53 protein-coding genes (2 of these 53 running past the window's edge) are annotated in these 57,671 nt (G+C 37.7%); 24 read left to right on the top strand and 29 right to left on the bottom strand.

The window, feature by feature from the left end; translation table 11 throughout:
* The 6 genes from AC6I5C_RS05160 to AC6I5C_RS05185 form a co-directional block, all read left to right on the top strand.
* Window positions 1-416: the final stretch of a UDP-glucuronic acid decarboxylase family protein gene (locus AC6I5C_RS05160; protein WP_497904237.1), read on the top strand. 529 nt of this gene lie to the left of the window's left edge; only the last 416 of its 945 coding nucleotides appear in the window; its start codon lies off the left edge, out of view; the stop codon is at window positions 414-416.
* A complete protein-coding gene (locus AC6I5C_RS05165; RefSeq protein WP_497904238.1) occupies window positions 417-965 on the top strand; it encodes a WcaF family extracellular polysaccharide biosynthesis acetyltransferase in 549 nt (182 codons plus the stop codon). It abuts the gene before it with no gap.
* The gene (locus AC6I5C_RS05170) at window positions 966-1,730 is read left to right on the top strand and encodes a glycosyltransferase family 2 protein (protein ID WP_497904239.1); all 765 of its coding nucleotides are present in this window, start codon (window positions 966-968) and stop codon (window positions 1,728-1,730) included. It abuts the gene before it with no gap.
* 270 nt (window positions 1,731-2,000) lie between these two features.
* The gene (locus AC6I5C_RS05175; protein WP_497904240.1) at window positions 2,001-3,119 is read left to right on the top strand and encodes a glycosyltransferase family 4 protein; all 1,119 of its coding nucleotides are present in this window, start codon (window positions 2,001-2,003) and stop codon (window positions 3,117-3,119) included.
* Between the two features lie 134 nt (window positions 3,120-3,253).
* A complete protein-coding gene (locus AC6I5C_RS05180; protein ID WP_497904241.1) occupies window positions 3,254-4,018 on the top strand; it encodes a polysaccharide biosynthesis/export family protein in 765 nt (254 codons plus the stop codon).
* A gap of 7 nt (window positions 4,019-4,025) precedes the next feature.
* Window positions 4,026-6,377, top strand: coding sequence for a GumC family protein (locus tag AC6I5C_RS05185; protein ID WP_497904242.1), 2,352 nt, complete (start codon window positions 4,026-4,028; stop codon window positions 6,375-6,377).
* Window positions 6,378-6,537: 160 nt separating this feature from the next.
* Here the strand turns inward: AC6I5C_RS05185 and AC6I5C_RS05190 are convergent, their stop codons facing one another.
* The 14 genes from AC6I5C_RS05190 to tamL all read right to left on the bottom strand — a co-directional run bounded on the left by AC6I5C_RS05190 (window position 6,538) and on the right by tamL (window position 24,397).
* The gene (locus AC6I5C_RS05190; RefSeq protein WP_497904243.1) at window positions 6,538-7,119 is read right to left on the bottom strand and encodes a porin family protein; all 582 of its coding nucleotides are present in this window, start codon (window positions 7,117-7,119) and stop codon (window positions 6,538-6,540) included.
* Window positions 7,120-7,317: 198 nt separating this feature from the next.
* Window positions 7,318-7,980, bottom strand: a complete 663-nt coding sequence (gene rpe / locus AC6I5C_RS05195; protein WP_497904244.1) for a ribulose-phosphate 3-epimerase — start codon at window positions 7,978-7,980, stop codon at window positions 7,318-7,320.
* Window positions 7,981-8,126: 146 nt separating this feature from the next.
* Entirely contained in the window at window positions 8,127-8,990 is an 864-nt protein-coding gene (locus AC6I5C_RS05200; protein WP_053976055.1) for a sigma-70 family RNA polymerase sigma factor, read from the bottom strand.
* Window positions 8,991-9,069: 79 nt separating this feature from the next.
* The gene (locus AC6I5C_RS05205; protein ID WP_497904245.1) at window positions 9,070-9,444 is read right to left on the bottom strand and encodes a hypothetical protein; all 375 of its coding nucleotides are present in this window, start codon (window positions 9,442-9,444) and stop codon (window positions 9,070-9,072) included.
* 142 nt (window positions 9,445-9,586) lie between these two features.
* Window positions 9,587-10,786 (bottom strand): glutamate-5-semialdehyde dehydrogenase, encoded by a 1,200-nt coding sequence (locus AC6I5C_RS05210; RefSeq protein WP_497904246.1) that lies wholly within the window; start codon window positions 10,784-10,786, stop codon window positions 9,587-9,589.
* Between the two features lie 11 nt (window positions 10,787-10,797).
* Window positions 10,798-11,571, bottom strand: coding sequence for a glutamate 5-kinase (gene proB, locus AC6I5C_RS05215; protein WP_497904247.1), 774 nt, complete (start codon window positions 11,569-11,571; stop codon window positions 10,798-10,800).
* Window position 11,572: 1 nt separating this feature from the next.
* A complete protein-coding gene (proC, locus tag AC6I5C_RS05220) occupies window positions 11,573-12,379 on the bottom strand; it encodes a pyrroline-5-carboxylate reductase (RefSeq protein WP_497904248.1) in 807 nt (268 codons plus the stop codon).
* 327 nt (window positions 12,380-12,706) lie between these two features.
* Window positions 12,707-14,080, bottom strand: coding sequence for a glycosyltransferase family 2 protein (locus tag AC6I5C_RS05225; protein WP_497904249.1), 1,374 nt, complete (start codon window positions 14,078-14,080; stop codon window positions 12,707-12,709).
* A 193-nt stretch (window positions 14,081-14,273) separates the two neighbouring features.
* Window positions 14,274-16,529 (bottom strand): polyribonucleotide nucleotidyltransferase, encoded by a 2,256-nt coding sequence (locus AC6I5C_RS05230; protein WP_497904250.1) that lies wholly within the window; start codon window positions 16,527-16,529, stop codon window positions 14,274-14,276.
* Window positions 16,530-16,685: 156 nt separating this feature from the next.
* The gene (gene rpsO / locus AC6I5C_RS05235; protein WP_053976048.1) at window positions 16,686-16,955 is read right to left on the bottom strand and encodes a 30S ribosomal protein S15; all 270 of its coding nucleotides are present in this window, start codon (window positions 16,953-16,955) and stop codon (window positions 16,686-16,688) included.
* A 148-nt stretch (window positions 16,956-17,103) separates the two neighbouring features.
* Window positions 17,104-19,617 (bottom strand): LamG-like jellyroll fold domain-containing protein, encoded by a 2,514-nt coding sequence (locus tag AC6I5C_RS05240; protein WP_497904251.1) that lies wholly within the window; start codon window positions 19,615-19,617, stop codon window positions 17,104-17,106.
* Between the two features lie 162 nt (window positions 19,618-19,779).
* Entirely contained in the window at window positions 19,780-20,637 is an 858-nt protein-coding gene (accD, locus tag AC6I5C_RS05245) for an acetyl-CoA carboxylase, carboxyltransferase subunit beta (RefSeq protein WP_497904252.1), read from the bottom strand.
* A gap of 36 nt (window positions 20,638-20,673) precedes the next feature.
* Entirely contained in the window at window positions 20,674-21,741 is a 1,068-nt protein-coding gene (fbaA, locus tag AC6I5C_RS05250; protein WP_053976045.1) for a class II fructose-bisphosphate aldolase, read from the bottom strand.
* A 130-nt stretch (window positions 21,742-21,871) separates the two neighbouring features.
* Window positions 21,872-24,397: a translocation and assembly module lipoprotein TamL gene (gene tamL / locus AC6I5C_RS05255; RefSeq protein ID WP_497904253.1), complete on the bottom strand. Its 2,526-nt coding sequence runs from the start codon at window positions 24,395-24,397 to the stop codon at window positions 21,872-21,874.
* Window positions 24,398-24,515: 118 nt separating this feature from the next.
* Between tamL and AC6I5C_RS05260 the strand changes: the two genes are divergently transcribed.
* Window positions 24,516-25,244 (top strand): TrmH family RNA methyltransferase, encoded by a 729-nt coding sequence (locus AC6I5C_RS05260; RefSeq protein WP_497904254.1) that lies wholly within the window; start codon window positions 24,516-24,518, stop codon window positions 25,242-25,244.
* A gap of 13 nt (window positions 25,245-25,257) precedes the next feature.
* Here the strand turns inward: AC6I5C_RS05260 and porT are convergent, their stop codons facing one another.
* Window positions 25,258-25,971, bottom strand: a complete 714-nt coding sequence (gene porT / locus AC6I5C_RS05265) for a type IX secretion/gliding motility protein PorT/SprT (protein ID WP_497904255.1) — start codon at window positions 25,969-25,971, stop codon at window positions 25,258-25,260.
* A gap of 42 nt (window positions 25,972-26,013) precedes the next feature.
* The gene (gene ubiE / locus AC6I5C_RS05270; protein WP_076663018.1) at window positions 26,014-26,745 is read right to left on the bottom strand and encodes a bifunctional demethylmenaquinone methyltransferase/2-methoxy-6-polyprenyl-1,4-benzoquinol methylase UbiE; all 732 of its coding nucleotides are present in this window, start codon (window positions 26,743-26,745) and stop codon (window positions 26,014-26,016) included.
* A gap of 303 nt (window positions 26,746-27,048) precedes the next feature.
* On the opposite strand from ubiE, the gene trkA reads away from it, so the two are divergent.
* The 4 genes from trkA to AC6I5C_RS05290 all read left to right on the top strand — a co-directional run bounded on the left by trkA (window position 27,049) and on the right by AC6I5C_RS05290 (window position 30,658).
* Window positions 27,049-28,398 (top strand): Trk system potassium transporter TrkA, encoded by a 1,350-nt coding sequence (trkA, locus tag AC6I5C_RS05275; protein WP_497904256.1) that lies wholly within the window; start codon window positions 27,049-27,051, stop codon window positions 28,396-28,398.
* A 14-nt stretch (window positions 28,399-28,412) separates the two neighbouring features.
* Window positions 28,413-29,909, top strand: coding sequence for a TrkH family potassium uptake protein (locus AC6I5C_RS05280; protein WP_053976040.1), 1,497 nt, complete (start codon window positions 28,413-28,415; stop codon window positions 29,907-29,909).
* A 128-nt stretch (window positions 29,910-30,037) separates the two neighbouring features.
* Window positions 30,038-30,283 carry a hypothetical protein gene (locus tag AC6I5C_RS05285; RefSeq protein ID WP_497904257.1) on the top strand — a complete coding sequence of 82 codons (246 nt, stop codon included), beginning with the start codon at window positions 30,038-30,040 and terminating at the stop codon, window positions 30,281-30,283.
* Window positions 30,284-30,391: 108 nt separating this feature from the next.
* Window positions 30,392-30,658 (top strand): hypothetical protein, encoded by a 267-nt coding sequence (locus AC6I5C_RS05290; RefSeq protein WP_076662235.1) that lies wholly within the window; start codon window positions 30,392-30,394, stop codon window positions 30,656-30,658.
* 64 nt (window positions 30,659-30,722) lie between these two features.
* Here AC6I5C_RS05290 and AC6I5C_RS05295 read toward each other — a convergent pair whose 3' ends face one another.
* Together AC6I5C_RS05295 and AC6I5C_RS05300 are read right to left on the bottom strand one after the other, a co-directional pair.
* Window positions 30,723-31,910 (bottom strand): pyridoxal phosphate-dependent aminotransferase, encoded by a 1,188-nt coding sequence (locus AC6I5C_RS05295; RefSeq protein WP_205625692.1) that lies wholly within the window; start codon window positions 31,908-31,910, stop codon window positions 30,723-30,725.
* A 12-nt stretch (window positions 31,911-31,922) separates the two neighbouring features.
* Window positions 31,923-33,023: a fatty acid desaturase family protein gene (locus AC6I5C_RS05300; RefSeq protein WP_497904258.1), complete on the bottom strand. Its 1,101-nt coding sequence runs from the start codon at window positions 33,021-33,023 to the stop codon at window positions 31,923-31,925.
* A gap of 144 nt (window positions 33,024-33,167) precedes the next feature.
* Between AC6I5C_RS05300 and rsmG the strand changes: the two genes are divergently transcribed.
* Window positions 33,168-33,797: a 16S rRNA (guanine(527)-N(7))-methyltransferase RsmG gene (gene rsmG / locus AC6I5C_RS05305; RefSeq protein WP_497904259.1), complete on the top strand. Its 630-nt coding sequence runs from the start codon at window positions 33,168-33,170 to the stop codon at window positions 33,795-33,797.
* Window positions 33,798-33,871: 74 nt separating this feature from the next.
* Here the strand turns inward: rsmG and AC6I5C_RS05310 are convergent, their stop codons facing one another.
* Complete coding sequence (locus AC6I5C_RS05310) at window positions 33,872-35,131, bottom strand: Omp28-related outer membrane protein (protein ID WP_497904260.1); 1,260 nt, start codon at window positions 35,129-35,131, stop codon at window positions 33,872-33,874.
* 157 nt (window positions 35,132-35,288) lie between these two features.
* On the opposite strand from AC6I5C_RS05310, the gene AC6I5C_RS05315 reads away from it, so the two are divergent.
* Together AC6I5C_RS05315 and AC6I5C_RS05320 are read left to right on the top strand one after the other, a co-directional pair.
* Window positions 35,289-35,774 carry a TlpA family protein disulfide reductase gene (locus tag AC6I5C_RS05315; protein ID WP_497904261.1) on the top strand — a complete coding sequence of 162 codons (486 nt, stop codon included), beginning with the start codon at window positions 35,289-35,291 and terminating at the stop codon, window positions 35,772-35,774.
* A 19-nt stretch (window positions 35,775-35,793) separates the two neighbouring features.
* The gene (locus tag AC6I5C_RS05320; RefSeq protein ID WP_497904262.1) at window positions 35,794-37,455 is read left to right on the top strand and encodes a DUF6029 family protein; all 1,662 of its coding nucleotides are present in this window, start codon (window positions 35,794-35,796) and stop codon (window positions 37,453-37,455) included.
* 73 nt (window positions 37,456-37,528) lie between these two features.
* Here the strand turns inward: AC6I5C_RS05320 and AC6I5C_RS05325 are convergent, their stop codons facing one another.
* From AC6I5C_RS05325 to AC6I5C_RS05345, 5 genes are all read right to left on the bottom strand, one after another.
* Window positions 37,529-39,178, bottom strand: a complete 1,650-nt coding sequence (locus AC6I5C_RS05325; protein WP_497904263.1) for a T9SS type A sorting domain-containing protein — start codon at window positions 39,176-39,178, stop codon at window positions 37,529-37,531.
* 147 nt (window positions 39,179-39,325) lie between these two features.
* Complete coding sequence (pruA, locus tag AC6I5C_RS05330; RefSeq protein ID WP_497904264.1) at window positions 39,326-40,951, bottom strand: L-glutamate gamma-semialdehyde dehydrogenase; 1,626 nt, start codon at window positions 40,949-40,951, stop codon at window positions 39,326-39,328.
* Between the two features lie 237 nt (window positions 40,952-41,188).
* Window positions 41,189-41,575 carry a Co2+/Mg2+ efflux facilitator ApaG/CorD gene (gene apaG, locus AC6I5C_RS05335; protein ID WP_053976030.1) on the bottom strand — a complete coding sequence of 129 codons (387 nt, stop codon included), beginning with the start codon at window positions 41,573-41,575 and terminating at the stop codon, window positions 41,189-41,191.
* 101 nt (window positions 41,576-41,676) lie between these two features.
* Complete coding sequence (locus tag AC6I5C_RS05340; protein ID WP_497904265.1) at window positions 41,677-43,047, bottom strand: pyridoxal phosphate-dependent decarboxylase family protein; 1,371 nt, start codon at window positions 43,045-43,047, stop codon at window positions 41,677-41,679.
* A gap of 153 nt (window positions 43,048-43,200) precedes the next feature.
* The gene (locus tag AC6I5C_RS05345; protein ID WP_497904266.1) at window positions 43,201-44,451 is read right to left on the bottom strand and encodes a type IX secretion system plug protein; all 1,251 of its coding nucleotides are present in this window, start codon (window positions 44,449-44,451) and stop codon (window positions 43,201-43,203) included.
* A 163-nt stretch (window positions 44,452-44,614) separates the two neighbouring features.
* On the opposite strand from AC6I5C_RS05345, the gene AC6I5C_RS05350 reads away from it, so the two are divergent.
* The 6 genes from AC6I5C_RS05350 to nqrF are packed head-to-tail and all read left to right on the top strand — an operon-like array spanning window position 44,615 to window position 50,639.
* On the top strand, window positions 44,615-45,970 hold the full coding sequence (locus AC6I5C_RS05350; RefSeq protein WP_497904267.1) for a Na(+)-translocating NADH-quinone reductase subunit A: 1,356 nt from the start codon (window positions 44,615-44,617) through the stop codon (window positions 45,968-45,970).
* A gap of 2 nt (window positions 45,971-45,972) precedes the next feature.
* Window positions 45,973-47,172, top strand: coding sequence for an NADH:ubiquinone reductase (Na(+)-transporting) subunit B (locus tag AC6I5C_RS05355; RefSeq protein WP_076662225.1), 1,200 nt, complete (start codon window positions 45,973-45,975; stop codon window positions 47,170-47,172).
* 1 nt (window position 47,173) lies between these two features.
* Window positions 47,174-47,926 (top strand): Na(+)-translocating NADH-quinone reductase subunit C, encoded by a 753-nt coding sequence (locus AC6I5C_RS05360; RefSeq protein WP_053976025.1) that lies wholly within the window; start codon window positions 47,174-47,176, stop codon window positions 47,924-47,926.
* A gap of 6 nt (window positions 47,927-47,932) precedes the next feature.
* Window positions 47,933-48,577, top strand: a complete 645-nt coding sequence (locus AC6I5C_RS05365; RefSeq protein ID WP_053976024.1) for an NADH:ubiquinone reductase (Na(+)-transporting) subunit D — start codon at window positions 47,933-47,935, stop codon at window positions 48,575-48,577.
* Between the two features lie 30 nt (window positions 48,578-48,607).
* Window positions 48,608-49,327, top strand: coding sequence for an NADH:ubiquinone reductase (Na(+)-transporting) subunit E (nqrE, locus tag AC6I5C_RS05370; RefSeq protein ID WP_076662224.1), 720 nt, complete (start codon window positions 48,608-48,610; stop codon window positions 49,325-49,327).
* 1 nt (window position 49,328) lies between these two features.
* Entirely contained in the window at window positions 49,329-50,639 is a 1,311-nt protein-coding gene (nqrF, locus tag AC6I5C_RS05375) for an NADH:ubiquinone reductase (Na(+)-transporting) subunit F (protein ID WP_053976022.1), read from the top strand.
* A 65-nt stretch (window positions 50,640-50,704) separates the two neighbouring features.
* Here nqrF and AC6I5C_RS05380 read toward each other — a convergent pair whose 3' ends face one another.
* Window positions 50,705-51,151, bottom strand: a complete 447-nt coding sequence (locus AC6I5C_RS05380) for a Na(+)-translocating NADH-quinone reductase subunit F (protein ID WP_497904268.1) — start codon at window positions 51,149-51,151, stop codon at window positions 50,705-50,707.
* A 138-nt stretch (window positions 51,152-51,289) separates the two neighbouring features.
* Here AC6I5C_RS05380 and AC6I5C_RS05385 point away from each other — a divergent pair, with 138 nt between their 5' ends.
* The 3 genes from AC6I5C_RS05385 to AC6I5C_RS05395 all read left to right on the top strand — a co-directional run bounded on the left by AC6I5C_RS05385 (window position 51,290) and on the right by AC6I5C_RS05395 (window position 53,857).
* Window positions 51,290-52,393: a transporter substrate-binding domain-containing protein gene (locus AC6I5C_RS05385; protein ID WP_497904269.1), complete on the top strand. Its 1,104-nt coding sequence runs from the start codon at window positions 51,290-51,292 to the stop codon at window positions 52,391-52,393.
* A gap of 62 nt (window positions 52,394-52,455) precedes the next feature.
* Window positions 52,456-52,833 carry a DUF8840 domain-containing protein gene (locus tag AC6I5C_RS05390; protein WP_497904270.1) on the top strand — a complete coding sequence of 126 codons (378 nt, stop codon included), beginning with the start codon at window positions 52,456-52,458 and terminating at the stop codon, window positions 52,831-52,833.
* A gap of 43 nt (window positions 52,834-52,876) precedes the next feature.
* Entirely contained in the window at window positions 52,877-53,857 is a 981-nt protein-coding gene (locus AC6I5C_RS05395) for an FAD:protein FMN transferase (protein ID WP_497904271.1), read from the top strand.
* Between the two features lie 12 nt (window positions 53,858-53,869).
* Here AC6I5C_RS05395 and AC6I5C_RS05400 read toward each other — a convergent pair whose 3' ends face one another.
* The 3 genes from AC6I5C_RS05400 to map are packed head-to-tail and all read right to left on the bottom strand — an operon-like array spanning window position 53,870 to window position 56,251.
* Window positions 53,870-54,634: a class I SAM-dependent methyltransferase gene (locus AC6I5C_RS05400; RefSeq protein ID WP_497904272.1), complete on the bottom strand. Its 765-nt coding sequence runs from the start codon at window positions 54,632-54,634 to the stop codon at window positions 53,870-53,872.
* A gap of 7 nt (window positions 54,635-54,641) precedes the next feature.
* Window positions 54,642-55,424 carry a DUF3050 domain-containing protein gene (locus AC6I5C_RS05405; protein ID WP_497904273.1) on the bottom strand — a complete coding sequence of 261 codons (783 nt, stop codon included), beginning with the start codon at window positions 55,422-55,424 and terminating at the stop codon, window positions 54,642-54,644.
* Window positions 55,425-55,432: 8 nt separating this feature from the next.
* Window positions 55,433-56,251: a type I methionyl aminopeptidase gene (gene map / locus AC6I5C_RS05410; RefSeq protein WP_497904274.1), complete on the bottom strand. Its 819-nt coding sequence runs from the start codon at window positions 56,249-56,251 to the stop codon at window positions 55,433-55,435.
* Window positions 56,252-56,382: 131 nt separating this feature from the next.
* Here map and AC6I5C_RS05415 point away from each other — a divergent pair, with 131 nt between their 5' ends.
* Entirely contained in the window at window positions 56,383-57,657 is a 1,275-nt protein-coding gene (locus tag AC6I5C_RS05415; protein ID WP_497904275.1) for an acetyl-CoA hydrolase/transferase family protein, read from the top strand.
* Here the strand turns inward: AC6I5C_RS05415 and AC6I5C_RS05420 are convergent.
* Window positions 57,654-57,671: the 3' portion of a BT0820 family HAD-type phosphatase gene (locus AC6I5C_RS05420; RefSeq protein ID WP_076662217.1), read on the bottom strand. Its footprint extends 396 nt past the window's final position; the window shows 18 of its 414 coding nt (coding positions 397-414); its start codon lies beyond the right edge, outside the window; its stop codon occupies window positions 57,654-57,656. The genes AC6I5C_RS05415 and AC6I5C_RS05420 overlap by 4 nt on opposite strands.

Genomic DNA, 57,671 nt, shown 5'->3' on the forward strand with positions numbered 1-57,671 from the left:
CTAACATGAATCCAAATGATGGTAGAGTAGTGTCCAATTTTATTGTTCAGGCTTTAAAGGGAGAGGATATCACCATTTTTGGAGATGGTACTCAAACGCGATCCTTTCAGTATGTAGATGATTTGGTTGAAGGAACTATTAGAATGATGAATAGTAGGGATGGTTTTATGGGGCCTGTAAATATTGGGAATCCAGGAGAGTTTACCATGTTGGAATTAGCCGAAAAGGTACTGAAATTAACGAATTCAAAATCCAAGTTAATTCATTTACCATTGCCTAAAGACGATCCCATGCAACGTAAACCGGACATTTCTTTAGCTCAAAAGGAATTGAATGGATGGGAACCTAAGGTACATTTGGAAGCAGGACTTGTGAAGACTATCGCCTATTTTGATCAACTTTTAAAAGAGGCCTAGTTGTTGAAAACAGACTTGTCAACATATAACAACGATTGGTATCAGCCTGGAAACCCATTGAAGCGTTTAAGTTGGTATATTGTTAATGCATTGTTTTTTGTGAATCCTTTGAATCCGTCTTCGGGTTTGAAGGTTTTCCTTTTAAGGATGTTTGGAGCGCAAATAGGCAAAGGGGTTGTGATTAAACCAGGTGTTAATATAAAATACCCTTGGAAATTGAAAATTGGTGATTTTTCCTGGATTGGTGAAAAGGTTTGGATTGATAATTTGGCAGAAGTGGCTATTGGAAGTCATGTATGTATATCTCAAGAAGCAATGCTGTTATGCGGCAACCATAATTACAAAAAAGCTTCTTTCGATTTGATTATAGGTGATATTACGGTTGAAAACGGTGCCTGGGTAGGTGCTAAATCTATCGTATGTCCCGGAGTAGTTTTGAAAGAGCATAGTGTTCTCTCAGTGAATTCCGTGACGACAAAGGATTTGGAATCTTTTGGGATTTATCAAGGTAACCCTGCTGTATTGCTTAGAAAAAGAATAATTGAGTAAATGAAAGTATCCATTATTACGGCAACCTATAATAGCGAAGCAACTATTGAGGGATGTATAAAATCGGTCTTATCTCAAGAATACCCAAATATTGAGTATGTTATTATTGACGGTGCTTCTTCAGATAATACCTTGTCCATTGTTAATTCTTACAAGCAACAGCATAATAATATCGTATTAATTTCAGAATCTGATAAAGGGATATATGATGCCTTGAATAAGGGAATTAAAGCCGCAACAGGGGATGTTGTTGGCTTTTTGCATTCAGATGATTTTTTTAATTCCGCCCAAACAATCAAAAATATTATGGAAGAATTTAATAAAGGACAGGTTGATGGTGTTTATGGTAATTTGGATTATGTAAATTCTAAGGATTCCAATAAAATTGTAAGGCATTGGAAAAGTCGGCCTTTTACTAGAAAGCTTTTGAATCTGGGATGGATGCCTGCCCACCCTACGGTATTTTTAAAAAGGGAGGTTTACAAGAGCCATGGTCTTTTTAATATGGGTTTCAAAATCGCTGCTGATTATGACATGATGCTGCGTATATTTAGCGACGCCTCACTTAGCTTTAATTTCTTGCCAGAAGTGATTACAAAAATGAGAGTCGGAGGGGCTAGTAATAGAAGTTTAAGAAATATTGTAACAAAATCTAAGGAAGATTACAAAGCACTAAAAATTAATAAACTTAACTATCCGATTTGGGCATTGGTCCTTAAAAATTTTTCTAAGATTCCTCAGTTTTTTAGAAAGGAGGTAAGCTGATTCCGGGAGGATTTTTATGAGATAATGTAATGTTGTTAACAGTTTGATACTTAGGTTTTTTAATAATAAAATAGTAAATTTTCCCTAAAAAGGTGAAATGAAATTTTCACTTTTTTTTATTCGAAAAATTGAGAAAAATATTCATTAGAAGGCTGAATATTAAATAATTATAAAAAAAAAGTTATTATGTATGAAATCTAAAGATTACTAATTTGAAAGTTGTATTTTTGTCTACCTTGATTACAGCTATTAACAATTATCTTAACAACCATGAATCCGATTATTTACAATTTTTTTAGGGGCGAATATGTGTACTTATGGTTGCTAGTTCCTAGTTTTTTGGCATTTATCATTTCATTTTCTGCATTACCAGTAGTTATTCACGTGGCTAAGACAAAACACTTGGTAGATGAGCCTGGAATTAGAAGTGTACATAACAAAGGAATACCAACACTTGGGGGGGTTGGCATATTTTTGGGGATTTCCGTAGTGCTTTCTTTATTGGGGAGCATGCTATATGATAATAAAATTTTAACGCTTTTGGCGGGGTTGATAGTCTTGTTCTTTTTGGGAATTAAGGACGATTTGTTGGTTTTGTCTCCTCGTAAAAAGTTTATTGGACAAATATTTAGTTCTTTAGTAGTGATATTGATTACGGATATAAGAATCATGAACTTTTCTGGGATTATTGATATAGGAGAGTTGCCTTATGTGGTGTCTGTTTTGTTTACACTATTTGTCTATGTGTTGATAATCAATGCGTATAATCTAATCGATGGCATTGATGGATTGGCGGGGTGTATCGGATTGTTGGCCAGTACATGTTTTGGGATATTTTTCTGTATTACTGAGCAGTTTGTTTTAGCGGCAATTGCCTTTATCACTGTTGGAGCTTTGGTGCCTTTCTTGAGACATAACTTTTCTAGCCGACAAAAAATATTTATGGGAGATACTGGCTCTATGATTATTGGTTTTTTATTAGCTTTTCAGGCGGTAAACTTTATCTGGTATAGTCAAATACAGGAAACGAACTCTTTCAGTAGTTCAGCTCCGGTATTAGCTTTGGCGATATTGTTTTTTCCATTATTTGACACCTTTAGAGTATTCTGTATACGAATGTTCATTTTAAAGACAAGTCCTTTTCAACCAGATAACAACCATATACATCACCGTATCATTAACAATGGGTTTAAGCATTGGCAGACTACTTTTATTATATCTGTCACAGCATTAATGATTGTGCTTATTGCAGTAAATGTAATGTTTTTACCTATTGGTTGGCAATTGGTGTTATTGATGAGCTTGGGAACTGTCGCTTATATGGGTATCATGCGATTAAGATTGATAAAAATTAAGGGACAGATCAAGTTGAAATTTAAATTTTCTTAGAACATAATATCGAAATTTTCTATCTAGCTTATCGTTTGGTGCGTATTAAAATTGTAGGTATATTTGTTTGTGAAAACAAGTGCTGGATAAACTAAAAAGGTTTATCATTTCCTAATAATTCTAAAAAGTACTAAATGAAACTACTTCTCAAAGGACTTATCCTTTGTTTGCTCATATCTTCCTGTGCGACCAAAAAGCAGGTATTATACTTTCAAGACGTGGATGAGGTTGCTAAATCTCTTGAATATCCAAACAGTACGATTCAAGTAAATGATTTGTTGAAAATAAACGTTAGTGCTTTAGATCCTGTTGCTGCTGAGCCTTATAATAAAAAAGCCAATTCTGGAACGCAATCTGGAGGAGGAAATTCAAATCAAGCCAATATGGATGCCTATCTCGTGTCAACAGAGTATACAATTTTGTTCCCTATATTAGGATATATAGATGTCCGTGATAAAACGACAACTGAATTGGAAAAACATATTACCCGTTTACTAGTTGAAGGAGGTCATTTAAAGTCTCCAACGGTTAGTGTAAGAATTATTAACGGGAAATTCACAGTGTTGGGAGAAGTTGGTAGTCCGGGAATATACTCTTTTAATGAGCAAAGTATCACGTTAACACAAGCTCTTGGAATGGCGGGTGATTTGACAATCAAAGGAGTGAGGGAAGATATTGTTATCATTAGAGAAGTCTCAGGAGTACGCGAGGTTGCCCATATAGACATGACAACTACAAGTTGGTTCAATAGTCCGTATTATTATATCAAGCAAAATGATGTGATTGTGGTGGATCAAAATTATTCAGCAGTAAAAAGGGCAGGAATCATTGGGGATCTTGGTGCATTGTTGGGGATTGTTTCTTTTTCAATAAGCCTTGCATTGTTATTATCTAGATAAACTTTAAATGACAAATTCAACATCACAAACTACTCATAGCGACGCTAAGTTTGATATTAAAGAGGAATTCACGAAATATCTAAGCTATTGGTCATGGTTTTTGTTTTCAATGGCTATTGCCGTTTTAATAGCTTATTTTTATTCGCGGTATACGCCAGATACTTATAGGACAACGGCAAAGATTAGAGTTTTAGATGAAGGTAAGGGATTGGAATTACCGTCTTCTGCTTTTGTGTTCAAACGCTCTTCCATTAATCTAGATAATGATATGGAACTTGTCAAGTCTAAGCGTTTATTGAGCAAGGTAGTTGAAGATTTAAATTTAACGACGACTTATACTCAAATAGGAAAGTTTCGAGATACAGAATTATGGCCAGCTCTGTTTAAAGTTGTAGAAATGCCCAATATGTCTTTGTCTGGATTGTCTTTTTTAATTGAAGTAAAAAGTGATGGTTATTTAGTTACTAATGAACAACAAAAATATCCTGATACAGTTTTGAAAGGGTATGCAATTCAAGGTGGAACTAGCGGAATACCTTTTTCGATTATTCCAAGGTCAGAGTCAGAAATGGCCAAGAATATTGGTAATGTGTATTTAGTGAAGTTTGGATCTGTCGAATCAGTGGCAAGAGGATTGGCTTGGAGGCTTCAAATAGCAAAACATAACAATAGTGGTGATATTTTAACGATTAGTTTGGAGGGAACTAATAAACGAAAATCTGAGGACATCATTAACAAAGTGGTAGAGCAATTCAATTTGGATGGGATTCAAGACAGGCAATTGGTGCATAAGAGAACCATGGATTTTGTGGATGACCGTTTTGTATTTTTAGCGAGTGAATTGGATTCCATTGAGAAAGAAAAGGAAGATTTTAAAGTAAGCCATAATTTGATTTCTATTGAAGCTGACGCAGGATTTAGTATGGGATTAAAGGCAGAAACGGATATGGAAGTATTTGGGGTTGAAACTCAAAAAGCTTTAGCTCGATTCTTGAAGGAATCTTTATTATCGGATCAGGGCTTTAACTTGTTGCCAGAAAGTATTGGTTTGAATAATGCTAGTGCTAATGGTTTGATTGCTCAATACAATGTTTTGGTTCAAGAACGAGATGATTTGATAAAAAGTGCTGGTAATGAAAATCCTATAGTAATAGGTGTTGAGGATAATTTGTTGAAGATACGGAGTAACTTGAATGAGTCCATAGACAATTATTTAAATCAACTTAAAGTAACTGAAGAACAATTTAAGCAAAGAGAAAATGAAGCGAAGGGCTTGGTTGCTAGTGTGCCAGAAAAGGAAACGCTGTTAAGGGCTATCGAACGTCAGCAAACAATTAAGGAGACTTTATATCTATTTTTACTTCAGAAACGAGAGGAGGCGGCTATCAATTTTGCGATCACGGCTGATTCCATTAAGGTTTTGGATAATGCGACTACTTCAGGACCCATATCTCCTGATAGAAAGAAAATCTATATCATGGCTATTTTAGCTGGACTGTTAGTGCCCTTTGGAATTATCTACGGAGTGAATTATTTGGATACCAAAATTCATGGAAAGGCACAGTTGGAAAGACAAGTTCCTGGAATATCTGTGGTAGGAGAGATTCCTCTAGTTGAGGATCAAAAGTTATTTTTAAATGCACATGACAAAAGTATGTTGGCTGAATCCTTTAGAATTTTAACTACAAATGTTAATTACGTATTAGGAAAAAAGGATAGCTCAGCAAAAATAGTGTATGTAACTTCGACAATAAAGGGAGAAGGAAAGACCTTTGTTGCTACTAATTTAGCCTTGGCTTTTGCTAGTGTAAATCATAAAGTATTGCTTATTGGTGCAGATTTAAGGAACCCTCAATTACATAATAATTTAAAATTGAAGAAAACAGATAAGGGCTTATCCGATTATTTGTTTGATACTACTATGGATTATAAGGATTTGATTATTCATCCTAAGATTGTAAATAGGCAAAATTTCAGTGTTTTGCTGGCAGGGACTATACCTCCAAACCCTTCTGAATTGTTTGTGAATGGTCGTTTTGAAACTATGTTGGAAGAATTGAAAAAGGCGTATGATTATATTGTTATTGATACGGCACCAACATTATTGGTAACAGATACTTTATTAATTTCTCAATACTCGGATGTAACGTTATACGTAACAAGATCTAACTATACCGATAAGAATATTTTAGATTTTTCAAAGGAACTCAATCGGGACCACAAGCTTAAAAACTTGAATTATGTCCTTAATGGTGTAGGAGGGTTGAAATCCAAGGGGTATGGCTACAACTATGGATATGGCTACGGTTATGAAGCATATAATGAAAAATTGCCTTGGTATAAACGTGTTTTTACCTGATTTTAAAATGACTTGTTCTCTAAAGTGTCTATACTTACTAACCTATTAAGGTTGAAATGGTGAATTAAAAATAGTCTTGTAATTTCTTAGGGAATTCTAGTGATAATAAAAAAAGCCTTCGATTAATCGAAGGCTTTTTTTATTATCTTACTCTCTATAATTAATACCAAAGGTATAAGAATGTTAACGAGTGCTGAATGTGATTACTGTTGATGGGTTGTGTGTCGGCTGCAAATTTTCCAACGGTTTGTATACGAACACCAAACTGTTTGTCAAACCAAAAATTAAACCCTAAACCTGTATTTAAAGTCACATTACTATCGTTTTCAAAAAATGGAGCACCTACACCTAAGATAACATAAGATTCAAACCAATCATTAAAAGGAGACTCGTAAATTAAGTGGTCGAAAAAGAATTTGCCGTTGATGTCTAATGCAAAATAAACATAGTTTTTATCTATTCTAAGATAATCTTGTTGATTACTTGCACTAATTTTATTTAAGGAAATGGCTAATTCGGTTCCAAATAATTCGCTCCATTTTCGTTCAACACCAAACATAATGGGTAAGTCCGTATTCCAATCTTTAGTTTTAAATGGACTTTTGAAGCGTTCTCCATCGTTGTCAACGAAGTTGATTCCCAAGCTTACGGCCCAATGGTCATAGGCAGTACCTCGCATTATCTGAGAATTTGCAGAGAAAATTCCTATGAATAGGAAAAAAATAACAATGATTTGTTTCATTATGGTCTGGTTTGCTAGTGTATTAAAAATCTGTAAAAAGCAGGAATAAAGGTAGCTATTTATTTTTAAAAATAGCAAAAATTGTAATGTCTTTGAGAAAATACAAAAAAATCCTTTTTATCTGATTTAAAATAAATATACCTATGGAAAGGGCAATGTTTATTAAGAAAATGATTAATAATAAACTTTTAATGTATATTAACTGTTTGTCGTTGTTTTCAAATTCTTAATAGTAGAAATAGGATCATCACTTCTAAAAACAAAACTGCCAGCCACCAGAACATCGGCTCCCGCGTCAATCAATGTTTTTGCATTTTTATTAGTAACACCTCCGTCAATTTCAATTTTTGTATTTGCACCTTTTCGAATAATTAATTCTTTTAATTGTTTAACTTTTGAGTAGGTGTTCTCAATAAAACTCTGCCCTCCAAATCCAGGGTTTACACTCATAATACATACCAAATCAATATCATTAATAGTGTCTTCTAAAACATTGATGTTTGTATGAGGGTTTAAAGCCACACCCGCTTTCATTCCTTCAGCTTTAATAGCTTGAAGTGTTCTATGTAAGTGAGTACATGCTTCATAATGAACGGTAAGGTTATTGGCTCCCAATTCAGCGAAAGTCTTTATGTATCTATCTGGATCGATAATCATTAAATGAACATCGATTGTTTTCTTTGCGTGCCTTGCAATGGCTTCCAAAACGGGCATTCCAAAGGAAATATTTGGAACAAAGACACCATCCATAATATCAATATGAAACCAATCGGCATCACTGCTATTCACCATTTCAATATCTCTCTGCAAATTGGCGAAATCGGCTGCCAAAACAGACGGCGCTATTAATTTAGAACTCATGATTTTAACGTGTATAAAAGTTTTTGCAAAAGTAGTCAAAAAAATAAACCCCCGGTAATCAGCCGGGGGTTCTTTCATCAATCAAAAAACGAACAGTTATGTGTAACTGTTAGTTACCGTAATTTAGTCGTAATTATCACTAATTACTAACCTAAATATGTTTTCAATATTTTGCTTCGTGACGTATGTTTCAACCTACGAATTGCTTTTTCTTTAATTTGACGGACTCTCTCTCTAGTTAAATCAAAAGTTTCACCGATTTCTTCCAAAGTCATTGGGTGTTGATCTCCTAATCCAAAGTATAAACGAATTACATCTGCTTCACGTGGCGTGAGGGTTTCCAAAGCGCGCTCAATTTCAGTACGTAAAGATTCGTGCAACAAATCTTTATCAGGATTTGGAGATTCTCCACTTCTCAATACATCATAAAGGTTGGAATCTTCTCCTTCAACCAAAGGGGCATCCATACTTACGTGACGACCAGAATTCTTCATAGATTCCTTAACGTCATTGATGGTCATATCCAATTCCTTGGCAATTTCTTCTGCACTTGGTGGACGTTCGTGACTTTGTTCTAAAAAGGCAAACGTTTTGTTGATTTTGTTGATTGAACCAATTTTGTTCAAAGGCAAACGAACAATTCTTGATTGCTCGGCCAAAGCCTGAAGAATTGATTGACGAATCCACCAAACAGCATAAGAGATAAATTTGAAACCTCTGGTTTCATCAAACCTTTGAGCTGCTTTTATTAATCCTAAATTACCTTCGTTGATCAAATCGGGCAAGGTTAACCCTTGGTTTTGATATTGCTTGGCTACGGAAACCACAAAACGCAAATTGGCTTTTGTTAATTTTTCCAAAGCTACTTGGTCACCTGCTTTGATGCGCTGAGCCAATTCTACTTCTTCATCGGCAGTAATCAAATCTACCTTTCCTATCTCCTGCAAATACTTGTCTAATGAAGCAGTTTCTCTATTGGTAACCTGCTTGGTAATTTTAAGTTGTCTCATTTAAGATCCTCTAATTAAAGCGTGAATTTAAAGTTGCTAAGTGGTTATACGTAAGTTCCCGATAAAATGTTACAAGGATTTAAATTTTTATCAACTTTTTATCATTTAGGTTGATGGCGTCCAACATTTCGTTGGTAAATTTATAGTGTCCTCTTGTGGTGATTAATCTGAATCTGTGTGATTTAAGGTTGCTTAGTGTGTTCAAGAATAACCATTTGGACTTTAACAAATTGGGTTTGGAAGATTTTAGCCCAATATCAAATATATGTTTTCGGCCTTCTTTTTCTGCAACTATGTCTGGAGTTATCACGATGTCACTTCCTACTTTGGCGTAGGACTTTGGGGATTCATATCCCTCTAGGTCGGCTTTAATGTTGACGAAACCATGTTGCTTTAGGTAATCAACCGAATCATTTAAAAATTCTGAATATTTGTCTTTGTCTGTATAAATCATAACTAACAATATAATAAAAAAAACTAGAAATGCAAATTTTGAAGAGGGTTTAACATTAGTAATTATTTGATTTATAAATAAATGACATTAAAAGCCCCAATATTACATTGGGGCTAAGCATGAGAAATGATAAGATTGTATTCTATTCTCTTATATGCCCATCTCCAAAGACATAGTATTTGTTTGTCACCAATTGTTTGAGTCCTAATGGCCCTCTGTGATGTAGCTTATCTGTACTAATAGCCAATTCGGCACCAACGCCCATTTGTCCTCCATCGGTAAATCTGGTAGAGGCATTATGGTATACCGCAGCGCTGTCAACTTGTTCCATGAACTTAGCTGCATTTCCATTGCTTTCAGTTACAATTGCTGCTGAATGTCCACCGGAATATTTGTTGATCATTTCAATGGCTATTTCTTCATTGTCAACTTCAGCCAAAAGAATCTTAAGGGCTAAAAATTCTTCATACCAAGTTTCTTCGTTTGGTATAATGGATGAACTGTCAATTACTTTTGCGATGTTTTCGTCAACAACAATATCAACATTTAAGCTTGAAAGGACTTTTTGGAGTTCTGACAATTTATTTTCGTAGTCAGGAATGTGTTTGTCGATAAGCACTTTATCCAAGGCATTACATCCCGAAATTTTATTGGTCTTGGCATTAACTATAACCTTAACTGTTTTGTTCCAGTCGGCATCTTTTGCGACATACAAAAAGTTGTTCCCGCGGCCGCTTACCAGAACTGCACAGGTAGCGTGATCCTTCACAAACTTAATGAGGCGTTCACCTCCTCTGGGAACAATCAAGTCTAATTTTTCTGTTGGATTTTTCAGAAATTCTCTTGTTTCTTCTCGTTGTAAGTGCAGTAACTTGATCCAGTCTTTGCTCAGACCATTTTCCTCCAAGGCTTCATGCCAACATTGCTCCAATACCATATTACTGTTAAGGGCTTCTTTTCCTCCTTTAAGTAGGATCTTGTTATTGGCTTTAAAGGCCAAAACAGCGGCTTCAATGGTAACATCTGGTCTGGATTCATAAATGATTAAAATGGTTCCAAAGGGAGCCGTTTTATTGGTTATTTTTAAGCCACTTTCCAAAGTGAGGTCAGATATGGTTTTGCCAACCGGATCTTCTTGGTTTCTTACCTCCTGTATGGCTTTTATCATGCCGTTTATTTTGTGGTTGTCCACTACCAAACGATCATAAAGGGCTTGGTCATCTTTGTTGAAAGCATCAAGGTCTTTCTTGTTTGCTTCCAAAATTTGTTCACGTTTCCTGTCAATAATTGTAATCATGGAATCGAGAACTTTGTTTTTTATATCAGAACTTAAAAGTTTCATGTGTTTTGTTTTTAGTGAATGAATTTTGTTCCCACTTCTTTGTCGTCTATAATATCGACTATCACATTTTCACGTTTACCATTGGCAATGTATGTGGGAATGTCTTTCTTGGCAGTGCCCTTGGCAATTCGCAATTTTGAAGCCATGCCTCCTCGGCCTTCACCTTCTTTTTTATTGGAGGCCTTGACGTATTTTTCGACGTCTTGATCTACGGTAACTTCATTTAATTTTTTAGAGTTTTCATCATCAGGATGCCCTGTAAACAATCCATCGGTGTCCGAAAGAATAATCAGTCTATCAGCATCTAAAAGTTCGGCCACCAAGCTTGCCAATTCATCGTTGTCTGTAAACATGGACATGGTCAAGGATACGGCATCATCTTCATTGGCGATAGGAATCACACCTTCGGAGAGCAACCCTTCATAGCAGTTGATCATATTCTCTCTGTGTTTTCCAGGATCAAAATCTCTTTTGGTTGCCAAAACTTGGGCACAACGCATTCCGTAATCATTAAATAAATTATAGTAATGGCGCATCATTCGTGGTTGCCCAACGGAGGAATATACTTGGCGCCTTATAGAGGGTTCTGAGATTTTGGTATCTCCTAAAACCTCTTTTCCTGCAATGGCAGATCCTGATGATACCAGGATAACCATGATGTCACGTTCATATAATACCGAAATTTGGCGAACCAATTCTCTTAAAATTGGGCCTAGAATTCTATTGTCTTTGTTGGTGAGAACATTGGTTCCTACTTTTACAACGACTCTTTTTATATCTTCCATCTTAATGCTCCTTTCCTAATTCAATTGCACGATTAAATGCTGCATATGCGGCATCTTGTATCAATTGTTTTACATTATTGTCTTCCATAGAATCAATAGCCGCCTGGGTGGTACCTCCTTTTGAAGCTACTCGGTCAATCCATCCTTCAGGGGACAAATTAGACTGATTGAAAAGTTCGATGGCACCCTCAAAGGTGTTGCTCACCAAAACTTTGGAATCGTAATCTGAAAAGCCCATTTTTTGGGCAGCCTCTAGCATGGATTGCATAAAATAAAATACGTATGCAGGTCCACTGCCCGAGATACCAGTTGAGGCATCTATATATTTTTCAGAATCTACGTGAACAGATGTTCCCGTGGTGTCCAAAAGGTTTCTTACAAGTATCAATTCTACTTTTGAAACTGCTTCAGATTCGGTGTAGGAGGTAACTCCTTTGCCTACTTTTGCGGGAAGGTTTGGCATGGTTCTCACCACTTTTGAGATCCCTAGATGTTCTTTTATAAAATCAATGGTAACACCAGCCATTAGGGATACAAATATTTGGCTGTCATTGATCATTGGTTTCATTTGCTCAAAAAGCGCTTCACTGTGATATGGCTTTACGGCTATAAAAACCAGGTCTGCATTGGGTAGGCAATCTTCCAGACTGTCATACACCTTGAATTTTGGGTCTTTCTGTAATGTTGTAATTTTTTTTGGGTCAGTGTCATAGATGTTAAGCTTGTATTTTCCCAATAAAGGCGAGGTCGCCATTCCTTCGGAATAAGTTAAACCCATGTTTCCTGCTCCAATTACTAATACTTTCATTTGTTTTGTTATTGATTATCAATATTATTTGACTAAATAGCCACAAGGACCATGCGGAAGTGCCAAAAAAAATAATGGATTTAAAAAATCACGAATATGATAATGATTGCGTATATGTTTGAAGTATTGTGAAGTTTTGAATGAAATTGTTAGAAAATTTTCAATTTGGCCAAGGTGAAATTATTTCAGTTTTATGACATACTGTCTGAATTTGGCAGTTTGGCGGACCTATTTAAAAGGAAAAGCCCCGCATTATTTTGCGGGGCTTTTCAGTATATGGCATTTTTCTTTTTCATTTTTTTGAAAGTTGCCTAATACTAATATTTGCTATCGTTTCTCGGCCAATCCTCTAGTCAGCCAGCCTCTTCTACTTGCTGTTGCCAGTGCGTAAGGCGTAATCCAGAATAATCCAAAGGTGTAAAAGATACTATAGGTATAGGCCCAAATGGCTTCTTTTGTTTCGTATTTGGATGAATAGAACAGGACTGAAAAAGTGGAGGTGATTAAAATACTCAATAGAGTAGATCCTAAAAATAGTAGGGGATGGGTCAAAACGAATAATAACATGAACAGTACAAAAGGAAAGCTCATCAAGATTCTTGTGGATTGACTTAAAAATAACAAACGACTTCCAAATTTGTTGCCTTCCCTAAAATTGGTAAATACATATTTTGCCATTGCAATGTTTTCTCTAACGTTGCTACGTCCCCATCTGATAAACATTTTGTAAAGACCTTTATATTGCTCTGGTACGTTGGTGTAAGCCACAGCATTTCTTTGGAACAATACATGTTTTCCCTGTTTTAAAATCATATTGGTCATGGCGCGGTCTTCACCAATATCTGAAGGTTGTCCCATAAAGGTTTGGTTGATCCATTCTGGTAGGCATTCATGAACGGACGTTTTTCTATAAGCAGCCAAAGCTCCAGGTGTACACAGTACTGAGTTTAAAGCACTTTCCGCAGATCGCACAAATTCAAAACTCATTACGAAGCTTACGTCCAACATTTTAGGAAGCATTTCCTTTTCGTTGTTCAATACACGTATGTTTCCTGCAACCGCCCCACAATCTTCATTGTTAACGAACGGACTCACTAGGTTTCTAAGCGTATCTGGTTCTACTACAGAATCACTGTCCACGGTTACAAAAATATCACCAGTTCCTATATTGAACCCACGGTACAACGCATGACGCTTTCCTTGGTTTTTAGGTTGTTTGTAAATGTCCAAACGATCTCCTAATCTCTTTTTAGCATCGACCATCCAGTCCCAAGTGTCATCCAAACTTCCATCATCAACGGCCAAAATCTGTAATTTGTCCTCAGGATAGTCGCTTTCAGCCAAACTTATTAGGGTATCCCAAACATGTTTACTTTCATTATAGGCAGGTACAATTACGGTACAGGTAGGCAATTCTTCATCATTCACAGAAGCAACGGGTTTGTACTTGAAATACTTGTAGGCAATAAAAAGGAAATAGAAAATTTTAAAAAAGAACAATACAGTGGCAATCGTTAGGAACGTTGCACCTACAATGCTCTGTCTACCCATTTCATTAAATTGTTCAAAATCGTTGTGGAATACTGAAAAGAAATACAATCCTATAAGGATGAGTATAAAAGTGCTTATTAAGGTTAGCTTATTATTGGGGTTTTCGCTGTTGGTCTTTAATTTGTTAAGAGTAAGTTTAATTGTCTCCATCTGTCATTCTATCATTTAATTAATACATAGGTTTTTAGATGCTATATGTACGGAGATGGATGTGGTTTAGATGTTTTTTGGGTTTATTTTAAGATAAAAGTTTTAAAACCGTAGGAAAGCAAATGTTAATAAAGAAAAAACCTCAAGTAAATAATTTTACTTGAGGTTTTATATGCACTAAGAAAGGGAATTGCTACTCTTTCTTGTCTTCTCTAGGTCTTCTGTCGTCACTACGGTTGTCACGATTACGGTTATCGCGTCCGCGGTTGTCTCGAGATCCTTTGTTGTCTCTGTTATTGTCTCTTGGAGGTCTTTCTTTGAAACCTTCTGGTTTTGGTAAGATTGCTTTGCGAGATACTTTTTCCTTTTTGGTTCTAGGATCGATTCCGAAGTATTTTACATCAAAAACATCGCCCATCTTTACAACGTCACTTACATTTTCAGTGCGTTCCCAAGCCAATTCGCTTACGTGTAACAAAACTTCGTTTCCTGGGGCTTCCATATATTCTACCACGGCACCAAAATCCAACATCTTGATTACTTTAACTTCGTAAACACTTCCTACTTGAGGTTTGAACAATAAGGAATCAATTTTAGCCAATACTTTGTCGATACCTTCTTGATCTGTTCCAAGGATTTCCACAATACCTTCTTCGGTAACAGGATCTTCATTGATAACAATCGTTGTTTTGGTTTCTTTTTGAAGTTCTTGGATAACTTTTCCTCCAGGTCCAATCAAGGCTCCAATAAATTCGTTTGGAATCACTCTTGTCACCATTTTAGGAGCATGAGGTTTCACATCTGCATTTGGAGTTTCGATAGTATCTGTTAGTTTTCCAAGGATATGTAAACGTCCATCACGAGCTTGTTTTAAGGCTTTTACCAAAATCTCGTAAGACAATCCTTTTACTTTAATGTCCATTTGGCAAGCAGTAATACCGTCAGCAGTACCAGTTACCTTAAAGTCCATATCTCCTAAGTGATCTTCGTCACCTAAAATATCTGATAATACAGCGTAGTTTCCAGTTTCAGCATCAGAAATCAATCCCATGGCGATACCTGAAACAGGTTTGATTAATTGCACACCAGCATCCATTAATGCCATTGTTCCGGCACATACGGTTGCCATAGAAGACGATCCATTACTTTCCAATACTTCAGAAACAACACGAACCGTGTAAGGACAGTCTGCTGGTACCATACGCTTAAGCGCACGTTGCGCCAAGTTTCCGTGTCCTACTTCACGACGAGACGTTCCTCTAATTGGACGGGCCTCACCAGTTGAGAAAGGAGGGAAGTTGTAGTGTAAATAGAAACGCTCTTCCCCTTCAAAAGACGGCATGTCAATCATGTTTGCTTCTCTTGAAGTTCCCAAAGTAACAGTAGCCAAGGCTTGAGTTTCCCCACGGGTGAATATGGAAGAACCGTGTGTAGATGGTAAATAATCTACTTCACACCAAATAGGACGGATGTCTGTAGTTTTACGTCCATCCAAACGCAATCCTTCGTTTAAGGTCAAGTCTCTTACAGCTGCTTTTTCAGCTTTGCTGTAATATTTTGAAACTAAGCCACCTATATCTTCTAATTCTTCTTCTGTAAATGTTGCTAAAATTTCTTCTTTGATTTCGGCAAATGCAGCGCCTCTTTCGTGTTTTGAAGAACCTGCTTTGGCTACGGCATATACCTTGTCGTAAGCCATGTCGTGAATTTTCTTAGCTAACTCTTCATCTTCTCTTTCAGGATCATATTCACGAGTTTCTTTTTTACCAAAAGCTTCAGCTAATTTTACTTGCGCTTCACACTGAACTTTGATAGCAGCATGTGCAAACTCGATTGCTTCAACCATTTCTTCTTCAGAAATCTCACTCATTTCACCTTCAACCATCATTACGGAATCAGCAGAAGCACCAATCACCATATCTATATCTGAAGCTTCCAATTGCGCTAAGCTAGGGTTGATGATCAATTCTCCGTCAACACGTCCTACACGTACTTCAGAAATAGGTGTTTCAAATGGAATGTCTGACAATTGAATTGCAGCAGAAGCTGCTAAACCTGCCATGGCATCTGGCATTACCTCTTCGTCATGAGACATTAACTGAATCATTACTTGGGTTTCGGCATGGTAATCTTTAGGGAATAGTGGACGTAATACACGGTCTACCAAACGCATGGTCAAAACTTCACCGTCACTAGGTCTTGCTTCTCTTTTGAAGAAACCTCCAGGATAACGCCCTGCGGCTGCGAATTTTTCGCGGTAATCTACTGTTAATGGTAAAAAGTCGACATCACTTTGTTGATAATTGGAAACAACAGTACATAAAAGCATGCATTTTCCTGATTGAACAACGACCGAACCATGGGCTTGTTTTGCCAATTTTCCGGTTTCGATAGAGATTTCTCTGCCATCTCCAAGGTCGATGACCTCTCTAAAAACTTGTGGAATCATAAATATTTTATTCTAATTAAACAATGGTCGTTGTGTTGTTGTAGTTGTTGTGATGACCAATGAAAAACTATTATGAGCTTCTTATACGAATTTTAAACTCTTTCGCTTGAGCTAATATATAAATAAAAAAAAGAGGCATAAAGCCTCTTTTCACAATTATTTTCTTAATCCTAATTCTTTAACGATAGCACGGTATCTTAAGATATCTTTCTTAGTCAAATAATCTAGCAAAGCACGACGCTTTCCTACCAATTTTACCAAAGAACGCTCAGTGTTAAAATCTTTACGATTCTTTTTTAAGTGTTCTGTTAAGTGGTTAATTCTGTAAGTGAACAATGCAATTTGCCCTTCAGCACTTCCTGTGTCATTTTTTCCAGCTCCGTGCTTTTCGAAGATTTCTTCTTTCTTTTCTTTAGTTAAATACATTCCAATATTGTTTTAATGATTTTTATGTACTATGAAAGGGTTTCTTTCAAGCGGCAAATATAGTAATTTTAAATCATTTATAAGATAATGATCCAAAAAATGATTTTTTAATAAAATTTACAAAGCTTCAAAAGACCCAATCATGAATTTATTCTACAATCAATCGTTTTGTCGCCAATACATCATTGCCATTTTTTAGACTTACCAAATAAATTCCTGCTTTTCCATCCAGGGTAATTTGTTTTAAGGTGGTACCATTGGTAACAGGAGTTTGTAAAATTGATCTTCCTGTCACATCAAAAATCTCAATATTGTCAACTTGAGTATCGTTGTTGAATTCAACGAAGAATGTTCCTGCGGAAGGGTTTGGGTACAAATGCATGCTATGAGCAATTGAAAGGTCATTTACGCTCAATGAATTGTCCATAGGAGCATTTCCAAATGAAATCAAAAACGAATTCACTTTTAGGTGAGGGTTGAAACCATCATTACAATCGGAGCAGGTTTCACCAGTTATACAGTTTGGGTTGTTAGGGTGGCAATAGTCAGTATAACTTTCATCAAAAACATATTCGAGGTCTACAGAGCTATTATTGATATACGGTGTCATATCATAATCAAAAAATTGGGCAATGCTTCCAGGGCACCATCCTGCTCTATTGTAATACCAAGTTCCAGCCTGTGGACTACAATTATCTGGGTTGGGATCACAATCTACCCAATTCAATTGTGTAAAGGTTTGCTCATCGTCTACCCAAATATGGTGGGTATTTTGTTTAAACTCTGCAGCATTTCCTGTGTTGGTACTTCCCCAACCATGACCAGTAGATACCAATTTAATTTTCGCAGATTGTGTGTTTTCAGGGAACGATTTTGTGAAATCTTCTGTAGGTTGCAAATTGGCCATGTCTCCAAATTGGTAAGTTCCGTTCCACAATTTTTGAATCTGGCTATAAGGGTTTTCTGGAGTCCCTGGCGTATAACTCAATTGTAGTGTGTAAAGGAAACCATTTCCTGTGGTTCCAAGATTCACTCTGAATTTTGTTTTTCCACTTAGTAGAGACATGAAATCCGTAAGGTCGATTTCGTGTTGGCAGCTTACGCCATAAGGAGTTAAATAACGGATAATTTCATACCATTGACCATCTTTACCCAATGCTTCAACAGAAGAAATTCTATCCCAAGGATCGCAACCTCCGTCTGGACAGTCTATAAAAAGGGTTCCGGTAATTTCATTATAGGCACCAACATAACTAGGTAAGTCTGTTTCAACCGTTACAGAAGGTACGTCGCCATATACCCAAACATCTTCTGTTGCATTCAATGTTTGCGTAGGTGTTGTTGAAGTCAAATTGAAGGTGCTGGTATGGCTTCCTTCTGCTCCAAAATTATTAGTAGAAGCAATCTCTAAGTCATGATTTCCAAAAGAGCTTGGTGTCCACCAGCCAGAATAATAACCGTTACCGTAGTTTGTCAAAGTTACTTCTTCACCATCAACGGTTGCAGTAATTGATGCAATTGAAAATAGTTCGGTATAAGGGATGTCTGCTCTAAAGGCAATTTGAATGGGCATTAAGCTTGAAGTATAGGCGTTTCCTGCTAAGGGATGTAATATTTCAGCTTCAGCCAAAACAGCATCTGGATCTAAAACCGCAAAGGTTATCAAGATGTCTTCTGCTGGCTCGTAGATGTCATTTCCAGGCTGACTAGCCTTGACGCTAACCTCTCCGGGCACTCCGTCAAGAGTAAGGATATCTCCATCAACTGTGGCTGGACCTGAAATTATTTCATAGGAAATAGGAAGATTGGAATTAACCGTTGCTTGAAGTTGAAATGGAGCATCTGTAATTAATTTTGAAGGAATTTGAGGGAAATTTATTGCTTGAAAAGTCGATTCCAATTCACCATTGAAATTCGAGGTTTCTCCATCGAGCGCAAAATTGTTTAAAGTCGCATTTTTATTTTCCTCTCCGCTAATGTCCATCAATTGTGTGATGCTAGTGTTGTTTCCCCCAGGAGTTCCTTGGTTGAATTTGTAATAAACTTGGAGATTCGCTTCATCGCCAGTCAATTCATTGGCAATCATGTCCTGAATTTCGGCTTGTGTCAAGGCTTTGTTCCAAAGGGATACTTCGTCGGCTCTTCCTGGAAATACAAAGTTGTAACTTGCAAGAATGGATTTCCCTATTGTAAAGGGTCTGTCGGTAGATGAAAATACACCGGATGCTGGGGTTGTTGCTATAGAAACACCGTCTATAAATAGTTCAAGGGAAGTTTGGTTATATACCCATGTAACATGCTGCCATTGGCCAGCTACAATAGTGCCGTCAGGAAGCGTGATATTATGAAACCCGGCTGTTGTCACCAATCTGCATTCAAGACCTCCATTAGGTTTTTGGTTGACATACATTTCGCCATCACCTGTTCCGCCACCTCTTATACCCATCATACCTTGGGCATATCCTAGTTCATCTGTATAGAACCAGCCTGCCATGGTAATAGTGTTACTGCCATTGATAAACTGTGCGCCGTTGGGTAAGGATGCATAATCATCAACACCGTCGAAGTGAAGATATTGATTGGATTGGGACATTCCCATAAAGAATGTCAAAAAAAGCAAGCTAAAAAGAAGTTTGCTTTTTAGGGAATAAAAGTAATTCATGTTAAAGATTAGGTTAATTGAACGGCAAGTTACCAATTAGGATATTTTTTACAAGAAATATTGGTAAGCTGTTCAGTTAAATCTTTTTAACATTGGATGAATTAGGAAAGGTATTGGAAGTGAATGGAAATAAAAAAGCGACCTAATTAGGTCGCTTTTTTATTATGCCCTTAAGGGCTTATTTGTGATTAAGTCAATGTATTGGTTGACTTTGTTTTTAAGATTCTTTCTGTGCGAAATAAAATCCAAGAAACCGTGTTCCAACAGGAACTCTGAAGTTTGGAATCCTTCAGGTAATTCCTGACCTGTGGTGTCTCTTACAATTCTAGGGCCAGCAAAACCAATCAAGGCTCCCGGCTCTGCAATGTTGATGTCTCCCAACATAGCGAATGACGCCGTAGTACCTCCAGTAGTTGGATCGGTACAAAGAGAAATGTAAGGGATTTTAGCTTCGGCCAATTGTGCCAACTTCACAGAAGTTTTAGCCAATTGCATTAAAGACAGCGCCGCTTCCATCATACGGGCACCTCCAGATTTGGAAATGATCATTAATGGGACATTGTTTTTAAGGGAATAATCGGCAGCGCGGGCAATTTTTTCACCAACAACGCTTCCCATAGAACCTCCAATAAACGCAAAATCCATACAGGCAACCACCAAGTCTTTCCCTTTCGATTTACCAACAGCTGTTCTTACAGCATCTTTTAATTTGGTCTTCTCTTGGGCCGACTTTAAACGGTCTGGGTATTTTTTGGTATCTTCAAATTTTAAAGGATCTTTAGAAGTTAGGTTTGCATCCAGTTCTTCAAACTTATTGTCATCGAATAAAATTTCGAAATACTCCTTGCTGCCAATTCTTACGTGATAATCGTCTTCTGGACTCACATAAAAATTCTTTTCCAACTCTTCTGTGTCTACAATTTTACCCGTAGGGGATTTGTACCAAAGACCTTTAGGAGTGTCCTTTTTTTCTTCGGTAGTGGTAGTAATCCCTTTTGTTTTTCTTTTAAACCAAGACATTAAAACTAATTTTAGTTAATTATTTCGGGTGCAAATTTATAAAGTATTTACATTATTAAGGTCTTCAAATGCCTTTTTTAATCTTTCAACAAACGTATTTTCTCCTGCACGCAACCAAACTCTAGGGTCGTAGAACTTTTTATTTGGTACATCATCACCTTCTGGGTTGCCAATTTGAGCCTGTAAATAGTCTTTGTTATCGGCCATGTAATCACGGATTCCGCTCATAAATGCATATTGCATATCGGTATCGATGTTCATTTTGATCACACCATATCCAATGGCTTCTCTAATTTCTTCAACTGTTGAACCAGAACCACCGTGGAATACAAAATCGATATGGTTGTGAGGTACATTGTATTTTTCAGAAATGTACTCTTGAGAGTTTTTAAGGATTTTTGGAGTCAATTTTACGTTACCAGGCTTGTAAACACCGTGAACGTTTCCAAAGGCAGCTGCAATGGTAAATTGATCGCTTACTTTGCTCAATTCTTCATAAGCATAAGCAACTTCTTCTGGTTGGGTGTAAAGTTTAGAGTCATCAACATCAGAATTGTCAACACCGTCTTCTTCTCCACCTGTAATTCCTAACTCAATTTCCAAGGTCATTCCCATCTTGCTCATACGCTCAAGGTAGGTTTTGCAAATTTCAATGTTTTCTTCAAGAGGCTCTTCACTTAAATCGATCATGTGGGAACTATAAAGAGGCTTTCCTGTTTCAGCAAAATGTTTTTCACTGGCATCCAATAGGCCATCAATCCAAGGCAATAGTTTTTTTGCACAGTGGTCTGTATGAAGAATTACTGGAACTCCATAAGCTACGGCCATTTCGTGAACGTGCTTGGCACCTGCAATAGATCCTGCAATCGCTGCTTTTTGACCTTCATTGCTTAATCCTTTTCCGGCGTTAAATTGCGCACCTCCGTTTGAGAATTGAATAATTACAGGGGCATTAAGTGCTGCCGCTGTTTCCAAAACACCATTGATAGTGTTGGAACCAATTACGTTTACTGCTGGAAGGGCAAACCCTTTTTCTTTTGCAAGTTTGAAAATTTCCTGAACTTCTTTTCCTGTAGCAACTCCTGCTTTGATATTGTGACTCATTTTTAGTGTATTTTATATTGAAATAATAAGTTCAAAAATAATCAATTTTTTGCACATCTTAGACTGAAATTGAGCATTGTTGCATCAAAATTGCACTACAACGTTATCGAAATGAAAGTGAAAAAAGGAATTAGAAAGGGTAGTTGATACCTATGTTGTAAACGGCATTTCCAAAATTGTAGTCTTTAAACCAACGCTCACCCAAATCGTATGAAGGATCATAGGTTTTAAACCCGATATCTCCCCTAAGAACAAAAAATGTAAAGTCGTAGCGCAACCCAAAACCAGAACCTACGGCAATGTCTTTTAAAGAGTCAACTCCACTAAACGTAGCTCTATCGTCATTTACGTTATCAGCAATGTTCCAGATATTTCCTGCGTCTACAAATAGGGCTCCGTTAAGGTTCCCCAAAACATTGAAGCGTTCCTCCAGACTCAAGGTGATTTTCATGTTGGCTTCGTTGAACTCATTAATGGATTGCGAGCTCCCGGGGCCCAAGTTGTAGGCAGTCCAGGCCCTGATGTCGTTAGGTCCTCCCGAAAAGAAACTCTTGGAGAAAGGAATACTGTTGGAGTTGCCATAGGGAATGGCCATTCCCAAATAACTACGCACGGCCACGATGTTCTTTTTGCCCAAATCCCAATATTTCACATAGTCCAGTTCTCCTTTCATATATTGGGAAAAAGCCACGCCAAGTATTTCGTATTGATCATTGGCATTTTTTTTAGAACCCGTCCATCTTGAAAAGGTGTTAAGTAGTGGGCCTGCAACCTCAAACTTAAATCGGAAGATAGAAAAATCATTATCCAAAAGGTTTTCACGTTTGTTCAATACATAATTGAAACTGGAGGCCAAAATCAAGTTGTTTTCTGTTAGTCTGTTTTGACGCTCACTGATGGCCGAAACGGTTTCAAAGTCATCGTCGCTTGGAGTTATAGAGGTGTTGCCGGCTAAAACATCGTTTATAAATTGGTCTGTTAGTCCTGGATAGGTCAAATCTTCTCCGTTGTTGTAATCGATGCTATTGGAAATATCATTAAGCGTATTGTACGAGTTTTGGTAAACTCCAAAATAGTTGTCGGGATTCAGGTTTTTTACAAATTGCAGATTGAAGAAATCCAAACTATTTGTGGTTCTTTTGGATGGGTTCCAATTGTAGTTTAAAGTACCGTTTAAGGTTTGTTTGTCCAATCCAATATTTCTTTGCGTGGTAGCTCCTACCGAAATACGGGTGCTTGGAGACATGTATTTTGGTATGATTTTATTGGTCCGTATTGGGAAAAATATGCGGGGAATGGTAAGTTTAATATTTCCTCCCGCTTCATTGATGTCGAAAAACTGGTCTTGGGAAATAGAAGCGTCTTTGGAGGACCCAATAGAACCCAAAGCGGACATTTCCAATGTTTCAGCACCCCTAAATACGTTACGAATTATCAATCCGCCACTTAATGAAAAACCAATGGTTTGGATGTTACTTTGAGTGACATTTATTTCATATCCAAGGTCATACTTTTTCTTTGGAGAAAGATAAATATTGGCAGTAAGTGTTGTATCCTGTGGGTTTTCTATATATTCAATGTTAGGGTATCTGAATACTTTGAGATCGGTTAAATAGCGGTAGGTCCTACTTCTGTCAAGGTCCCTGAAAAGTTCACCTTTAGAAATAAAAACAGCATCGGTAAGCGCTTTTGGGCGGTACCTTAATTTGCCATAACTGTAAAGTTTGTAGCCCTTATATTCTATAGAATCCAATGTTTCGGTTTCCTTATTAGTATAAGTGTGGTCTGTATAGATATTGACCTGTTTTATTTTGTATATTTTGAAAGGAACCCTTGCAATGGAATCCTCATAACGAATACTTCTATTTTTAATAATAAGGTCCGTAAATACCTTTTTTGAAGATCCAATGGTATCAATATCAAAAGTGATATAATCCTGACCGAAATGGAAAAGCCCAGAATTTCTCAAGGCCGATGTGAGGCGTTCCCTTTCGTTGGTGAAATTGGTTTCCTTGTACTGCTCTCCTGATTTTATAAGTGATTCCTTTTTTAAATTCTGATAAAGCGAATCCACAACTGGTGAGGCAATTTTCTCTGAAATGGAATCCAAAATATAGGGTTTTCCTGTTTCAACAAAATAGGTGACGCTAGCACGTCTGTTATCCGTTTTAGAAATACTGTATGAAGTTTGCACATCAAACCATCCGTTGCTAATAAAATATCGGCTAAGGTTGGTTGTGGTTTTTTCTGTTTTTGGCAAATCTACAATTACAGGTGCTTCACCTGTTTTTTTCAGCCAAGCATTAAAATCTAAACGGGATTGGACATCTTTATCCAATTGCTTTCTGGAAAGCAGCCTCGTTTTCCAAGCTAACTTTTTTGGATCGTTATAAATTTTGTCTTTAAGAATGGAGTCCAAGTTTGGCCTTGCCAAATTGTAAATGTGCAAGCGCAAAGGGTAGCCTAAAAGTTTTCCGTTAGGTTTTTGGTAATAGGAATTATTGATGGCCTCGGTGTTTACCTTTTTCCCATTTACCATAGTAGTGTTTCCCGAAAGAAGAAATTGATCTTCACCAACACGCTTCATCACATTACAGGATGCTAGTAGGTAAGCGAAGGTAAAGAAAACCAATATATATTTAAAAGTTTGCTTCAAACAGAAATCGTTATAAGGTCAATTTTATGGCATTGTTGCTGTAGCATATCAAAAATTACTCCAAAAAAGCATTACTTTGTACGGTAGTTACAACGATAACAAAAGTAAAGACATTTTGATGTTAACAAAGAGCCAAATAAAATTAATTACAAGTTTAGCACAAAAAAAGAACCGTATTAAGGAAGGTTTGTTTGTGGTGGAAGGGATCAAGGGGATTGGAGAGTTCTTAAATTCCTCTTTTGAACTTTATAAGTTGTATACTACTGGAACGGATTTTGGAGTTGCCTCGGAACAGGTTGTCTCTATATCTGAGCAAGAGTTGAAAAAGCTCAGTGCGTTAAAAACTCCCAATACTGCTTTGGCTCTATTTAGAATTCCTGAGTCGAAATCCATTAAAGAAGATGGCTTGATTGTGGCCCTTGATGATTTGAGAGATCCAGGGAATCTTGGCACGATCATTCGTTTGTGTGATTGGTTTGGTATTAGTGATTTGGTGTGCAGTTCGGCTACGGTGGATTGTTATAATTCCAAAGTAGTGCAGGCTACTATGGGCTCTTTGACCAGAGTGAATATTACGTATTTGGATTTGACTTCATTTTTGAAAAGTACACAATCAGAAGTTTTTGGAACCTTTATGGATGGGGACAATGTCTATAACCAAAACTTACCAGATAAAGGCATCTTGGTAATGGGAAATGAGGCTAACGGCATTTCTTCTGAAATTGAAGAAATAGTTCAGACTAAACTTAGTATCCCGCGTTACGGTAATTTGCAGGCTACCGAAAGCTTAAATGTGGCAACGGCAACGGCTATCTTCTTAAGCGAGTTTAGAAGAGGAAAGCAGTAAAGAATTTACGTTTCTATTGAAAGGTGAAATTAACAAATACCCCTCTGGTTTTCATGGTATGGACATTACCTGTCCAAGGGCTATTTGGATCCCTGTCCTGAATAATTTCATTGTTTAGGGCAAACACCCCTCTAATAGAAGGCGTAAACTTAAACCAGTACAAGTAAAAATCGACACCAAATCCCAGTTCGTAGAACATCATGTTTCTTTCCGATCTGAATTCCCCAACAGAATTGTCATCTGGGTTTTCTTGATTACTGGAAAGGTTAATGGCTGTAGAAACCCCACCAACGATAAACGGTTTAAAGTTGTTGATACGTTTGGTTGAAAATTTCAAAAGCAGAGGAAAATGTACATAAGTAGATTTTACTTCGCGAAGCAAATCTGAAGCGTTATAATCCATTCCTAAGAAATAGCTCGGGTCATATTGCAGGTTACGTTGCGTAATGTATAATCCTGGTTCAAAACGCAGGTTTAGGTATTCGGTAAGGCGTAAATCGGAAATCAAGCCTACGTTAAACCCTACGGTGTTGTCTACTAAAATGTCCTTTAAATCTTCTTCGTAGTTAAATTGATAATCATAACTGTTGAACCCTAAAAAGAACCCCCAACTTAGGCGCTGCTTGTCAAAATTTTCATTGTTCTTGATTTTTTCCTTCGTGAACAATTGGGCAGACGCTGCTTGGCTTAATAAGAACAAAGAGAGAATAAAAACTACTTTTTTCATTGAAAATTTAATTTACAATCAAAGGGTTCAAAAGGTGTCACATTATTTTTTGGAAGCGGAATAAATTGTAGCCGCTCCAAATGTTTGGGGTTTGTTACTGACATCTATAAACCCAATTTTACGCAAAATATTGTTTAGAGCTTCTCCATAAGGAAAAACCGAGGCAGATTCACTTAAATAAGCATACGCCGATTGGTCTTTTGAGAAGACCCTGCCAATGGTTGGTAAGATATATTTGGTATAAAATTTATAGCCTTGTTTAAAAGGTGTTTGGGTAGGAACCGAAGTTTCTAAAATCACAAAAACACCATTAGGTTTTAGTACTCTTAAAATTTCAGAAAGGCCTTGTTCCAGGTTTTCAAAATTGCGCACTCCAAAAGCTACGGTTATGGCATCAAACGTATTGTCTGGGAAAGGAAGGCTTTCAGAATCTCCCAAAACCATAGAAATAGTATCCTCAAGATTTTTTGCGGCAACTTTTTTGCGGCCCACTTCAAGCATACCATCACTAATGTCCAATCCAATAATTTCCTTGGCACCAGTTTTGGTAAGTGTAATGGCCAAGTCTCCAGTACCTGTGGCGATATCCAAAATTTTGTTGGGCTGCTTTTGAGCAACAATATCCACAACTTTATTGCGCCATTTAATGTCAATTCCAAAGGAAATCACTCGGTTAAGTCCGTCGTATTCTTTAGAAATGGTATCAAACATTTGGGTAACCTGTTGCTTTTTGTTCAGGTCACTGTCTTTATATGGCTTCACTTTTGTGGACATTCTATCTTTTTTTGGCAAAACTACATAAATTTTCATGGCTAATAGGCTTCAGGCAACCTAAAAATAAATGACGATAGAAGTTTTAAATGAGTTGGTGTGAATAAGTTATTGCTTCAGTAACATATGCTTAACTTCACGTATAATAGAGAAAAAGCTTTCGAAATAAAATTATACTATATTTGTTTAGCTATTTTTGAATGCTTTTGTTCCTTAATGGGAACAATTTTACAACCAATCGAACATTTTATTAATGGGCGTTCTTTTTACAGATCCCAGCTATTTTGAACAACTAAACGTTAACAAATGAAAATAATTATTGCAGGAGCAGGTGAAGTTGGGTTTCATTTGGCAAAATTATTATCCTACGAATCTCAAGAAATCACGCTTTTAGATACCGACAAAGAAAGTCTGGCCTATGCCAACAATCACTTGGATATTAAAGTGATTAGGGGAGATGCCACTTCCATTGCTATTTTAAAGGAAGCTAGGATTGACACTTCGGAATTGTTCATAGCAGTAACTTCTTCTGAAACCACTAATATCACCGCATGTGTTTTAGCCAAGCAATTGGGAGCCCAACGTACCATTGCTAGAATTGCCAATTCTGAATTTTTGGAGCAGAAAGATGAGGTTGGATTTACCAAGTTTGGGATTGACGAGTTGATTTCTCCAGAAGATTTGGCAGCCTCAGAAATTCAGTTGCTGTTGAATCAATACGCTTTTAACGATAGTTACGAATTTGAGGATGGCGCCTTAACGATGTTGAGTTTACGATTGTCCAGAAATGCAGCTTTTGTTGATAAAACCGTAAAAGAGGCGGCAGAAGTGTTGACCGAAATACATTTTGTGCCCATAGCCATTCAACGATATGGAACGCAATATACTATCATTCCTCGTGGAGACACGCTGTTTAAGGAAGGTGATAAAGTGGTATTTATTACTTCAAAAGGAGGTGACGATGAATTGTTTGAACTTTCTGGGAAGGTGAAAATAGATGTCCGGGATGTGATGATTCTGGGAGGAAGTAAAATTGGTTATAAAACCGCCAAGGATTTGTGCGCAAACAAGTTTAAGGTGAAGCTTATTGAAAAGGATAAGAATATTGCTTTTGAGTTGGCCGATGAATTGCCAAAGGCGCTTGTGATCAACGGAGATGGACGTAATGTGGAACTTTTGGAAGAAGAGAATATTGATGCTCAGGATGCCTTTATTTCTGTAACAGGAAATTCCGAGACCAATATCATGTCTTGTTTGGTGGCGAAATCAAAAGGAGTAAAGAAAACCATCGCATTGGTTGAGAATATGGACTATTTCCAATTGTCGCAATCCATTGGAATTGATACGTTGATTAATAAAAAGTTATTGGCGGCCAACAGTATTTTTAGATACATTAGAAAAGGAGAGATTGTGGCCATGACCAAGCTTAATAATATGAATGCCGAATTGGTGGAGTTTGTGGTAAATGAAAGTTCCAAAATCTGTAACAAGATGATTAAGGATCTTGACTTTCCGCGTTCTGCCATTATTGGAGGGGTAATTAGAGATGGTGAAGGAATGATTCCATTGGGAAGTTTCAAAATTTCTGATGGAGATAGGGTGGTAGTATGTTGTCTCCCAAGATCGATTGTCGAGGTTGAGAAATTTTTCTTTTAAAGAAGCTTATAAAAATGAAGAAACTCAACTATAAAATTATCTTTCACTTTTTTGGGCTGTTGCTGTTGTTTAATGGTGGGTTTATGCTCATTTCTGCACTTGTAAGTGCTTTGTATCATGAATCCGAAGCTTTGCGGATATTCATGTCTGGAATCCTTGTATTGCTGATAGGGACATTCTTGATGGTAAGTACAAGGAAGTACAACAAGGAAATGAATAAACGGGAAGGTTACATTATCGTGACTTTTGGGTGGATTGTGATGGCAGCTTCAGGAGCCTTGCCTTATTTGCTTACCGAAACTATTCCTACTTTCACAAGTGCTTTTTTTGAAACTATGTCTGGGTACACGACAACGGGAGCCACGATATTGAATGATATTGAAGTTGTTTCTAAAGGTGTATTGTTCTGGCGAAGTACCACGCATTGGATTGGAGGTATGGGGATTATTGTGCTTGCCATAGCCATTTTGCCGCTCTTGGGAATAGGAGGGATGCAGCTGTTTGCTGCCGAAGCCCCGGGGCCAAGTGCCGATAAATTGCATCCTCGTATTACCGATACGGCCAAACGCTTATGGTTGATTTATTTTGGATATACTGCCGCAGAAACTATTTTGCTTAAGGTAGCGGGCATGTCTTTTTTTGATGCCATTAACCATTCCATGAGTACACTTTCTACAGGAGGATTTTCAACAAAAAATGCTAGTGTAGCCTATTGGAATGGTCAACCTTTGATACAGTACATTATCATTCTTTTCATGTTTTTGGCAGGAACCAACTTCGTGTTGAGTTATTTTGTGTTCAAAGGTACCGTGCAAAAGGCAATTAGAGATGAGGAATTTCGACTGTATTTTAAGTTCGTAACGGCTTTTACGATTATTGCCGCTGTAATCATATACTTTAGGGCAGATTTGGGAATTTCGTCCATTGAGCACCCAATGGTATGGGGACGTGCAGAAAGTTCGTTTAGGCATGCTCTATTTCAGGTGTTGACCGTAATTACCACAACAGGATTCATCACAGCCGACTATACGCTTTGGACGCCATTTTTGGTAGTGTTTTTCTTTGGATTGATGTTTTTGGGTGGTTCTGCAGGAAGTACCTCAGGAGGCGTGAAAGTAGTAAGGCATCTTATCTTGATCAAGAATGGCTTTTTGGAGTTCAGAAGAGCTTTGCATCCCAATGCGGTATTGCCCGTGAGATATAATACCAAATCTATTCAAGGGGATATTGTATTTAATATTTTAGGATTCTTTATCCTGTATATGTTGGCGTTTATTGTTGGAGGCTTAGGTTTTTCGATGTTTAAACTTGATTTCGAATCCTCTATTGGTTTGGCAGCGTCCAGTTTGGGTAATATTGGGCCTGCACTGGGGAAATTTGGCCCAGTAAATAATTATGCTGCATTACCTATGTTAGGGCAATGGTGGGCTTCCTTTTTAATGCTTTTAGGGAGATTAGAGCTCTTTACGGTCCTTATCCTTTTAACTCCTTTCTTTTGGAGGAATAGATAAATAATTAAGCGGTCTAAGATTTTTATAAGTGCTTGTTTTTTTTCTGTTAGACGATTGTGAATTAATGGTCTATGTAACAAAACATATTTTTTAGCGTCATATGATATGTAATCAATTAATCAATTATCATGAAAACGTTAAACGCTGCACAAGATTTGGAACCTTTCCCCTTTTGGGTAAAGGAAAACAATTTAGGTTTGTTGAATTCTGAGTACAAACAAAGTGCAAGAACCAATTTTACTCAATATTCATACAATAAGTTATTCAGTTGTAGAAGTCGTATAGAGAAACGTTTGTTTTTCAGGACTTCGGATGCTGCTACGATACTAAGAGTGATTCTCTTCTTTCTCGTATTTATTTTACTTTTTAAATAGACTTGGTTTTCATCCAAGTTTTCTAATTGTTTTGTGATCATCACGGTTCGTGGATTGATGTAGGGGAGTTTTTGTTCATATTTAAGTTTCACCTTTTAAATCTTCATTATGAGCTTTGGATCAATGCAAGGAGCTATTACTTCTATCAACAATAATAGAAAACTGTTATCAAAACGCGATAAACTTAAAAATAGGTTGGGAGGCGGCAATAAATCCAAAAAGGTTTATGAATTTCCAGAAGCTTCACCTGAAATGTTAAATGGTATTAAAGAAAAGATTTTGTTGGAAAGGAAGCAGCGTGATTTGAAAATCAAAATTGTTTTTACCGTAGGATTTGTCATCCTGTGTGCTCTGTTTGTCTACGTTATGTTCTAAAACAAAAGCATCCGTAACTTTAAAAGTACGGATGCTATATATATGATCAGAAATAATTCTGTTTCTAGCTTAAAGCAGCTTTAATACGCTTGAGGGCTTCAACAATTTGTTCTTGCGAGGCTGCATAAGAAATTCTAATGCAATCTGCATTTCCAAAGGCTTCTCCAGTTACCGTTGCTACGTGCGCTTCTTCAAGCAAGTACAATGAAAAATCTGTAGCATTGTTGATGGTTTTTCCTCTTAAGGTTTTTCCAAAGTAGTAAGACACGTTAGGGAATACATAAAAAGCGCCTTCAGGAACATTGGTTTTGAAACCTTCAATTTCGTTAAGAAGATCCAAGATCAAGTCTCTTCTCACTTTGAACTCATCAACCATATATTGAATACGCTCTGGCGATTCGTTTAAAGCTGTAATGGTGGCTCTTTGTGCAATACAATTGGTTCCAGAAGTAATCTGTCCCTGCATTTTAGTACACGCTTTGGCAATCCATTCCGGAGCACCGATATATCCAATTCTCCATCCAGTCATAGCAAATGCCTTAGCAACACCGTTAACAGTAATAGTACGGTCGTACATACTTGGTATTGCTGCGAAACTGAAGTTTTTGGCTCCGTAGTTAATGTGCTCGTAAATCTCATCCGAAAGGATGAAAATATCTGGATATTTCTCCAAAACTTCGGCTAAAGCACGGTATTCACTTTCGCTATAAATAGTGCCACTTGGGTTGTTTGGAGAGTTGAAAAATACCATTTTGGTCTTAGGAGTAATGGCTTCTTCCAATTGTTGAGGTGTGATTTTAAAATCGTTCTCAATGGTAGAAGGAATTTCCTTGAAAGTTGCTTCGCATAAGGTTGCAATAGCAGAATAACTTACCCAATAAGGAGCAGGTAAAAGTACTTCGTCCCCAGGGTTAAGCAATACTTGCGCTACATTGGCAATAGACTGTTTGGCTCCGGTAGAAACAACAATTTGGCTAGGTTTGTAATCTAGATTGTTGTCTCTTTTAAACTTTAGGATAATGGCGTCTTTTAATTCGGCATAACCGTCTACCGGTGAATACGAATTATAATTGTCATTAATGGCTTGGATAGCGGCCTCCTTAATAAAGTCTGGAGTGTTAAAATCTGGTTCTCCCAAGCTCAATCCAATAATATCGATTCCTTGGGTTTTTAATTCTCTAGCCTTGGCTGCCATGGCCAAGGTGGCGGAAGTAGGCAGACTGTTGATTCTGTCTGAAAGATGGTTTTTCATGTAAAAATCTGATTATGCTTGTAGTGCAGGCTTCATTCCCATTTCCTTTAAAAACCTGAAGTGGGCGATTATTGCTTTTCGTGTAGATTTATATTCGTTATAAGGTAAATTGAATTCTTTTGCGGTTTCCTTCACAATTTTTGAAATATTAAAATAGTGCACATGGCTAATGTGAGGGAAAATATGATGCTCAACCTGATGGTTAAGTCCTCCGGTGAACCAGTTAACCAATTTGTTGGTTCTACCGAAGTTAACGGTAGTTTTCAACTGGTGGATGGCCCAGGTGTTTTTCATGGTGCCATCTTCTTCGGGAAGTGGCATTTCGGCCTCGTCCATAACGTGTGCCAACTGGAATACAACACTAAGAATAAGTCCCGCTACATAGTGCATTACAAAAAATCCTAAAAGGATCTTCCACCAAGCGATATCTAGAATCAACATTGGAATAACAATCCAGATGCACATATAAATGATTTTTGAAATTACCAATTTACTCCAGTTCCAAACAGGGTTTGGGAATTTTCCATAGGATAGTTTACGTTTCATGTAACGTTTCATTTGCATCCAATCTGTAGTGATGGCCCAGTTAAGGGTCAGCAAACCATAGAGAAAAATAGAATAATAATGTTGAAACTTATGGTAACGTTTCCACTTGGTGTGTTTTGAAAAGCGTAAAATACGTCCCGCATCCAAATCTTCATCATGACCATGAATGTTAGTGTATGTATGGTGCAATACATTGTGCTGAACTTGCCAATTGTATACGTTTCCTGCCAAGATATAAATACTGCTTCCCATTAAGCGGTTGACCCATTCTTTATTTGAAAAGGCACCGTGGTTACCATCGTGCATCACGTTCATACCAATACCAGCCATTCCAATTCCCATAATAACTGTGAACAACAATTGTAGCCAGCCAGGGATATCTAGGGTCAACAGTAAAAAGTAAGGGGTTAAAAAGATGGCAAACATCACTATGGTTTTAACCCAAATCTTCCAGTTACCTGTACGCTTAATATTATTTTCTTTAAAATAATCGTTGACGCGTTTGTTTAAAGTTCTAAAAAACTTGGCTGAATCTGTTCTTGAAAATGATAATGTTTGCTTTGTCATAAGGCATTAATTCAATAATACACCAGTAAAATTCAGTGTAATGTTTGAAAATGCAAATATAATTAATAAACGGCTGTAAAGGGTTATGAAAAACCTAAAAATTATCCACACAAAAATGTCTACTTTTGTAGAAAATTTAGATAGATGGAGCTTATTAAGTATTATTTTCCAGACTTGACAGAGCAGCAGATAGCGCAGTTTGAAAAGTTGGAAACCCTGTACCAGGATTGGAACCTAAAAATTAATGTGGTTTCCCGAAAGGATATAGATGAATTGTATTTGCGTCATGTGCTGCACTCATTAGGGATAGCCAAGGTTATGCAGTTCAAGCCAGGTGCAAATGTATTGGATGTGGGTACAGGAGGAGGATTTCCAGGAATTCCATTGGCTATTATGTTTCCTGAAACCAATTTTCATTTAGTAGATAGCATTGCCAAAAAGTTGAAGGTGGTGAATGAAGTGGTAGAAGGTTTGGGGATTACTAATGTGAGAACTACCCATAGCAGGGTAGAAGAGATTGATGAACAGTTTGATTTTATTGTCAGCCGTGCCGTGGCGATTATGCCAACCTTCGTGCATTGGGTAAAAGGAAAGATTGCCAAACCTCAAAATCATGAGCTGAAAAATGGTGTTTTGTATTTAAAGGGAGGAGATCTAAGTGAAGAACTGGAAAGCTATAAAACCGCTACCATTTACAATTTGAGTGATTATTACAAAGAAGATTTTTATGATACCAAAAAGGTGGTTCATCTTCCATTGAAATATAAAGGTTGATTACTTAAGATTTAAAGCATAAAAAAAACCAGAGCAGTGCTCTGGTTTTTTTTATGTCTATATGTGACTAAAAATTAGTCTTCGATAACGATATTTTCTCCAATTTGAGAGCCAACAACATTTAATACATGTCCATCAGCATCCGTTACAAAAACAGCTAAGTGAATGTTTGTCGCATCATAAATGCTAGGATCCAACTCGAATGAGTAATTTTTAACATACAAGTTGCTTTCTGTATCTAAGTCAGAAGCAGAAATCTCTTCTCCAAATAATCCTGTAGGTACTTGTCTAAGTACATTTTCGTGAACGAAATCAGTTAGGTAATCAGCTCCACCATAATAATCAGTATAGTTAGTTTGGTCTGCAATTAGATTGTCCTCCATAACGTATACTACTAAGCTTACTCCTTCTAGATCACCTAAAATATCCATTCCAGCAGAAAGGCTTAGTGTAGTTCCATTTAATTCAGAAGTTAATGAAAGAGCAGCTCTAGATGGCTTTTCTGATAAGTTTACAACTTGGTTTACGTTGTTAGGCTCTGGGTAGTCCCATTCAGTTCTACGGTTAAGCATTGCTGTTGGATATCCCCCTAAATCAATGTAATCTTCCAAGTCTTCAGCAGGGTAGTTGAATGGATCATAATAGCTTCCACTAGCTGCACCTCTGTGGATAGCAGCTACAACTGCATTTTCGGTTTCTCCCTCAACAAGTTCAATCCCGTAAGCAACACGTGGACACCATCCACACCAAGTACCTGTGTAATCTTCTACAAGTACTTTTCTAGAATATCCTACAATTACTTGGGCTTCATTACTTCCTAAAGTGCCTTTTGTTGCTGTAATAACGTCAACACCTCTCTCATCTGCTGTATATGTATTTCCTGAAATTTCAACACCGTTTACATAAAATGTTGATTCTGAAGTTAAGTCACTACCTGTGTTTCCGATAGCCGTAAAGGTAACCACATCACCAGGGAAAACAATTTCTTTGTCCGTACTTAAAATAAGAGAAGAAACAGTTATAGAAATATTGTTACTAGTGTCACCTCCAAGTTTTGCATTAACAACAAAAGTACCCGGTTGTGTTGGAGTATACGTAGATTCGGTAATGGCTACTCCAGAAAAATAGATGGTAGACTCGTTAGTAACATCTGCATTATTGCTATCTGTAACTGTAAAAGTAACGGAATCACCTAGGTTAATTGCATTGTTGTCTACTGAAAGAGTAAGTGTTGCTCCCTGACCTTGTCCACTGTCATCGTCCGATGATCCACAGGAAAAAAAAGCGGAAGATACAACTAACAGAAATAACTGTAATAAACGTGTTGTTTTCATAATATTATATTAGGGTTAAATTTTCAAAGTGCCGAATATAAATATTTTGTGGTGAAAAATCACCTTAACTGTTAAATTTTATAAAAAAAACATAGTGATGGGGATATTATTTAAAAAAAATTAACTTTGCCGGTAAATTTTTCAAAATCCCTACTAAATGAAATCCTTAACAACCTTATTTTTTTTAATAGCTTTTAGTCTTTCAGCAGCAGCACAAGATGTTTTGCCAAACTTGCAACTGGAAAACCTTAACGGAGAGACCGTTGCTTTGCAGGATATTTCTAAAAATGGCCAACTTGTGGTAGTGTCTCTATGGGCTACTTGGTGTGTGCCTTGCAAAAATGAATTGGATGCCATTGGCGAAATTTATGAAGACTGGGTGGATGAGACAAATGTGAAATTGTATGCTATTTCTGTAGACGATTCACGTACGGTAAAGCGAGTAAAGCCCTTGGTGAATGGAAAGGGTTGGGAGTTTCAAGTGCTATTGGATACCAACGGCGATTTGAAAAGACAATTGAATGCGCCTACCATTCCGGTAACCCTTTTGGTTAAGGATAATAAAATTCTTTACAGACATTCTGGTTATACACCTGGAAGTGAAGAAGAACTATACGAAAAAATAAAAGAATTCTCTAAATAGCAATTAACCTTATTATCTTATGAAATATTTCCAATTAGCAGCAATAATGTTGCTAGGAACTGCCTTTGTCCAAGCTCAAGAATATGGGCAATTGAGTGGAGGTCTCGAGTCTAACTCTCAATATTATGTCGATGATTCTAAAACGGGAGACTTTGAAGAAGAGGATCATTTAAGAACCAATAGTTATTTGCGTCTTAATTATACTTATCGAAATTGGTTCGCTAATGCACAGTTGGAATCCTATGAGCCTAAGGCATTGTTGAATTTTTACCCCAAATATGAAGGTACCAACTTAGGGACATTTGCCGTAGGTTACAAATCGAATAAATTGGAAGTGACCTTAGGTCATTTTTATGAACAATTCGGAAGTGGGTTAATTCTTAGAACTTGGGAAGATAGACAATTGGGGATAAACAATGCGCTTAGAGGAGGAAGAGTCGTTTATCGTCCTATCGATGCTGTCGAAGTTACGGGCTTATATGGAAGACAGCGTGATGGTTTTGAAGTGTCTAGAGGCGATATTTATGGATTCAATACTGAAATTGGATTGGCGTCTTTTTTGAATTTTGAAACTACAGGTCTTGATTTTGGGTTTAGCTATGTAGGACGTTATGAGGATTTGCCTATAGAGAACCCTGAATTTAAACCAATGACCAATGCTTTTTCAACACGACTAGATTTTTCTGAAGGCAATTTTTATGCTTCGGGTGAGTACGTGTTGAAGGGAGAGGATGTATATCAAGAAATGGGGAATATCATTGAAGATCGTTATTTTGATGGTAATGCTTTATTGTTGAACTTAGGTTATGCCAAATCTGGTTTGGGAGTAGATGCTACCTTCAGAAGAATGGAGAACATGGCTTTTTTCTCTCAAAGAGATCAAGGTTCGAATGTGTATAATCAAGATTATATAAACTATCTTCCTGCATTGACGAAGCAACATGATTATAGTTTAACAAATATCTATGTGTATCAATCGCAACCAAAATTAACCTTTAACCCGCGTGCCAAGGCGGGTGAGATAGGTGGGCAAATTGATATTTACAAAAAATTCAATAGAGAAACCTTATTAGGTGGTAAATATGGTACCAAAGTGGCTTTTAATTTTGCTACTTGGTATGGTTTAGACGGTGAATTTGACTTGGTTGAACGTACCTTTGACTCAGATGGTTTTTTTGGTTTTGGTGAAAAGTATTATCAAGAGTTCAGCCTAGAGGTTAGAAAAAAGTTGTCCTCTAAATGGTCTACAATTTTCTCTGCTGTTAGAACGTATTACAATTCCAAATTTATCGAGGATAGAAGTGGGGAAGTAAAGGCAACTATAGTGGTTGCAGAGGCTACTTATAAGTTTAATTCTGGTAAGTCCTTCAGAATTGAAGGTCAGCACATGTGGTCTGATGACACTACTTATGATAGAGCTGGAGATTGGGCTGGTGCTACCATGGAGTACAATTTTAATTCAAAATTTACCGTATTTGCAATGGATGTTTGGAATTATGGAAATTCACATGAAGAACAGCAGATTCATTATTATAATTTTGGAGGTAGTTTTACAAAGGGCTCTACTAGAATTGGGGCTAGTTATGGAAGACAACGTGGAGGATTGGTTTGTGTAGGTGGTATATGTAGATATGTCCCTCAAAATACTGGTTTTACTCTAAATATTGCTACAGCATTTTAAGCGTAAGATTAATTACAAAAACAAAAAAGGAGCGCAAAATGCACTCCTTTTTGTTTTTCAAGGATCTCCAATTTTAGTTCACAATCAGTTTCGTATTTAATAAAATTTTAGAGTTGTTGCGAACCTGTAATAGGTACAATCCGGAATCCAATTTTAAATTGAAGGAGGTATAGCCGGTTAGTGAAGTGTTGGCTTGGTACACTTGCTTTCCTGTAAGATCAAAAATGGCTATGTCAGTGTCGTCAAAGTTTGAGGAACTTAAAATAGTCATTTGGTTTTTTATAGGATTTTGCGTGAGTTTCACAATGTCCATTTCGTAGGATGGAAGGCTTAAAGCGTCTTCTAGAATTTCTGATATGGCAAATGCAACATTACCAGCGGTTAAAGTAACGTGTGGTTCATTGCTATCTGGAATATAAGTATTGTCAAATGGGGAGTCTGTTGTCACAGGAGTTGTATACCAATTAGTGTCACTTATAGAAAGTGCGCTTAATGTAGGTATAAAGCAGAAATACTGCGAATTCAAGTTGTCTACAAACTCTGAAATCAAATCGTTAGATTCATCTCCAAAAGAGGACATGTCGAATTGCCCTCCGGGAGCACTGTCCAATCCGTCGGAAGTTGCAGGGGAAGCTGCGATGGCGTCAAAACTATAAACCGTAGTCCAGTTGCCAAAAATATTAACTTGTCCAATTAGGTCTGTAACAGTGGTGGTTTGTGAAGCTAAAGGGGCAAAGGTAATGGCGACAATGGCTTGAGTGGGGGCCGGACCAACCAGACCAGTATCAAACGTGTGATTAATTAATTCCATTCCAGGGGTGCCTGTCATTTCTCCGGTGCCGCTACCATTAACGATAGCAACATTGCGGGAATCTTGAGGCATGCCCATGGTGTTTAATTCGGCTTGGAAGGCATCTCTGAAATTTGGCGCACCTACGGGTAATGTTATGGTCGGATCTTGGTCTATATCAGAGCCTGATTGGAGATGTCCCAAATAATGGTCAATCAACATTTGTTTTGCGGCAGCACTGTTCAGAAATCCGTTTACTAAGTTTTCGGCTTCTGCAATTTCAGGGTCTCCATTATACATGTAATTGAACATGTATTGCACACCTATTGGGACATTGGCTCCTAAATGAGGTGTATCGAACGATATGAACAAACGAGTGTCGTGGTCCATGCTGTTTTGCTCCATATAGCGAAGTGCGTATTGTGATACCAATCCTCCCATACTTGGTCCAATAACTACATTTTGCTCGTCACCTTCTTTTAACTGGTTAACTGTTTCTATGAGTTCAGTTAGGATAAAGGCATTCCTTTGGATAAAGTCTGCGCCTCCATTTATTTCAGTAGTGTTGTCTGAACTGCTTATGTAGGTTGGGAAGTTCAGAACCACGATATCAAAGCCTTCATCTCGTAAGGCATCGGCGAGGTTTTGTACAGGTTCTCCATAGTCTAATAAACTGTACATAAGGTCTATTGTTCTTGAGTCGTTGGGGTCAAACCCGTCTGCAACAATAATTGGTTTATCAAATACACCATTTATGTTATCGTAGTATATTTTATATTCTCCAGTTCCGGCATGTGCCATGGTTTCTCCAAAACCTTGGTAGGTTATAGAGGAATTAATTGACGTAATGTCGCTTTCACCCCCAGGAGTTTGTCCGTAAAATAGCAGGGGAATGGTTAGGAAAGAAAAAAGCGAATAGTAATTTAATTTCATATAAGGTCGATTTAAGATTAATGGAAACTTAAAGATACGAATTATTTTACTGCGTTGTTATCCTGTTGTATAGAGGAAATTAAATTGCATAAAAAAACCTCAAAAGTTAATTTTTGAGGTTTTTAATATATTTCTAAATGAAATTTCTTAGCCTAAGAACGGGTAACGATAATCCGCAGGTGTTACAAAGGTTTCTTTAATTAATCTAGGAGAAACCCAACGCAACAAGTTTTGTGCACTACCCGCTTTATCATTGGTTCCTGATGCTCTTGCGCCTCCAAACGGCTGTTGTCCTACAACAGCTCCTGTTGGCTTATCATTGATATAGAAGTTTCCTGCACTATTTTGTAATGCTTTTGTGGCTTCTTCAATAGCATATCGGTCAGTTGAGAGGATAGCGCCTGTAAGAGCGTATTCGCTTGTTTCGTCTACCAATTTCAAAGTTTCAGAATAAGCCTCTGCATCGTATACGTAAATAGTGATTACTGGACCAAACAATTCTGTACACATAGTAGTGTACTTAGGATTGGTAGTAACAATTACAGTTGGTTCTATAAAGTAACCTTTCGATTTATCGTAGTTTCCACCGGCAATAATTTCTGCATCGCTGTCGGCTTTGGCTCCATCGATAAATTTGGCAAGTTTGTCAAAAGATCCTTCGTGGATTACCGCAGTGATAAAGTTGCTCATGTCCTCAGGGGATCCCATTTTAAAGGATTTAAGATCTTCCAAAACGTAGTTTTTAACCTCTTCCCATAAATTGGTTGGGATATAAGCTCTTGAAGCAGCGCTACATTTCTGTCCTTGAAATTCAAATGCACCTCTTACAATGGCAGTGGCTACTTGTTTTGGGTTAGCTGTTTTATGAGCTACGATAAAGTCTTTTCCTCCGGTTTCCCCTACGATTCTTGGGTAGGTTTTATAGTTGTGGATGTTTTCTCCTATTTTCTTCCAAAGTTCCTTAAATACAAACGTGGATCCTGTAAAATGCAATCCAGAGAAATCTGGGCTAGCCATTACCGTATTGGTAATCATGGCAGGGTCTCCAAATACAACATTGATGACACCTGCAGGAACTCCAGCTTCTCTAAATACGTCCATGATCACTTTTGCAGAATATACTTGACTGTCGCTAGGTTTCCAAACGACCACATTCCCCATCAAAGCCATACATGCAGGCAAGTTTCCTGCGATAGCTGTAAAGTTGAAAGGTGTAACCGCATAAGTGAATCCTTCCAATGGGCGGTATTCAACTCTGTTCCAGGCATCGCTGGTGCTTTCTGGTTGCTCATGGTAAATATCTGCCATAAACTGTACGTTGAAACGTAAAAAGTCAATCAATTCACAGGCTGAATCAATTTCTGCTTGGTGAATGGTTTTTGACTGCGCAATCATAGTAGCAGCATTTATTTTTGCTCTATAAGGACCTGCAATCAATTCGGCGGCTTTCAAGAAGATTCCTGCGCGCTGTTCCCATGGAAGTTGCGACCATGTTTTTCTGGCTTCCAAAGCAGTAGCAATCGCTTCTTCTACGTGAGATTGTTCAGCTACATGATAGGTTCCAACAACATGTTGGTGGTCGTGTGGAGGGGACATAGTGCGGGTGTTACCTGTTTCTACATCTTGTCCGTTGATATATAGGGGCACGTCCACTTTGCTATTGAACATTTCTTTGTAAGCTTTTAAAACAGCTTCGCGCTCCGGAGATCCGGGAGCGTAAGATTTTACCGGTTCATTAATAGCAACAGGTACGTTAAAAAATCCTTTTCCCATGGGTATTTTATTTATAGGGTTATTCAAAATTTTCAGAGCCAAAGGTACGATTTTTTAGATATTTATGAGGGCGATAACTTCTTAAAACCGTATTAAAATTCGTAAGGATTTTGTGATGTGTCTAGTGGCAATAATTGAGAATGAGATAGAAAGAATTAGGACTTTTTTCAATGTCCAAACTGTTTGTCTTTCCAGGAGGAAGTGGTAACAAATCTATAAAGTGGTTTGAACTATGATTTAGTTAAGTGCAAACGGTGCACTTAATTTAAAGGCGGGAATGTAGACCTTAAAATTATTGGTGGAGGTGAAGTTTACCATGTTGTAGTAACCCTTCATAGCGCCAAATGGCGATGTTAATAAACACCCTGAATTGTAAGTATGGGATTCTCCAGGTTGAAGAACAGGCTTTTTGCCAATGACACCTTCGCCTTCAACAATTTCAACATTGTTAAGAGCATCAAAAATTTTCCAATGTCTCGAATTAAGTTGAACGGCATCCTTGCCTTGGTTTTCAATAGTTACTTTGTAGCCAAAGGCAAAGTGCACTTTATAATTTTTATAAAATGTTCCTTCGAATGTTGTCTCTACGGAAATTTTGATTCCGCTTGTAACTTGTTGTACCATGAAGTTGACCTTAAAAATGCTAATTTAACGTATTTTTCTTTTGCTTGTAGGTTTTTAGCTTTTACTAGGGTGATTTTTAACACCTTTAAAGGTTTAAAGACTTATTTTGGATTGAAATTGTTGTTTTGCACAAATGTTTCCAGTTCTACGAAGAAATTCATAATGTCTTTTTCCTCCAAAATGGAATTAATGGTGACCAATCTTATAAAATCCTGCCCTTTGAAGGTGCCGTAGCTTACCATAAGTTTAGCGTTTTCATAGAGTGCAGTGCAGAGTTGTTTTGCTGGAGTGTTTTTGTAATTAAAGCAAACGGAAATGGAATTGTCGAAACTGTACAGCGTATAATCAGGGTGGCTGCTAACATAATTTCTGGCAACATCGGCCAATTGGAATTGTTTGTCGACAATCGTTTCCAATCCTTGTGTGCCGATGCTTTTCCAAAGCGTCCAAAATTTTAGGGCATCATTGCGTCTTCCACATTGCAAGGAGGTTTTTCCCAGGTTGTAATCGTCTCCGTCCGTTTGGTATAAATATTCAGCTTCGCTAGAAAATGAAATATGAAGATCTTCAGCGTTTTGGGTAACAATGATGGAGCAGCTCAGAGGGGTTCCCAACATTTTGTGGGCGTTTACGCTGAAGGAATCTGTGAGTTCAATGCCTTTTACTAAATGGTTATATTTCTTACTGAAAATCACCGATCCACAATAAGCGCCATCCAAGTGCAACCAAAGATTGTATTTGCTGCTTACTTTGTGAATTTCTGTAACATCATCAAAAGCTCCCATGACGGTGGTGCCAGCAGTGCAGTTCACAAAAAAGGGATGGTGCCCTTCGGCAAGATCTTGTTTGATTTTCATTTCAAGGTCTTCAGGAAGCATTTCTCCATGAGCATTAGTTTTAACCTCACGGACCTGATTTCTTCCAATCCCCATTAGTGCTGCATTTTTGTTTATGGAATAATGGGAAACTTCGGAGGTGTAAACAATCATTTTGGAAGTAACTCCTTTGTTGGGCGCAGTTTTACTGTGTTTGTCGCGTGCCATGACCATGGCCATAAAGTTGCTCATAGATCCTCCAGGGGCAAAGGTGCCATCGCTGCTAGGGCCATAACCAATCATTTCGCAGATTTTCTTAAGGATGATTTTCTCAATTCCTATTTGTGGGCCTCCTATTTTATAAGTATACATGCTGGTGTTGAGCATGACGGCCAAAAGGTCTCCCAAGGTGGCCTTGTCCACACGTCCGCCATACAATTGATTGAAAAAGGAAAAGGAGGCGGTTTTGGGCGTGAATTTTATGATTTCCAATAAGGAAGCTTTAAAGTCTTCTTCGGAAGTTGGTTCGTCGGGTAGTTCAAGGTCTAGGCTGTCATATAGTTGTTCTGTGTCAATTGGCTTGGCAACAGGCTGGCTTTGTTCTTCTTCTAAAAGTATTTTGGCCAGTTCATTAAACAGCTTTAAATCTTTCTCCATGAATTCCGTGTTGAAAGCCTGAAATTACAAGCAAGTCTAAAATTATTAAAAATTACTATCAAAACCATTGAAAACTAGTAAGATTTGAATGAATTGATAATGACTTTGTCTCATTCTGTAATCTAACATTACGGACTTCCTTGTCAAAACTTATTAATTTGTAATATTTACGGAAGTACCTTCTCCTAGGCCAATCAACCTGTCATAGCGAGCTCCTAGGTCGCGGTAATACACCAAAACTTTATAATTGTTCTCGGTTTGGTAATAATTACCGCAAATAGCACCTTCGTCCAATTGTCCATTTTCATCACGAACTACGTATTTGTAGTTGTAAAATCCTTGTTTTAGTTTTATTTCAGCTTCATAGACTCCTTTGCTAGGGTTGTAGGCCATCTTGTTGCTTTCGTCTGTAATGTAATTATTGTAGTTGCCGTAAACATAGATCGATTGTCCTATTGGAAGTTCAGGCATTAACAATGAAAAATGAATACTGGTGTAATCTGCTTCTATGGATGGATTATCGGTGTCTAAAGCTGTGATTACAAAATTTCCGTTGATATCGGGGTTGTAGGTGTATGGCTGTCCTGCTCTAGCGGTGTTGGTGAACAAAAATCCGTGGTATATATCCCTTAAGTCAATAAACTGAACACCAACATTCGCTGCGCGAACATCCTTGTTCTCAAAAAACAAATATTCATTGCCTCCCCAAAAACTGGATTCCGTAGTGTATTTGTAAATGAGTTCTTTACCCATGGTATATTGAGGTTTCAGAGAGGATATAGCTGTGTTAAGGTTATTGTTCTGGATTACCAAGGTTTTAACGGTTTCGCTTGGATTGTTCAGGTTCAATCCTCTAGAATTAATGATAAAGTCAACCGACTGTTTTTCATTAATGACACTCACGTCTCTAGAGCGTTTTAATGTTACGCCAACACTCACTAAATCTTCATAGACCATAAATTTTCTTGAGAACATCAATTCTTCGTATTGATCATAAATTGAAATGAGGTAATTGCCACTTTTTAAAATGTTGCCCGTTTGGTTGTTGGGGATTTGGAGGGTGTAGTGTGAATAAATTTGATAGGTATTGAATGAGTTTTCATAGTCACGGATTCGTTGGTTGTCGAAACCTTTTAGATATTCGGATTTAACCAGTTGTGAAGGTGTCCAATCAAAATTGAAATGTTCAATGACATAATAGAAATCTTCCTCATTTCCCGTAAGGGCATCAAACTCCAAAACCAAAGGTTGTCCTAAGGTCAAGATTGGGAGTTGACTCTCCTGAGTATCACCCTTAAATGTGATAGTTTTAATGAAATCTGGAGGGGTGACTTCGGAAACTTGTGCGAAAATAAGGAAAGGTGATAGGAAAATTAAGGCGATGAGGTTGAATTTAGATGTCATTAAAGTCTTATTTTGATGTAAATATAGTTAATTTTATAGGACGTAAATTTTGTTTATTTAGAATTGGTATAAATAAATAACTAGCTATTATTTCAAATATAATTTAGCTATTAATTCGTAAATTTGCGTCGATTTTTAGACAATTAATTTCAATATCAAACATATGTCAAACGACATTAAGATTAAAAAAGGTCTGAATATAAACCTAAAAGGTGAAGCTGATAGGTCCACAGAGAACGCGATCATCAGTAATTTCTGCACCATCAGGCCCGAAGACTTTCACGGCGTTACCCCAAAATTAGTAGCAAAAGAAGGCGCAAAAGTAAAAGCAGGTGAAACTGTGTTTTATGACAAAGCGAATGAACTTGTGAAATTTGTGTCTCCAGTTTCTGGAGAGGTAGTAGAGGTACAACGTGGTGCAAAACGAAGAATTTTAGCAATCAAGATCCAAGCGGATAAAGAGCAATCTTACCTAGAAAGCGGCAAATTGGATGTGGCTTCTGCAAATGCGGAGGCTATCAAATCTCATTTGTTGGCTGCGGGTTGTTGGCCTTTTATCAAGCAACGTCCTTACGATGTTATTGCCAATCCAAACAAGAGCCCTAAGGCTATTTTTGTATCGGGATATGCATCGGCGCCATTGGCAGCAGATTACGATTATGCGCTGCAAGGTAAAGAGGCGGAGCTTCAGGCTGCCATTACGGCTCTTGGAAAACTTACAGAAGGTGTCGTGCACGTGTCTGTAGGTGCTGGTTCCAATTCACCATTGGCGGGTCTTTCCGGTGTTACCTTGCACAAGGTGTCTGGACCACACCCGGTTGGGAATGTAGGAACACAGATCAATAAAATTGATCCAATCAATAAGGGAGAAGTGGTTTGGACCGTAGCTCCTCAGGATTTGGTGATTATTGGTGAATTGTTGCTAACTGGTAAATTCAACGCAGAACGTATTGTTGCCTTGGTAGGATCTTCAGTGAAGAAACCTAGATATTTCAGAACCAAAATAGGTAGTGAAGTAGCTACTATGGTTTATGACAATGGCATTGATAAAGATAGCAACTGCAGAATTATCTCTGGAAATGTACTTACAGGAAAACAAGTGAAGCCAGATGGTTGTTTGGATTACTACAGCAACACCATTACGGTAATTCCTGAGGGAGATGATTACGAATTCTTTGGCTGGAACAAACCTGTTTTCAATAAAATATCAACTTCTAGAGCATTGACTTTTTCATGGTTGAACCCTAAGAAGAAGTTTGATTTAGATACTAATACCAACGGAGAGCACAGAGCATTTGTGGTAACTGGAAACTACGAGGAAGTATTCCCTTTAGATATGTATCCAATGCAACTTTTAAAGGCTTGTATGTACAAGGACCTTGACGAAATGGAAGCTTTGGGTATGTATGAAGTTGCTCCAGAAGATTTTGCTTTGACCGAATTTGTTTGTGTGTCTAAACAACCTCACCAAAAAATTATTAGAGAAGGTTTGGACTTAATGATTAAAGAAATAGGATAGCCATGAGTTTGAAAAGTACATTACATAACTTAAAAGAAAAGTATAAAGGCACCAAGATGGCGCCTGCGTTTAACGCATTGCATACCTTTTTATACTTGCCTAACGATACCACTCATGGTGGAACTCATATTAAGGCTGCCGACGATTTGAAGCGTACCATGAATACGGTAATCATGGCTTTGATTCCGTGTTTGATCTTTGGTATGTTCAATGCCGGATATCAACATTATCATGCATTGGGAACTCCTGTAGATTTCTTGTCTTGGGATTCCTTTTCTATTGGATTGATAAAAGTATTGCCTTTAATTATTGTGTCTTATGGTGTAGGACTTGGAATCGAGTTCTTGTTCGCTATTATTAAAGGACACGAAGTTGAAGAAGGTTACTTGGTAACTGGAATGTTGGTGCCACTTATTGTACCAATCGATTTACCATTATGGATGTTGGCAGTTGCCGTAGCATTTGGGGTAGTTATTGGTAAAGAAGTATTTGGAGGTACAGGGATGAACATCCTTAACCCTGCATTAACGATTCGTGCGTTTTTGTTCTTCGCATATCCAACGTGGATGTCTGGAGATAAAGTATGGGTACACGGTGCTGTAGAGCGTGCCAATGAAATTGCCAGTGGAGCAAATGTTGATGTGATTTCAGGTGAAACCATTTTAGGAAGTTTAGCACAAGGAAATGGAGCAGGATATTCTGTTGCCGATATGTTCTACGGATTTATTCCTGGTTCTGTTGGAGAGACTTCTACCTTCTTGATTCTTTTGGGAGGATTGTTCTTGATCTTCACTAAAATTGGAAGCTGGAGAATTATGTTGTCTTCTGTGTTAGGAGCCTTGGTAATGGGATTGATCTTTAACAGTGTTGTAGATGCTGGTTGGGTAACTGAAAGCAGTAAATTCTACGGATTGATGAGCACTGAATTCTGGCACCATTTATTAATTGGAGGTTTTGCCTTTGGTACTGTGTTTATGGCTACAGATCCTGTAACGGCATCTCAAACCAACAAAGGAAAATGGATTTATGGATTCTTAGTAGGATTCATTTCAATCTTGATCCGTGTGTTCAACCCGGCTTACCCAGAAGGTGTGATGTTGGCCATTTTATTGATGAACGTATTTGCACCGACCATTGACCACTACGTGGTACAAGGAAATGTTAAGAAAAGAATGAAACGTTTAAAAGCAAAAACAGCTTAAGATGAGTAATAAAACAGATAGTAACGTATACACCGTATTGTTTGCCATTGGTATGGTAGTGGTAGTAGGAGCTTTGTTGGCCTTTACTGCGGCGTCACTTAAGGATACAATTGGAAAAAATGTCGAGTTGGAAAAGAAACAAAACATTTTGTATGCTATGGGTGTAAATGAAAATGATGAGAGTAGCGCTGTTTTTGTAGATAAATCTCAAGCTCCAGAATTGTTTTCAAAGTACATCACCAAACAATTGGTAATGCAAGGTGGTGAAGTATCAGAAGATGCTAACGCTTATTTAATCGATATCAAAAAAGCTAAAGAAGCTGCTGCTGGAGATGCTTCCAAAAGACAGTTGCCAATATTTGTAGGAGAGAAGGATGGAAAAACTTTCTATATCGCTCCAGTTTATGGTAAAGGACTTTGGGATGCTATTTGGGGCTATGTTTCTATGGACGAAAATATGGTTGTTCAAGGCGCTTATTTTGATCACAAGGGAGAAACTCCTGGACTTGGGGCCAACATTAAGGAGCGTTTCTTTATGGATGATTTTATTGGAGAGCATTTATTGGATAGCAACGGAAACTTCAAAGGAGTTGATGTAGCTAAAGGAAATGCAGACCCTAAGAACGAAAACAAAACCGATAACGAGGTAGACGCAATTGCTGGTGCCACTATTACTGGTAATGGTGTTGCTGCAATGTTGAAAAGCGACTTACAATTGTACAAGCCTTTTTTCGATAACTTAAAAAACAATTAATAAGATATGGGACTTTTATCAAAAAAAGACGCCAAGTTAATTACAGACCCATTAGCGGATAATAACCCTATTACTATTCAGGTATTAGGTATATGTTCTGCCTTGGCTATTACTGCTCAATTGAAAGCGTCTATTGTAATGGCTATTTCGGTAATGTTTGTATTGGGAATGGGGAACGTAGTTATTTCATTGATCAGAAACATCATTCCTTCTAAAATTAGAATTATCGTTCAGTTAACAGTAGTTGCTGCCTTAGTAATTATTGTAGACCAAGTACTAAAGGCGTTTGCATACGAATTAAGTAAAACGCTTTCTGTATTCGTTGGTTTGATTATCACCAACTGTATCATTATGGGACGTTTTGAGGCTTTTGCTCTTGGTAACGGACCATGGAGATCTTTCTTGGATGGTATTGGTAACGCCTTAGGATATGGTATTATACTTGTAATCGTTGGATTCTTCAGAGAACTTTTAGGTTCTGGTACTTTATTAGGATTTAAAGTATTGGGAGACCCAATTGAAAAAACGGGATTGTATGCTTTAGGATATGAAAACAACGGATTTATGTTGTTATCTCCAATGGCATTGATCGTGGTAGGTATCATTATTTGGGTACAACGTAGCAGAAACAAAGATTTAATTGAAGATTAATCCTTAGCGGGTTACTTAAAAAGATAGATTATGTTAGAGCACATAGAATTATTTTTCAAATCGATATTTATAGACAACATGGTATTTGCCACTTTCTTAGGAATGTGTTCTTACCTTGCAGTGTCTAAAAAAGTGTCTACAGCTGTAGGTCTGGGAGCTGCCGTTATATTTGTATTGGCGGTGACTGTCCCAGTAAACTGGTTGTTGGACCAATACATTTTACAACCTGGAGCTTTAAAATGGTTAGGAGCGGAGTATGCCGATTATGACTTGAGCTTCCTTTCTTTTATCATGTTTATTGCTACTATTGCAACCATGGTACAATTGGTAGAAATTGTTGTAGAGAAGTTCTCTCCAGCATTGTATAACTCTCTTGGTATTTTCTTACCGCTTATTGCTGTAAACTGTGCTATTTTGGGAGGATCTTTATTTATGCAATCTCGTGAGATTCCTTCTATAGGATTGGCATTCAACTACGGATTGTCTTCTGGTATTGGTTGGTTCTTGGCTATTTTGGCCATTGCTGCTATCCGTGAGAAAATTAGATATTCCAATGTTCCTGCGCCTTTGAGAGGTTTAGGTATCACGTTTATCATTACAGGTCTTATGGCTATTGGTTTCATGAGCTTTGGTGGTATGTTGACTGGAGGTGATGAAGGTGCTAAAGAAGAGGCTGAAACTGCACAGGTAGAAACTGTAAAGAAAGACACAGAGAATAAGTTAGCTAACAATACAAAAGTAAACGAGTAACATGATATTAGCAGCAGGTACAGTAGGAACCATAGTAGCAACGGTAGCTGCCTTTTTGGTAGTAACACTTTTATTGGTGGCCTTGTTATTATTCGTAAAACAAAAATTATCTCCTTCAGGGCCGGTTAAGATTAAAATTAACGGGGAAAAGGAAATTGAAGTAGCCTCTGGAGGGAGCTTATTATCTACTTTAGGAAATTCAAAAATCTTCTTGCCTTCCGCTTGTGGTGGAGGTGGAACATGTATCCAATGTGAGTGTCATGTATTAGCTGGTGGAGGTGAAGCGCTTCCAACCGAGACACCTCACTTTACTCGTAAGGAGTTGCAACATGGTGCGCGTTTGGCATGTCAGGTTAAGGTAAAACAAGACATGGAAATCACCATTCCGGAAGAAGTATTTGGTATTAAAAAATGGGAAGCTGAAGTTGTACGTAACTACAACGTGGCATCTTTCATCAAGGAATTCGTAGTGCGTATCCCAGAGGATATGAACTATAAAGCTGGTGGATATATTCAAATTGAAATCCCTCAGTGTGAAATTAAATATTCTGATATCGACATTACTGCCCACCCAGAAGAGCACGAAACTCCAGATAAGTTTCAAGCTGAATGGGACAAATTTGGTCTTTGGCCATTGGTAATGAAGAATGACGAAACGGTTGAGAGAGCTTACTCCATGGCCTCTTACCCAGCAGAAGGACGTGACATTATGCTTAACGTGCGTATTGCCACGCCACCATGGGATAGAGCTAAAAATGGTTGGATGGATGTAAACCCAGGGGTAGCATCATCTTACATTTTCTCGAGAAAACCGGGAGACAAAGTAATCATTTCAGGACCTTATGGAGAATTCTTCATCAACGAGTCAGACGCTGAAATGTTATATGTAGGTGGTGGAGCTGGTATGGCGCCAATGCGTTCGCACTTGTACCACTTATTCAAAACCCTTAAAACAGGTAGAAAAGTGACTTATTGGTACGGAGGACGTTCTAAGCGTGAGTTATTCTACATTGAGCACTTTAGAGCTTTAGAAAGAGATTTCCCTAACTTTAAGTTCTTCTTGGCGTTATCTGAGCCACTTCCAGAAGATAACTGGAAAGTGAAGAAAGATATCCATGATGAAGCTGGAGATGGATTCGTAGGATTCATTCACAACTGTGTAATCGAAAACTACTTGGATCATCACGATGCTCCTGAAGATATCGAATTATATTTCTGTGGACCGCCGTTAATGAACAAGGCCGTAGAAAAAATGGGACAAGATTTTGGTCTTCCAGATGAAAACATCCGTTTTGATGACTTTGGTGGATAATCCAAATGATAAATACAGAAAAGCCGATTCAATTGAATCGGCTTTTTTTATGATGATTTTTTGAATTACGTTAGAACAGGGGTTTTAGATTTTTCAAAGTTAAACAAGGCTGAACAGTCCATCACATTATCAATTCCATCCATTTCACACAATAATTCCACAACGGCACTCAGTCCTTCAAACAATACATTTTTAGCTGTGGGATGTTCTGGTTTTTTATTTTTATGATGCAATGGTAATTTGAATCCGCAGGCCTTTAAAAAAGTGGCCTCAATTTGTAATAATTCCATTGGCGTATATCCATTAAATTTTCTGCCTAGGTTTTGGTGTACTATGCCCAGATAATTCAATTCTAAAGAACCATGGTCATTTGATAAATGTTTCCATGCATCTCTTTTGTCCAAAATGTTTCCAACAGCACATTGCTTACAACATTCAGGATGTAAGGTATCATTATGGAAGGCCTTATACAGCTTTTTAATGGCTTGATCGAATCTATAAGTAGTAGTCATGACACTCATATTTGCTTTAAGTTACTAAAAATTTGTTCGACGCAGGTGTTAATTGTCTTATTGTTAAGTTTTTATTTTGTTCTTCGTCGGATTTTCCTTCGTTTTTATTTCTTAAATTAGAACATCGTATTCCATTCCATGAAGAACTATTTAAGACTTTCCGGTTTACTTATATTTCTTCTAGCTCCATTTTTTGGAGTAAGGGCCCTCGCTCAATCTTTCCAAGACACTTTAAAAGTGGGAGTTTATGAATCTGCGCCATTTGTTATTTTTAAGGAGGACCAAAGCATGCAAGGTGTTAGTGTGTGGTTATGGGAGCAAATAAAGGAAGATCTGAACTTTCCATATAAGTTGGTGCCTTATTCCTCAGAGCAGCCCTTAAAGACGCTTTTAAATGATCTAGAAACGGGCAAGATTGATTTAGCCATCAATCCTATTACAATTACAAGCGAGAGGAACCATCAAATTAATTTTACCTATCCTTTTTACGTAGGGAATCTTACCATTGCAGAGAAGAAAGGTTCTAAAATGGGCTCCATAGTTACAGTGTTAAAGGCTATTTTTAGTATTCGTCTATTGTATCTTGTTTTGATGTTGTTTGCCTTAGTACTCATTTTTGGCTTTTTGATTTGGCTGGTGGAAAAACAGAACAACCATTTTGAAAGGGGAAAAAAGGGGCTGGTAAGTAGTTTTTGGTGGTCTGCTGTTACCATGACGACAGTAGGGTATGGAGATAAAGTCCCGGTTTCCAATTTGGGTCGGTTTATTGCTTTGGTTTGGATGCTGTGCTCTTTGATTATTATTTCCATATTCACTGCCAGTATCACTTCCAGTCTTACGGTTCATGAGCTCACACAAGGAACTCATACTTTGGAGAGTTACAGGAGCGCCAAGGTGGGTACTGTAGAATCATCGGCTACGGAGGGGTTTCTTCAAAGGAATTTTTTCCGTGACATTCATGCATATCCAGAATTCATTTCAGGTCTAAAGGAGCTTGAAAACAATCATCTTGATTATTTTGTTTATGATGAACCTTGGCTAGACTATCAGTTAAACAACAATACGGAATTCGCCTCACTGCGATTGCTTCCTATGCGGTTTAACGTTCAATTGTACGCCATGCCTATGGCAAAAACACTTTCCAAGGATATACACGATCAAATTTCAACGGCATTATTGGAGTTAACCGAAAGTCACGATTGGGAATTACTTTTGGATGAATACCAACTCAAGGAATATTAGTTTGGTTTAAAATAGATAGTGGCTCATTTATATAAATTCCCATTTTGTGATACCTTTGCAACATGAGTAAACCATTGTCCACACAGGAACTTCACAACCTTGCCATGAACCATGTAGGAAGGGATTTGGAACAACGCGGATTTGAATTTGTTGCCGTTAATAGCCAACTCAAACGCCATCCGCAATTCGTGTGCATCGATAAAAACAGCCAATATTATTTTGTAATTGTAAGGGCCGTTTTGTTACCAGATAACCCAAACAATTATGATGTGGTTTGGATGGAAACCTTCAAAAAACACGCGCATGAAAAGGATGCCAAAGTGTTATATGCTGGCGTAGGCCTTGGAAATCCCAATGGTGAAGATCTTCCTTTATATTTGAATGAAGAATATTTGATTGAGTACAACGGTATTCAAGTAATCGATACGCATTTCAACTAAACACCCTAACCCTAAATAGCAACCATATTTATTTAGCCTTATTATGATGAAAAAAACTTTGGTACTGGCATTGGTAATGTCTCTTTGTTTTTCTTGCAGTAAAGAAATAAAAAATACAAAACTAACAGGATCCGTTTTCGGAACAACCTATTCGGTGATCTATGATTCAGACGAGAATTACCAACCTCAGTTTGATAGTTTGTTTGCCGTGATTAACAAGTCTATGTCTACCTATATGTCGGATTCAGATATTTCTAAAATCAACAGAAATGAAGATGTGCAGGTGGATGAGCATTTTATAAAAGTGTTCAATACGGCGAAAGCCATTTATAGATATACCGAAGGAGCTTTTGATCCTACTATTGGAGCTATGGTTAATGCATGGGATTTTGGGCCGCAAGGAAAAATAAACCATATAGACAGTCTGCAAATTGATAGCTTGATGCGTGATGTTGGTTTCAATAAATTGGGACTTAGGGACGGGAAAATCCAAAAACGACCTAATGCCTTTTTAGATTTTAATGCCATTGCAAAAGGCTACGGTGTAGATGTTATTGGGGAATATTTGGAAAGTCAACACGTAGCTAATTATCTGGTTGAAATTGGAGGAGAAGTAAGAGGAAGAGGAATGAATATTGAAAAGGAGCAACCTTGGAAAGTGGGGGTAGAGATGCCTCATTTTGATGGCACCCAATCCATCTTACAAGCTATAGATTTAGTTGATGAAGCTATGGCAACCTCTGGAACTTATAGAAAGTTCAAAATTGATGACAACGGTAATCGCTACTCACATATCATTGACACCAAAACGGGCTACCCTAGTAAAACCAACCTGTTAAGTATTTCTGTAATTGCAGAAGATTGTATGACGGCAGATGCCTACGCTACAGCCTTCAAAGCGATGGGGATTGAAAAAGTGGAATCGTTTTTGGGAAAACACCCAGAATTAAAAGTATTCTTGATTTTTGAAAACGACAAAGGTGAGTTTGAAACCAAAGCTTTAAACGGTTTCCCAGCAGAATAAATTTGAGTGCATCTATTTTCTTACCACAGGAATAATTTCTCCCTTGGCAAGGCAATAGGTCTCAATGTCCTTTTCTGAAAGGCTTGCAGTATAGTTAACTTCTTCTACGGTAAATCCAATACTTCGGAGTTTGTCAAAATAATCCCTGCCGTATACCCGTACATGGTCATATTGCCCAAAGATTTTGGCACGTTCCTTCTTGTCCGTTATGGAGTCGTCTTCAAAAGTAACCTCTCGATTAAGGTCTTGCGGGATTTGAAACACTCCAAAACCGCCTGGTTTTAAAATGCGATAAAGCTCCTGCATGGCTTTGGTATCGTCTGGAATGTGTTCCAAAACATGGTTGCATAAAATGATATCAAAGGAATCATTTTCAAAAGGGAGATTGCAGATATCTGCCTTTACATCGGCCAAAGGTGAATTGAGGTCAGTAGTAGTATAGTCCAAGTTGTCCATGGCTCTAAAACGCTTGTAAAAGGCCTGTTCAGGAGCAAAATGAAGTACTTTGTGCTTTCCCGTAAAGAAGTCGGTTTCATTTTTTAAATACAGCCATAACAATCTATGACGTTCTAAAGACAAAGTGGAAGGTGATAATACATTGCTTCTTTGGTTGCCGTAACCGTAAGGTAGGAACGTTTTAAAGCTTTTCCCGTCAATAGGGTCTGTAAATTGATCACCTTTGAGGTAAGCAGCTAAAATTGGTCTAACCGCATAACTTAAACGAATAAGTAGTGGTCTGGGAACGGTATTTAAAACTATTTTGAAAAGCTTCTTCAAGGGCAAATTACATTTCAATTGGTTGGGACAATGTAATCAATTCCGAAATGCTGTCCCAAAGTTGTATGCGGTGTTGGAGGGCCAATTTGGCCACTTCCACAGTCTCTTCCCATTTTTGCGAATCGTCACCACAAAGTTCTGCAATCATCTTTAAGGATAAAGGTCCATGCTCGTCACCATCCAATTCAATGTGACGGTTCAAATAATAGGTCAATTTACTACAATCGGTTTTTTCTGCCTCCGATTGATTGATGATTTGGAAGAACATATCAGGAATCACATCTTCACGACCAAACGTAAAAGCCGATGCAATTTTGTGGGCTTCATTGCTGGCGATCACCTCAAAGGTGAAATTGATAAACTTTAAGGTTGCTTCTTGTAGTGACATTTTTGTTGCGGCATCGTTAATAGTAGCTCCTTCACATATATCGTTAACAAAAGCTTCTATTGGCATTGTATTGGCGCCAATTTGCATCATGGCATCCAAGTACATTTCGTAATGGCTTTTAGGTTCGCCAAGTTCGTTGACGTCACTTTCCTCACCCAATACAATTTCATTAATGAATCGTGCTGTAGCTGGATTTTTGGCAGGTACCCAAGGTAATGTTACCGTGGTTAACTGGTTTTGCAATGCCTTTAAGAGCGACATAAAGTCCCAAACAGCAAAAACATGCTGCTCCATAAAGATTTTGATGTCTTCAATAGAGGAAAGGTTGCGGTATAAATGGTGGTTATTGAGTACGTCTCGAAGCGGGGTGAGTTCCTGCTCGATTAAATCAATTCTATTCATAAATCTGATTAAAGGACCAAGGCTTTTTGTCTGAATTCATTTTCTTCGTCGCTCTCGATGCCCAATGCTTCGTAGATATAGGCAAACGTAGAAAGGATTTCAGGTTTTCCATCAATAATGGCCACATCATGTTCAAAATGCGCAGATGGTTTATTGTCTAAAGTAGTGATGGTCCACCCATCTCTATGTTGCTTGATGCGGTGGGTTCCCATATTGATCATAGGCTCGATAGCCACCACTTGACCTTCGATGAATTTTTTCCCACGGCCGCGTTTTCCATAATTTGGCATTTCTGGATCCTCGTGCATTTTGCGTCCAATACCGTGGCCAACAAGTTCACGAACCACACCGTAACCATGAGATTCACAAAACTGCTGAATAGCAAATCCAACATCTCCTACGCGGTTACCAACTTTAAATTCCCTGATTCCGATGTAAAGAGATTCCTTGGTAACGTCCAATAGCTTTTGGGTTTCTGCATCAATTTCACCTACAGGGAATGTGTAGGCATGGTCCCCGTAAAAATCATTCTTGATAGCACCGCAGTCAATGGAAATAATGTCTCCTTCCTTTAATGGTTCATCCGTTGGAAATCCATGAACAACTTGAGAGTTAGGACTCATACAAAGGGTATTTGGGAAGTCGTACAATCCCAAAAATCCAGGGATAGCACCTTGTTCCCTAATGAATTCCTCTGCCATTTTATCCAATTGCAAAGTGGTTACGCCAGGCTTTACTTCCTTGGCCAACATTCCTAAGGTTTTGGATACAATTAAGGCGCTTTCGCGCATCAGTTCTATTTCCTCTCTTGTTTTTGCTATAATCATGATTCAAAAAAATATGTGCAAAGATACTTAAAATATACTAGCTATCTTACATTGGTTTTTGCACTGACTTTGGTCAGTGTGGGTTACATTATTATTTAATTACTTTGCAAAGAGTATTAATGTGAAGCGTTATGTATAAGTCAGTTACAGCAGAAGAAGCGGTTAAAATAGTAAAGTCCAACGATAAAGTATATTTACAGGCAGCGGCGGCGGCACCTCAGGTTTTGATTAAAGCCTTGACGGAAAGACATGAGGAACTTAGAAATGTTGAGATTTGCCAATTGCATACCGAAGGTGAGGCTCCTTATGCCAATCCGGAGTTAAGGGACAGTTTTCATGTGAATTCCTTTTTTCTAGGGAAAAACGTGCGCCACACGCTTCAAGCTGGTAACGGATCTTATACCCCTGTATTTTTAAGCGAATTGCCTTTGTTGTTCAAACGAAATATCGTGGACCTGCAAGTAGCGCTTATTCATGTATCGGTTCCAGATAGACATGGGTATTGTTCTTTGGGTGTTTCTGTGGAAGCTACTTTGGCGGCCATTGACAATGCCGATTATGTAATTGCTCAAGTAAACAAACAAATGCCAAGAACTTTTGGGGATGGTATTATTCACGTATCCGAAATTGATGCTTTCGTGGATTGTGATGAACCTTTACCAATACATCATGTAGGCAAACCTTCCGATTTGGAAGCTACCATTGGCGATTATGTGGCTAGTTTAATTGAAGACCGCAGTACATTGCAAATGGGAATTGGTAATATCCCGAATGCTGTATTGACGCGTTTGACTTCGCATAAAGATTTGGGATTGCATACCGAAATGTTCTCAGATGGGGTTATTGATTTAATTTTAAGTAATGTTATTACTGGAAATTATAAAGGCATCGGACCGGGCAGAGCCTTGTCCACTTTTTTAATGGGATCCCAACGCTTGTATGATTACGTACATGACAATCCTTATGTGGAATTGCGTTCCTCAGATTATGTAAACGACGTATCGGTCATTAAGCAAAACCCAAGAATGGTGGCAATCAATTCTGCCATTGAAGTGGATTTAACAGGACAGGTTTGTGCGGATTCCTTCGGGACAAAAATGTATTCCGGGGTAGGAGGACAAATGGATTTTATACGAGGGGCTTCCTTAAGCGAAGGCGGAAAAGCCATCATTGCTTTGCCTTCGGTTACCAAAAGCGGCATTAGTAGAATTGTACCAACATTAAGACCTGGAGCGGGGGTAGTAACAACACGATCCCATATCCATTACGTGGTAACAGAATATGGGATCGCGAATTTATATGGTAAAACTATTGCTGAAAGAGTAAAAGCTCTTGTAAATATTGCTCATCCAGACCATAGAGAGTCTATAGATAGACAATATTTTGAGCTTTCAAGAGGCTGCTAGCGTCTTAAGAAAGA

It is taken from the genome of Mangrovimonas sp. sgz306409, assembly GCF_059735265.1.

Excerpts from the sequence above, each read along its gene's own strand:
- AC6I5C_RS05170 (WP_497904239.1), top strand. The coding sequence starts at position 966 with ATGAAAGTATCCATTATTACGGCAACCTATAATAGCGAAGCAACTATT.
- AC6I5C_RS05175 (WP_497904240.1), top strand. The coding sequence starts at position 2,001 with ATGAATCCGATTATTTACAATTTTTTTAGGGGCGAATATGTGTACTTA.
- AC6I5C_RS05180 (WP_497904241.1), top strand. The coding sequence starts at position 3,254 with ATGAAACTACTTCTCAAAGGACTTATCCTTTGTTTGCTCATATCTTCC.
- AC6I5C_RS05185 (WP_497904242.1), top strand. The coding sequence starts at position 4,026 with ATGACAAATTCAACATCACAAACTACTCATAGCGACGCTAAGTTTGAT.
- AC6I5C_RS05190 (WP_497904243.1), bottom strand. The coding sequence starts at position 7,119 with ATGAAACAAATCATTGTTATTTTTTTCCTATTCATAGGAATTTTCTCT.
- rpe (WP_497904244.1), bottom strand. The coding sequence starts at position 7,980 with ATGAGTTCTAAATTAATAGCGCCGTCTGTTTTGGCAGCCGATTTCGCC.
- AC6I5C_RS05200 (WP_053976055.1), bottom strand. The coding sequence starts at position 8,990 with ATGAGACAACTTAAAATTACCAAGCAGGTTACCAATAGAGAAACTGCT.
- AC6I5C_RS05205 (WP_497904245.1), bottom strand. The coding sequence starts at position 9,444 with ATGATTTATACAGACAAAGACAAATATTCAGAATTTTTAAATGATTCG.
- AC6I5C_RS05210 (WP_497904246.1), bottom strand. The coding sequence starts at position 10,786 with ATGAAACTTTTAAGTTCTGATATAAAAAACAAAGTTCTCGATTCCATG.
- proB (WP_497904247.1), bottom strand. The coding sequence starts at position 11,571 with ATGGAAGATATAAAAAGAGTCGTTGTAAAAGTAGGAACCAATGTTCTC.
- proC (WP_497904248.1), bottom strand. The coding sequence starts at position 12,379 with ATGAAAGTATTAGTAATTGGAGCAGGAAACATGGGTTTAACTTATTCC.
- AC6I5C_RS05225 (WP_497904249.1), bottom strand. The coding sequence starts at position 14,080 with ATGGAGACAATTAAACTTACTCTTAACAAATTAAAGACCAACAGCGAA.
- AC6I5C_RS05230 (WP_497904250.1), bottom strand. The coding sequence starts at position 16,529 with ATGATTCCACAAGTTTTTAGAGAGGTCATCGACCTTGGAGATGGCAGA.
- rpsO (WP_053976048.1), bottom strand. The coding sequence starts at position 16,955 with ATGTATTTAACTAAAGAAAAGAAAGAAGAAATCTTCGAAAAGCACGGA.
- AC6I5C_RS05240 (WP_497904251.1), bottom strand. The coding sequence starts at position 19,617 with ATGAATTACTTTTATTCCCTAAAAAGCAAACTTCTTTTTAGCTTGCTT.
- accD (WP_497904252.1), bottom strand. The coding sequence starts at position 20,637 with ATGTCTTGGTTTAAAAGAAAAACAAAAGGGATTACTACCACTACCGAA.
- fbaA (WP_053976045.1), bottom strand. The coding sequence starts at position 21,741 with ATGAGTCACAATATCAAAGCAGGAGTTGCTACAGGAAAAGAAGTTCAG.
- AC6I5C_RS05260 (WP_497904254.1), top strand. The coding sequence starts at position 24,516 with ATGTTAACAAAGAGCCAAATAAAATTAATTACAAGTTTAGCACAAAAA.
- porT (WP_497904255.1), bottom strand. The coding sequence starts at position 25,971 with ATGAAAAAAGTAGTTTTTATTCTCTCTTTGTTCTTATTAAGCCAAGCA.
- ubiE (WP_076663018.1), bottom strand. The coding sequence starts at position 26,745 with ATGTCCACAAAAGTGAAGCCATATAAAGACAGTGACCTGAACAAAAAG.
- trkA (WP_497904256.1), top strand. The coding sequence starts at position 27,049 with ATGAAAATAATTATTGCAGGAGCAGGTGAAGTTGGGTTTCATTTGGCA.
- AC6I5C_RS05280 (WP_053976040.1), top strand. The coding sequence starts at position 28,413 with ATGAAGAAACTCAACTATAAAATTATCTTTCACTTTTTTGGGCTGTTG.
- AC6I5C_RS05285 (WP_497904257.1), top strand. The coding sequence starts at position 30,038 with ATGAAAACGTTAAACGCTGCACAAGATTTGGAACCTTTCCCCTTTTGG.
- AC6I5C_RS05290 (WP_076662235.1), top strand. The coding sequence starts at position 30,392 with ATGAGCTTTGGATCAATGCAAGGAGCTATTACTTCTATCAACAATAAT.
- AC6I5C_RS05295 (WP_205625692.1), bottom strand. The coding sequence starts at position 31,910 with ATGAAAAACCATCTTTCAGACAGAATCAACAGTCTGCCTACTTCCGCC.
- AC6I5C_RS05300 (WP_497904258.1), bottom strand. The coding sequence starts at position 33,023 with ATGACAAAGCAAACATTATCATTTTCAAGAACAGATTCAGCCAAGTTT.
- rsmG (WP_497904259.1), top strand. The coding sequence starts at position 33,168 with ATGGAGCTTATTAAGTATTATTTTCCAGACTTGACAGAGCAGCAGATA.
- AC6I5C_RS05310 (WP_497904260.1), bottom strand. The coding sequence starts at position 35,131 with ATGAAAACAACACGTTTATTACAGTTATTTCTGTTAGTTGTATCTTCC.
- AC6I5C_RS05315 (WP_497904261.1), top strand. The coding sequence starts at position 35,289 with ATGAAATCCTTAACAACCTTATTTTTTTTAATAGCTTTTAGTCTTTCA.
- AC6I5C_RS05320 (WP_497904262.1), top strand. The coding sequence starts at position 35,794 with ATGAAATATTTCCAATTAGCAGCAATAATGTTGCTAGGAACTGCCTTT.
- AC6I5C_RS05325 (WP_497904263.1), bottom strand. The coding sequence starts at position 39,178 with ATGAAATTAAATTACTATTCGCTTTTTTCTTTCCTAACCATTCCCCTG.
- pruA (WP_497904264.1), bottom strand. The coding sequence starts at position 40,951 with ATGGGAAAAGGATTTTTTAACGTACCTGTTGCTATTAATGAACCGGTA.
- apaG (WP_053976030.1), bottom strand. The coding sequence starts at position 41,575 with ATGGTACAACAAGTTACAAGCGGAATCAAAATTTCCGTAGAGACAACA.
- AC6I5C_RS05340 (WP_497904265.1), bottom strand. The coding sequence starts at position 43,047 with ATGGAGAAAGATTTAAAGCTGTTTAATGAACTGGCCAAAATACTTTTA.
- AC6I5C_RS05345 (WP_497904266.1), bottom strand. The coding sequence starts at position 44,451 with ATGACATCTAAATTCAACCTCATCGCCTTAATTTTCCTATCACCTTTC.
- AC6I5C_RS05350 (WP_497904267.1), top strand. The coding sequence starts at position 44,615 with ATGTCAAACGACATTAAGATTAAAAAAGGTCTGAATATAAACCTAAAA.
- AC6I5C_RS05355 (WP_076662225.1), top strand. The coding sequence starts at position 45,973 with ATGAGTTTGAAAAGTACATTACATAACTTAAAAGAAAAGTATAAAGGC.
- AC6I5C_RS05360 (WP_053976025.1), top strand. The coding sequence starts at position 47,174 with ATGAGTAATAAAACAGATAGTAACGTATACACCGTATTGTTTGCCATT.
- AC6I5C_RS05365 (WP_053976024.1), top strand. The coding sequence starts at position 47,933 with ATGGGACTTTTATCAAAAAAAGACGCCAAGTTAATTACAGACCCATTA.
- nqrE (WP_076662224.1), top strand. The coding sequence starts at position 48,608 with ATGTTAGAGCACATAGAATTATTTTTCAAATCGATATTTATAGACAAC.
- nqrF (WP_053976022.1), top strand. The coding sequence starts at position 49,329 with ATGATATTAGCAGCAGGTACAGTAGGAACCATAGTAGCAACGGTAGCT.
- AC6I5C_RS05380 (WP_497904268.1), bottom strand. The coding sequence starts at position 51,151 with ATGACTACTACTTATAGATTCGATCAAGCCATTAAAAAGCTGTATAAG.
- AC6I5C_RS05385 (WP_497904269.1), top strand. The coding sequence starts at position 51,290 with ATGAAGAACTATTTAAGACTTTCCGGTTTACTTATATTTCTTCTAGCT.
- AC6I5C_RS05390 (WP_497904270.1), top strand. The coding sequence starts at position 52,456 with ATGAGTAAACCATTGTCCACACAGGAACTTCACAACCTTGCCATGAAC.
- AC6I5C_RS05395 (WP_497904271.1), top strand. The coding sequence starts at position 52,877 with ATGATGAAAAAAACTTTGGTACTGGCATTGGTAATGTCTCTTTGTTTT.
- AC6I5C_RS05405 (WP_497904273.1), bottom strand. The coding sequence starts at position 55,424 with ATGAATAGAATTGATTTAATCGAGCAGGAACTCACCCCGCTTCGAGAC.
- map (WP_497904274.1), bottom strand. The coding sequence starts at position 56,251 with ATGATTATAGCAAAAACAAGAGAGGAAATAGAACTGATGCGCGAAAGC.
- AC6I5C_RS05415 (WP_497904275.1), top strand. The coding sequence starts at position 56,383 with ATGTATAAGTCAGTTACAGCAGAAGAAGCGGTTAAAATAGTAAAGTCC.